63 protein-coding genes, 1 rRNA gene, 1 other RNA gene and 1 other annotated feature (1 of these 66 running past the window's edge) are annotated in these 57,671 nt (G+C 37.1%); of the genes, 3 read left to right on the forward strand and 62 right to left on the reverse strand.

Annotated elements, in window-relative coordinates:
- The 17 genes from GYV61_RS04370 to GYV61_RS04450 all read right to left on the reverse strand — a co-directional run.
- A 16S ribosomal RNA gene (locus GYV61_RS04370) occupies positions 1 to 413 on the reverse strand; the annotation flags it as partial.
- Positions 414 to 843: 430 nt separating this feature from the next.
- Positions 844 to 1,362 carry a TetR/AcrR family transcriptional regulator gene (locus GYV61_RS04375; RefSeq protein ID WP_174794947.1) on the reverse strand — a complete coding sequence of 173 codons (519 nt, stop codon included), beginning with the start codon at positions 1,360 to 1,362 and terminating at the stop codon, positions 844 to 846.
- Positions 1,363 to 1,584: 222 nt separating this feature from the next.
- The gene (locus GYV61_RS04380; protein ID WP_174794948.1) at positions 1,585 to 2,946 is read right to left on the reverse strand and encodes a DEAD/DEAH box helicase; all 1,362 of its coding nucleotides are present in this window, start codon (positions 2,944 to 2,946) and stop codon (positions 1,585 to 1,587) included.
- Positions 2,939 to 3,895 carry a DHH family phosphoesterase gene (locus GYV61_RS04385; protein ID WP_174794949.1) on the reverse strand — a complete coding sequence of 319 codons (957 nt, stop codon included), beginning with the start codon at positions 3,893 to 3,895 and terminating at the stop codon, positions 2,939 to 2,941. The genes GYV61_RS04380 and GYV61_RS04385 overlap by 8 nt, the downstream gene beginning before the upstream one ends.
- Before the next feature lie 49 nt (positions 3,896 to 3,944).
- The gene (gene dinB / locus GYV61_RS04390) at positions 3,945 to 5,081 is read right to left on the reverse strand and encodes a DNA polymerase IV (protein ID WP_233558044.1); all 1,137 of its coding nucleotides are present in this window, start codon (positions 5,079 to 5,081) and stop codon (positions 3,945 to 3,947) included.
- Positions 5,074 to 6,522, reverse strand: a complete 1,449-nt coding sequence (zwf, locus tag GYV61_RS04395) for a glucose-6-phosphate dehydrogenase (RefSeq protein ID WP_174794951.1) — start codon at positions 6,520 to 6,522, stop codon at positions 5,074 to 5,076. Before zwf ends, dinB begins: the two co-directional genes overlap by 8 nt.
- Positions 6,523 to 6,665: 143 nt before the next feature.
- Positions 6,666 to 7,151, reverse strand: coding sequence for a preprotein translocase subunit YajC (yajC, locus tag GYV61_RS04400; protein WP_174794952.1), 486 nt, complete (start codon positions 7,149 to 7,151; stop codon positions 6,666 to 6,668).
- Positions 7,152 to 7,222: 71 nt separating this feature from the next.
- Positions 7,223 to 8,245 carry a Holliday junction branch migration DNA helicase RuvB gene (ruvB, locus tag GYV61_RS04405; RefSeq protein ID WP_420870803.1) on the reverse strand — a complete coding sequence of 341 codons (1,023 nt, stop codon included), beginning with the start codon at positions 8,243 to 8,245 and terminating at the stop codon, positions 7,223 to 7,225.
- A gap of 35 nt (positions 8,246 to 8,280) precedes the next feature.
- Positions 8,281 to 8,865 (reverse strand): Holliday junction branch migration protein RuvA, encoded by a 585-nt coding sequence (gene ruvA, locus GYV61_RS04410; protein ID WP_174794954.1) that lies wholly within the window; start codon positions 8,863 to 8,865, stop codon positions 8,281 to 8,283.
- Between the two features lie 3 nt (positions 8,866 to 8,868).
- On the reverse strand, positions 8,869 to 10,752 hold the full coding sequence (gene mutL / locus GYV61_RS04415; RefSeq protein WP_174794955.1) for a DNA mismatch repair endonuclease MutL: 1,884 nt from the start codon (positions 10,750 to 10,752) through the stop codon (positions 8,869 to 8,871).
- A gap of 2 nt (positions 10,753 to 10,754) precedes the next feature.
- Positions 10,755 to 13,337 carry a DNA mismatch repair protein MutS gene (gene mutS, locus GYV61_RS04420; protein WP_174795110.1) on the reverse strand — a complete coding sequence of 861 codons (2,583 nt, stop codon included), beginning with the start codon at positions 13,335 to 13,337 and terminating at the stop codon, positions 10,755 to 10,757.
- A 140-nt stretch (positions 13,338 to 13,477) separates the two neighbouring features.
- Positions 13,478 to 14,125: a pyroglutamyl-peptidase I gene (gene pcp / locus GYV61_RS04425; RefSeq protein WP_174794956.1), complete on the reverse strand. Its 648-nt coding sequence runs from the start codon at positions 14,123 to 14,125 to the stop codon at positions 13,478 to 13,480.
- Between the two features lie 20 nt (positions 14,126 to 14,145).
- Positions 14,146 to 15,069: a DUF979 domain-containing protein gene (locus tag GYV61_RS04430; protein ID WP_174794957.1), complete on the reverse strand. Its 924-nt coding sequence runs from the start codon at positions 15,067 to 15,069 to the stop codon at positions 14,146 to 14,148.
- A gap of 8 nt (positions 15,070 to 15,077) precedes the next feature.
- Positions 15,078 to 15,746, reverse strand: a complete 669-nt coding sequence (locus tag GYV61_RS04435; RefSeq protein WP_174794958.1) for a DUF969 domain-containing protein — start codon at positions 15,744 to 15,746, stop codon at positions 15,078 to 15,080.
- Between the two features lie 134 nt (positions 15,747 to 15,880).
- On the reverse strand, positions 15,881 to 17,506 hold the full coding sequence (gene groL / locus GYV61_RS04440; RefSeq protein ID WP_110446355.1) for a chaperonin GroEL: 1,626 nt from the start codon (positions 17,504 to 17,506) through the stop codon (positions 15,881 to 15,883).
- Between the two features lie 19 nt (positions 17,507 to 17,525).
- Positions 17,526 to 17,810, reverse strand: a complete 285-nt coding sequence (gene groES, locus GYV61_RS04445) for a co-chaperone GroES (protein ID WP_110446356.1) — start codon at positions 17,808 to 17,810, stop codon at positions 17,526 to 17,528.
- 161 nt (positions 17,811 to 17,971) lie between these two features.
- Complete coding sequence (locus GYV61_RS04450; RefSeq protein ID WP_110446357.1) at positions 17,972 to 18,607, reverse strand: redox-sensing transcriptional repressor Rex; 636 nt, start codon at positions 18,605 to 18,607, stop codon at positions 17,972 to 17,974.
- 249 nt (positions 18,608 to 18,856) lie between these two features.
- On the opposite strand from GYV61_RS04450, the gene GYV61_RS04455 reads away from it, so the two are divergent.
- Positions 18,857 to 20,779, forward strand: a complete 1,923-nt coding sequence (locus GYV61_RS04455; RefSeq protein WP_174794959.1) for an ABC-F family ATP-binding cassette domain-containing protein — start codon at positions 18,857 to 18,859, stop codon at positions 20,777 to 20,779.
- Positions 20,780 to 21,815: 1,036 nt separating this feature from the next.
- Here the strand turns inward: GYV61_RS04455 and GYV61_RS04460 are convergent.
- From GYV61_RS04460 to GYV61_RS04665, 42 genes are all read right to left on the reverse strand, one after another.
- Positions 21,816 to 22,985: a hypothetical protein gene (locus tag GYV61_RS04460; protein WP_174794960.1), complete on the reverse strand. Its 1,170-nt coding sequence runs from the start codon at positions 22,983 to 22,985 to the stop codon at positions 21,816 to 21,818.
- A complete protein-coding gene (locus tag GYV61_RS04465; protein ID WP_174794961.1) occupies positions 22,985 to 24,154 on the reverse strand; it encodes a hypothetical protein in 1,170 nt (389 codons plus the stop codon). Before GYV61_RS04465 ends, GYV61_RS04460 begins: the two co-directional genes overlap by 1 nt.
- Positions 24,151 to 24,774: an ABC transporter ATP-binding protein gene (locus GYV61_RS04470; RefSeq protein ID WP_238786751.1), complete on the reverse strand. Its 624-nt coding sequence runs from the start codon at positions 24,772 to 24,774 to the stop codon at positions 24,151 to 24,153. The genes GYV61_RS04465 and GYV61_RS04470 overlap by 4 nt, the downstream gene beginning before the upstream one ends.
- Positions 24,775 to 25,375: 601 nt before the next feature.
- Complete coding sequence (tsaD, locus tag GYV61_RS04475) at positions 25,376 to 26,425, reverse strand: tRNA (adenosine(37)-N6)-threonylcarbamoyltransferase complex transferase subunit TsaD (protein ID WP_174794962.1); 1,050 nt, start codon at positions 26,423 to 26,425, stop codon at positions 25,376 to 25,378.
- Between the two features lie 16 nt (positions 26,426 to 26,441).
- Positions 26,442 to 26,993 (reverse strand): ribosomal protein S18-alanine N-acetyltransferase, encoded by a 552-nt coding sequence (gene rimI / locus GYV61_RS04480; RefSeq protein ID WP_174794963.1) that lies wholly within the window; start codon positions 26,991 to 26,993, stop codon positions 26,442 to 26,444.
- Complete coding sequence (tsaB, locus tag GYV61_RS04485) at positions 26,977 to 27,723, reverse strand: tRNA (adenosine(37)-N6)-threonylcarbamoyltransferase complex dimerization subunit type 1 TsaB (protein ID WP_174794964.1); 747 nt, start codon at positions 27,721 to 27,723, stop codon at positions 26,977 to 26,979. The genes rimI and tsaB overlap by 17 nt, the downstream gene beginning before the upstream one ends.
- A gap of 28 nt (positions 27,724 to 27,751) precedes the next feature.
- A complete protein-coding gene (locus GYV61_RS04490) occupies positions 27,752 to 28,270 on the reverse strand; it encodes a folate family ECF transporter S component (protein ID WP_174794965.1) in 519 nt (172 codons plus the stop codon).
- A gap of 55 nt (positions 28,271 to 28,325) precedes the next feature.
- A complete protein-coding gene (locus GYV61_RS04495) occupies positions 28,326 to 29,063 on the reverse strand; it encodes an acyl-[acyl-carrier-protein] thioesterase (RefSeq protein WP_174794966.1) in 738 nt (245 codons plus the stop codon).
- Between the two features lie 8 nt (positions 29,064 to 29,071).
- On the reverse strand, positions 29,072 to 29,926 hold the full coding sequence (gene rsmI, locus GYV61_RS04500) for a 16S rRNA (cytidine(1402)-2'-O)-methyltransferase (protein ID WP_174794967.1): 855 nt from the start codon (positions 29,924 to 29,926) through the stop codon (positions 29,072 to 29,074).
- Between the two features lie 12 nt (positions 29,927 to 29,938).
- The gene (gene yabA, locus GYV61_RS04505; protein WP_034980509.1) at positions 29,939 to 30,274 is read right to left on the reverse strand and encodes a DNA replication initiation control protein YabA; all 336 of its coding nucleotides are present in this window, start codon (positions 30,272 to 30,274) and stop codon (positions 29,939 to 29,941) included.
- A gap of 9 nt (positions 30,275 to 30,283) precedes the next feature.
- Positions 30,284 to 31,144: a DNA polymerase III subunit gene (locus GYV61_RS04510; RefSeq protein WP_174794968.1), complete on the reverse strand. Its 861-nt coding sequence runs from the start codon at positions 31,142 to 31,144 to the stop codon at positions 30,284 to 30,286.
- Entirely contained in the window at positions 31,144 to 31,467 is a 324-nt protein-coding gene (locus GYV61_RS04515; protein ID WP_046325268.1) for a cyclic-di-AMP receptor, read from the reverse strand. The genes GYV61_RS04510 and GYV61_RS04515 overlap by 1 nt, the downstream gene beginning before the upstream one ends.
- Positions 31,468 to 31,472: 5 nt before the next feature.
- A complete protein-coding gene (gene tmk / locus GYV61_RS04520) occupies positions 31,473 to 32,120 on the reverse strand; it encodes a dTMP kinase (RefSeq protein WP_046325269.1) in 648 nt (215 codons plus the stop codon).
- Between the two features lie 103 nt (positions 32,121 to 32,223).
- Positions 32,224 to 32,454 (reverse strand): YaaL family protein, encoded by a 231-nt coding sequence (locus GYV61_RS04525; protein ID WP_110446367.1) that lies wholly within the window; start codon positions 32,452 to 32,454, stop codon positions 32,224 to 32,226.
- Positions 32,454 to 33,053, reverse strand: a complete 600-nt coding sequence (recR, locus tag GYV61_RS04530; RefSeq protein WP_046325271.1) for a recombination mediator RecR — start codon at positions 33,051 to 33,053, stop codon at positions 32,454 to 32,456. Before recR ends, GYV61_RS04525 begins: the two co-directional genes overlap by 1 nt.
- A complete protein-coding gene (locus tag GYV61_RS04535; protein WP_174794969.1) occupies positions 33,054 to 33,383 on the reverse strand; it encodes a YbaB/EbfC family nucleoid-associated protein in 330 nt (109 codons plus the stop codon). It abuts the gene before it with no gap.
- Positions 33,384 to 33,402: 19 nt separating this feature from the next.
- On the reverse strand, positions 33,403 to 35,208 hold the full coding sequence (gene dnaX / locus GYV61_RS04540) for a DNA polymerase III subunit gamma/tau (RefSeq protein WP_174794970.1): 1,806 nt from the start codon (positions 35,206 to 35,208) through the stop codon (positions 33,403 to 33,405).
- Positions 35,209 to 35,263: 55 nt separating this feature from the next.
- Positions 35,264 to 35,361, reverse strand: an RNA gene (ffs, locus tag GYV61_RS04545) — signal recognition particle sRNA small type.
- Between the two features lie 26 nt (positions 35,362 to 35,387).
- Positions 35,388 to 35,897 carry a tRNA adenosine(34) deaminase TadA gene (gene tadA, locus GYV61_RS04550; protein ID WP_233558046.1) on the reverse strand — a complete coding sequence of 170 codons (510 nt, stop codon included), beginning with the start codon at positions 35,895 to 35,897 and terminating at the stop codon, positions 35,388 to 35,390.
- The gene (locus tag GYV61_RS04555) at positions 35,897 to 36,517 is read right to left on the reverse strand and encodes a class I SAM-dependent methyltransferase (RefSeq protein WP_110446369.1); all 621 of its coding nucleotides are present in this window, start codon (positions 36,515 to 36,517) and stop codon (positions 35,897 to 35,899) included. Before GYV61_RS04555 ends, tadA begins: the two co-directional genes overlap by 1 nt.
- A gap of 154 nt (positions 36,518 to 36,671) precedes the next feature.
- Complete coding sequence (locus GYV61_RS04560) at positions 36,672 to 37,601, reverse strand: SLAP domain-containing protein (protein ID WP_174794971.1); 930 nt, start codon at positions 37,599 to 37,601, stop codon at positions 36,672 to 36,674.
- Between the two features lie 228 nt (positions 37,602 to 37,829).
- Positions 37,830 to 38,195: a 50S ribosomal protein L7/L12 gene (gene rplL, locus GYV61_RS04565; RefSeq protein WP_046325276.1), complete on the reverse strand. Its 366-nt coding sequence runs from the start codon at positions 38,193 to 38,195 to the stop codon at positions 37,830 to 37,832.
- A gap of 43 nt (positions 38,196 to 38,238) precedes the next feature.
- The gene (rplJ, locus tag GYV61_RS04570) at positions 38,239 to 38,748 is read right to left on the reverse strand and encodes a 50S ribosomal protein L10 (RefSeq protein WP_046325277.1); all 510 of its coding nucleotides are present in this window, start codon (positions 38,746 to 38,748) and stop codon (positions 38,239 to 38,241) included.
- A 38-nt stretch (positions 38,749 to 38,786) separates the two neighbouring features.
- Positions 38,787 to 38,910: a sequence feature (ribosomal protein L10 leader region), on the reverse strand.
- Positions 38,911 to 38,943: 33 nt separating this feature from the next.
- Positions 38,944 to 39,618, reverse strand: a complete 675-nt coding sequence (phoU, locus tag GYV61_RS04575) for a phosphate signaling complex protein PhoU (RefSeq protein WP_174794972.1) — start codon at positions 39,616 to 39,618, stop codon at positions 38,944 to 38,946.
- A gap of 15 nt (positions 39,619 to 39,633) precedes the next feature.
- Positions 39,634 to 40,389, reverse strand: a complete 756-nt coding sequence (pstB, locus tag GYV61_RS04580) for a phosphate ABC transporter ATP-binding protein PstB (RefSeq protein ID WP_046325279.1) — start codon at positions 40,387 to 40,389, stop codon at positions 39,634 to 39,636.
- Positions 40,390 to 40,403: 14 nt separating this feature from the next.
- On the reverse strand, positions 40,404 to 41,204 hold the full coding sequence (gene pstB, locus GYV61_RS04585) for a phosphate ABC transporter ATP-binding protein PstB (protein ID WP_174794973.1): 801 nt from the start codon (positions 41,202 to 41,204) through the stop codon (positions 40,404 to 40,406).
- Between the two features lie 10 nt (positions 41,205 to 41,214).
- Positions 41,215 to 42,108, reverse strand: a complete 894-nt coding sequence (pstA, locus tag GYV61_RS04590; protein ID WP_174794974.1) for a phosphate ABC transporter permease PstA — start codon at positions 42,106 to 42,108, stop codon at positions 41,215 to 41,217.
- Between the two features lie 7 nt (positions 42,109 to 42,115).
- A complete protein-coding gene (gene pstC / locus GYV61_RS04595) occupies positions 42,116 to 43,108 on the reverse strand; it encodes a phosphate ABC transporter permease subunit PstC (protein ID WP_174794975.1) in 993 nt (330 codons plus the stop codon).
- Position 43,109: 1 nt separating this feature from the next.
- Positions 43,110 to 43,976, reverse strand: coding sequence for a phosphate ABC transporter substrate-binding protein (locus tag GYV61_RS04600; protein ID WP_174794976.1), 867 nt, complete (start codon positions 43,974 to 43,976; stop codon positions 43,110 to 43,112).
- Positions 43,977 to 44,113: 137 nt separating this feature from the next.
- Complete coding sequence (gene rplA, locus GYV61_RS04605; RefSeq protein WP_038523574.1) at positions 44,114 to 44,806, reverse strand: 50S ribosomal protein L1; 693 nt, start codon at positions 44,804 to 44,806, stop codon at positions 44,114 to 44,116.
- A 70-nt stretch (positions 44,807 to 44,876) separates the two neighbouring features.
- Positions 44,877 to 45,302 (reverse strand): 50S ribosomal protein L11, encoded by a 426-nt coding sequence (rplK, locus tag GYV61_RS04610; protein WP_046325284.1) that lies wholly within the window; start codon positions 45,300 to 45,302, stop codon positions 44,877 to 44,879.
- A gap of 127 nt (positions 45,303 to 45,429) precedes the next feature.
- Entirely contained in the window at positions 45,430 to 45,978 is a 549-nt protein-coding gene (gene nusG, locus GYV61_RS04615; protein WP_038523578.1) for a transcription termination/antitermination protein NusG, read from the reverse strand.
- Between the two features lie 102 nt (positions 45,979 to 46,080).
- Complete coding sequence (gene secE, locus GYV61_RS04620) at positions 46,081 to 46,251, reverse strand: preprotein translocase subunit SecE (RefSeq protein ID WP_110446374.1); 171 nt, start codon at positions 46,249 to 46,251, stop codon at positions 46,081 to 46,083.
- Between the two features lie 3 nt (positions 46,252 to 46,254).
- Complete coding sequence (gene rpmG / locus GYV61_RS04625; protein ID WP_110446375.1) at positions 46,255 to 46,404, reverse strand: 50S ribosomal protein L33; 150 nt, start codon at positions 46,402 to 46,404, stop codon at positions 46,255 to 46,257.
- 192 nt (positions 46,405 to 46,596) lie between these two features.
- Positions 46,597 to 46,815, reverse strand: coding sequence for a P8 family protein (locus GYV61_RS04630; RefSeq protein WP_110446376.1), 219 nt, complete (start codon positions 46,813 to 46,815; stop codon positions 46,597 to 46,599).
- A 72-nt stretch (positions 46,816 to 46,887) separates the two neighbouring features.
- Positions 46,888 to 47,463 (reverse strand): sigma-70 family RNA polymerase sigma factor, encoded by a 576-nt coding sequence (locus GYV61_RS04635; protein ID WP_174794977.1) that lies wholly within the window; start codon positions 47,461 to 47,463, stop codon positions 46,888 to 46,890.
- A gap of 209 nt (positions 47,464 to 47,672) precedes the next feature.
- A complete protein-coding gene (gene rlmB / locus GYV61_RS04640) occupies positions 47,673 to 48,428 on the reverse strand; it encodes a 23S rRNA (guanosine(2251)-2'-O)-methyltransferase RlmB (protein ID WP_174794978.1) in 756 nt (251 codons plus the stop codon).
- Positions 48,415 to 48,858 carry a Mini-ribonuclease 3 gene (locus tag GYV61_RS04645; protein WP_110446379.1) on the reverse strand — a complete coding sequence of 148 codons (444 nt, stop codon included), beginning with the start codon at positions 48,856 to 48,858 and terminating at the stop codon, positions 48,415 to 48,417. The genes rlmB and GYV61_RS04645 overlap by 14 nt, the downstream gene beginning before the upstream one ends.
- Positions 48,851 to 50,275, reverse strand: coding sequence for a cysteine--tRNA ligase (gene cysS, locus GYV61_RS04650; RefSeq protein WP_174794979.1), 1,425 nt, complete (start codon positions 50,273 to 50,275; stop codon positions 48,851 to 48,853). The genes GYV61_RS04645 and cysS overlap by 8 nt, the downstream gene beginning before the upstream one ends.
- A 164-nt stretch (positions 50,276 to 50,439) precedes the next feature.
- The gene (gene gltX / locus GYV61_RS04655; protein WP_174794980.1) at positions 50,440 to 51,939 is read right to left on the reverse strand and encodes a glutamate--tRNA ligase; all 1,500 of its coding nucleotides are present in this window, start codon (positions 51,937 to 51,939) and stop codon (positions 50,440 to 50,442) included.
- A 74-nt stretch (positions 51,940 to 52,013) separates the two neighbouring features.
- Positions 52,014 to 53,390 carry a DNA repair protein RadA gene (radA, locus tag GYV61_RS04660; protein WP_174794981.1) on the reverse strand — a complete coding sequence of 459 codons (1,377 nt, stop codon included), beginning with the start codon at positions 53,388 to 53,390 and terminating at the stop codon, positions 52,014 to 52,016.
- Entirely contained in the window at positions 53,391 to 53,942 is a 552-nt protein-coding gene (locus GYV61_RS04665; protein ID WP_046325293.1) for a dCTP deaminase/dUTPase family protein, read from the reverse strand. It lies immediately after the preceding gene.
- 120 nt (positions 53,943 to 54,062) lie between these two features.
- Here GYV61_RS04665 and GYV61_RS04670 point away from each other — a divergent pair, with 120 nt between their 5' ends.
- Positions 54,063 to 54,377, forward strand: a complete 315-nt coding sequence (locus GYV61_RS04670) for a hypothetical protein (RefSeq protein WP_174794982.1) — start codon at positions 54,063 to 54,065, stop codon at positions 54,375 to 54,377.
- Between the two features lie 129 nt (positions 54,378 to 54,506).
- Positions 54,507 to 55,853 carry an aminopeptidase C gene (gene pepC, locus GYV61_RS04675; protein WP_174794983.1) on the forward strand — a complete coding sequence of 449 codons (1,347 nt, stop codon included), beginning with the start codon at positions 54,507 to 54,509 and terminating at the stop codon, positions 55,851 to 55,853.
- Between the two features lie 109 nt (positions 55,854 to 55,962).
- Here the strand turns inward: pepC and GYV61_RS04680 are convergent, their stop codons facing one another.
- The 3 genes from GYV61_RS04680 to GYV61_RS04690 form a co-directional block, all read right to left on the reverse strand.
- Positions 55,963 to 56,568, reverse strand: coding sequence for an ATP-binding cassette domain-containing protein (locus tag GYV61_RS04680; protein WP_174794984.1), 606 nt, complete (start codon positions 56,566 to 56,568; stop codon positions 55,963 to 55,965).
- Positions 56,569 to 56,577: 9 nt separating this feature from the next.
- Positions 56,578 to 57,096: a hypothetical protein gene (locus GYV61_RS04685; protein ID WP_174794985.1), complete on the reverse strand. Its 519-nt coding sequence runs from the start codon at positions 57,094 to 57,096 to the stop codon at positions 56,578 to 56,580.
- Between the two features lie 68 nt (positions 57,097 to 57,164).
- Positions 57,165 to 57,671, reverse strand: the 3' portion of a protein-coding gene (locus GYV61_RS04690) for a hypothetical protein (RefSeq protein WP_174794986.1). It continues 318 nt past the right edge of the window; 507 of the gene's 825 nt are visible here — the last part of the coding sequence; the start codon falls outside the window, past its right edge — the gene reads right to left on this strand; it ends in the stop codon at positions 57,165 to 57,167.

A 57,671-nucleotide genomic window follows, 5' to 3' on the forward strand; every position in this document is an offset into this window, starting at 1 on the left:
CATCAGACTTGCGTCCATTGTGGAAGATTCCCTACTGCTGCCTCCCGTAGGAGTTTGGGCCGTGTCTCAGTCCCAATGTGGCCGGTCAGTCTCTCAACTCGGCTATGCATCATCGCCTTGGTAGGCCGTTACCTTACCAACTAGCTAATGCACCGCGGGCCCATCCTTTAGTGACAGCTCGAAAGCCGCCTTTTACTGCTTGAGCATGCGCTCTTGCTTCTTATTTGGTATTAGCACCTGTTTCCAAGTGGTATCCCAAGCTAAAGGGCAGGTTGCCCACGTGTTACTCACCCATCCGCCGCTCGCGCTCTTAACTTCCTACCGAAGTATTCCGTCAAAATTGCTCGCTCGACTTGCATGTATTAGGCACGCCGCCAGCGTTCGTCCTGAGCCAGGATCAAACTCTCATTTTTTAAATGTTTGTTTGAATGTTTGCTCATTCGTTCCAAGATTCGCATCTCGGATTTATTTGCTTGCGAAATTGACTTCGCTCTTTTGTTTTGGGTTCTTTATAACCCGCACATTTTTGCGAAAACATTGTTCAGTTTTCAAGGTACTACCTGCTGCTTTAAAGCAGCTTTTTTATTTTGCCAGATTCTTTTGCTTTTGTCAAGCACTTTTTTCTGACTTATTTTTGCCGTCTTACCGGACAGCGTTTATTATCTTACTAAAACAATTGTCTTTTGTCAACTGCTTTTGCTTGATTTTTTTAACCCTGTCTTCGTGCTCTTGCCTTGCGGCTCATTGCCCAACGACAGTTATTAATACTAGCAAGTATTTTTCTTTTTTGCAAGTCTTTTTTACAAAAAAATATTATTATCAGTAAAACACTGGCAAAAGGGCTTATTCAGCCCGTCTAATAGTTTGCTCTATATGCGTCAGTAACAAATGAATACTTTGATATACATCCCTAATATCATGCCTGCATTCGTCAACAACCCAATTGAATATAATAGCGTAAATTGCGTTTGCTACCAATTCAACTTTGCGCACTGAAAACGGCCCTCTAGGTCGCATATAATTTTCTATAGCTAAAGCATACTCTTTTCTTAACACGCGATAAAATAGTGGCGGATCCTTGGCAATTCTATGCAAATTGCCATAAAAAGTCTTATTTTCCTTAATTTTTTTCAACATGCGATAAAACATTCGATCCATTGATTCATTGCCCACACTGCGTAAGGCTCGTCTGGTTTGCAAAGTTAAGACTGAAGTAAATAAATCACAAATATTACTGTATCTTCTATAAAAAGCGCCACGGTTAATGTCTAATTTCTGACAAAATTTAGTAACAGTATACTTTTCCACGCTGTATCTTGATAGCTCAAAAACAAGAACTTGCTCAGTTTTTGTTAATTTCATTTTCATCGCTCCTACTTATGGTGCCATAAGTATAGCAATAATGGTTATGACAAGCAATACTTTCTTTGAAAATAATGGCGTTATTTTTAAAGACTAACAGTATTATTAAAACAAAATCCATTCTTTGTATTTTGCAAAGCAAAATAAAACGACTAATTTGGTCTAAAACCAGAAATTAGTCGTTTGCATCAATCATTTAAATCAAACTAAATGTAGTTATTACTAGGATTGATTATTACGCTTTATTCTTCTTTGGCGCTTTTCCTTACGAATTTTACTACGTTGCTCAATTTTATTCTTTTGCGCTTTATCTAGTTGGATGGCACGCTTAATCTTTTTCTTATAGCCAGGTTTACGCTTCTTTTGAGCTTTCTTAACCAAGCCACGCATCTTATTATCAAGACTTTGAGAAGACGACTGCCTTGTTTTACGGCTATGGTAATGTTTACGTGGTACTAGAGCCCCATTTTTTATTTCCACAAAATCGAAATGGACTCCCATATTTTCTAACTTAAAAATCTGATCCATTTCTTCTTCACGAATTAGAGTAATAGCATGGCCAATCATGCCATTGCGACCAGTTCGGCCAATACGATGAATTACGAATTCTAATTCACGCGGAATTTCATAGTTAATGACTAGACTGACGCCTGCAATATCAATTCCACGTGCGGCCAAGTCAGTCGCCACGACATATTGAAATTGCCCAGCTTCTACTTCTCTCATGGTTCTTTTTCGTTCACGTTCAGTAATGCCACCATGAATTTTAGCAACTCTTAACCCTTGCTTAATGAGAAACTCAGTTAATTCATCTACCGTTTGCTTGGTGTTAGCAAAAATAAGTGCCAAATAGGGCTGGCCAATTGTTAATAACTGATGCAGTATTTTCTTGCGATTTTTAGATCCGACGTCAAGTAAATCATTTTTAACTGTTGGCGAAATAACCGTGGGATTATCTACAATAATAGTTTCCGGTTTTGCCATATACTTGCGTAAAAAGTTAGCTAGTTTAACAGGAATGGTGGCAGAAAAAGCTGTGAAAACACAATTTTGAGGTAATCTCTGCGCAATAAAATCAATTTCACCCAAGAAACCCATATCTAAAGTCATGTCAGCTTCATCAACGACAAAGTTTGTGACAGAGTCTAAGGGTAAAAGCTTTTTGGCAACAAAATCATGAAGCCTTCCAGGAGTAGCTATGACAATCTGCGGTTTGTGCTTACCTATTTTTTCAAGTTGACGTTCCCGATCAGTGCCTCCTGCCAATTGGGCAACCGAAATATTTAACCCAGCAGCATCCCTTAACTGACGAGTCACTTGATAAAGCTGCTGAGCGAGTTCTCTACTAGGAGTAGTCAAAATTGCTTGTGGGAACTGCAATTTTTCATCAATTTCATTCATTACAGGGATTAAGAAAGCATGAGTTTTACCCGATCCCGTAACTGCCTGTACTACAGCATTTTTGTGTGCCAGTAAAACAGGTATTACTTTTTCCTGCACCTCAGTCGGTTTAACAAAGTTTATTTTTTTCAGACCTTGTCTTAGTGCTGGACTTAACTTTTCGTTTTCAAAAATGTTATTCATGTTCCTCTTGATATTCCTTGGTTACTTGAACTAATTCCGCAAATATTTGCTTCACTTCAGCTATATCTTTAGCATTAGCCCCACTTGCCAATGCGTGGCCACCACCATCATGTTTGGCTGCAAGTTCGTTGATTACTGGACCCTTTGAACGGTAATGAACTCGATAACTGCCGTCAGGCTTTTCCACAAAGACATTCCAGGCAATGATATCTTTAATTCTTCCAGGGGTAGAAACCGTGCATGAAGCTTGTTCCGAATTTACACCTAATTTATGCAGAGTATCTTGGGATAAAATCGCATAGGCCGCACCACAGGAATCAACTTTCATATATTCCAAAACTACGGCCTGTAATTTTGCCTGTTCAAAGGTAACGTCACTAATGTTGCGAGCAATTTCATTAATATTAATTCCAGTTGCTGCTAGTTGAGCAGCTATTTTAAAAGTGTGGTCCGTTGTTTCAGGATACATAAATCTGCCTGTATCACCAACTATACCAGCATAAAGCGGATAAGCCACTTCCGCAGTCAGCGGCATTTTTTCAGTAATAATGAAATCAGCAATAATCTGTGACGCAGCAGGAGCGTGATCATCAACATAGCTCATATCAGCATATGGTTCAACATCCGGATGATGGTCAATTTTAATCAGAAAATCACCCTTATTATATAATTTGTTAGAAATGCGGGCGGTATTTCCTGTGTCAGTGGTGATTACCAAGGCTCCTTGATAATCCTTTTCTGTCACCTGATCCATCTGGTTGATCCACGCGAGATCACCTTCATCATTTTCTCCAGCACACAAAATTTTCTTACTTGGGAACTGCAGTTTTAAAGAACGTGCAAGTCCAGCCTGAGAGCCTAGAGCATCAGGGTCAGGACTGGTATGACGATGCAATATAATCGTGTCATATTGCGTAATTTTTTGGTATATATCTGTAAAAGTACTCATATATATTCTCCTTCTTAATTTTAGCGGTTTTACTTTAAGAAATTTTTCCTTATTGAGAAAATAATTCTAAATCCATGTTTTCATAATCAGCCTCTGTAAAATCCGTAGCCGTCACGCCTAAAAGCCTGATACCATCATTTAAAAACGAGCTGGAAATGGGCTCAAAAAGATCTTTAGCTGCATCATATAATTCTAATGGATTATTAGTAGCATGTTCAAGCTTGCGCCTTTTCGTAACAGTCTTAAAATTACTATTGCGAATTTTTAAGACAACCGTATTGGCATAAAAATTGCGTTCAATTAACTTGTCAGCTAAATCATTAACATAGTTGCGCAAATTGGTAAGAGCAGTCTGTTCATTGTATACACTGGGTTCATACGAGCGTTCAATCCCAATAGACTTGCGATTACGCTCATCATCAGGAATTACCCGCGACAAATCAATGCCATTTGCATGTTCCGCCATTAAATAACCCATGCGGTTGAAATGTTTTATTAAATCACGAACGTGCATTTTTTGCAACCCACGTCCCGTGTAGACACCCATTTCAGCTAACTTAGCTTGCGTCTTAGGCCCAATACCATGAAACTGAGCAATTTTTTGTACGGCTAAAAATTCTTTAGCTTCTTGGGGCAAAATAATAGTTCGACCAAAAGGCTTCGAATATTCGGAACCCATTTTTGCTAAAAATTTGTTATAGGTCACGCCGAAAGAACAATTTAAACCTATTTCTTTTTTTATTTTTACCTGCAGATCAATCGCGATTTGCAAAGCAGAAGTTAATCCCAGCTTATTTTCAGTAACATCTAAATATGCTTCATCCAGTGCAATAGACTGAACATTGTCAGTAATTTCATGCATCAACTGATGAATTTCAGCAGAAACACTATGATACTTTTTAAAATCAGGGCTCTTAAATACCAGTTTATCCGGCGGTATGAGCTTTAAAGCCTTAATTGATGGCATAGCTGAATGGACGCCATACTGGCGAGCAATATAATTTGCCGTAGCAACAACGCCGTGTCCATGATAATTTCTGGGATCTTGACCAATTACCAGTGCCTTATCTTTTAGTTCAGGATGATCACGTGTTTCAACTGCAGCATAGAAAGCATCCATATCAAGGTGAATAATCTTTCTATGAGTGTCATTTTGTGGTAAAAGACCGTCATCAAAGTTACTCATAAATCCAGCGCTCGGTAGCTGATTCGAAAATTTTATTTGCTGATTTTGGACCCATTCTGTACGGCAAGTATTGTTCTGGCTCTTGACCATTTTCATTTTCTTTTTGCCATGTTTTTTCTACATGGTCAATAAATTTCCAATAATTCTTTAATTCACTCCAATGAGTAAAGTTGGTTGAATCATTAACAAAAACATCATGCAGTAAACGCTCATAGCCATCTGGTACCTGTTTTTGGTCTTCACTTGTAAAGCCGTAGCTTAGATTTTCCCTGCGAATTCCGGGTTCATTAATTTTTTTACCATTAATAGTAATAAAAATTTGCATCTGTGGATCTATTATAATTGATATGTTGTTTGAATGAGCTTTACCGTATTGATTAGACATGTGTTTTAAAACAATATCAATCCTGTTTTTCTTTTCCCGCATTTCTTTGCCGGTTCTAAAATAAATTGGCAAATCAGCAAGAGGACCCTTTTTAAATTTAACCTCTCCAGCAACGAAAGTTTCTGTATTTGAATCGGCAGCAACATTTGGTTCTTGCCGATACCCAAAGGTAACATCACTACCCAAATATTGCCCCCGCACAAAATGACGCGCAATCTCGTCTTCTGTCGGGATTACCATACTGTCTAAAAGTTTTTGCTTAGCCTCGTGAATACTTTGCGAAGTCAAATCCTTTGGCTCCGGCATTGCCAGAAGGGTAATAATTTGAAAAATATGGTTTTGCACCATATCGCGTAAAGCGCCTGAAGTTTCATAATAGCCGCCACGAGCCTCGACTCCCAACTGTTCTGCTAAAGTGACCTGAACATTTTTGATATTCTGATTATTCCATATATTTTTAATTAGAGGATTAGTTAACCTCATAGGCAGAATGTTTTGAATCATTTCTTTACCTAAATAATGATCAATCCTAAAAATATCATCTTCAGCAAAGGAAGCAGTAATCTGCTTATTTAATTCTTCTGCACTTGCCAGATCTCTTCCAAAGGGTTTTTCAACAACAATACGTTTAAAGCCGGTACTGGTCAAATGTTGATCTTTAATATGTTCAGCGATTGTGCCAAAGAACTTGGGAGCCATTGCCATATAAAAGATACGATTTCCCTGCGCACTATAACGATCATCTAATTCTTGTGCCAAATTCTTCAGAGTTTCATAGTGTTCAATGTTGGTTACATCGTGTGACTGATAATAAAAATGACTGGCAAAAGCAACTAAATCATTTTCGTTTACTTCAGCATGCGTTTCGTGCACAGCATCGCATATTTGCTGGCGTAAAAAATCATGTGACCATGGTCGCCGCGCCGTTGCAATTACGGCAAAATTATCGTGAATTAGGCCCTGTTCATATAAATTAAAAAGTGCAGGATACAGCTTTCTATGCGCTAAATCACCACTACCACCAAAGATAATCATAATTACTGGAATGTTATTCATGAAAAAATCCTTTCTCATACCTTTTTACACTAACATCATTTTATACTATTTTGCCGTTAAACTCGCGCCTTGAGCAATATTTACTTTTTAAGCTAAATAAATTTTACTAACAAAAAAGTGCCCCTAAGGCACTTAAGATTGTTTTAATTTTCTTTAGATCCATCAGCTGGAGTTTCATCAGCTGCATCAGCTGGTTTGGCTGCAGCTGGCTTTTCTGCAGGAGCAGCAGGTTTTTGCTCTTCTTTTGAAGCTTGAGCAGGTTCACTATCTGCTGGCTTTTCAGCTTCATCAGAAGTTGAAGGTGTTGGTGCAGGCTCAGCACTTGCCGTATTAGCTGGTAAAATTTGTTGTACAGCCATTCGACTAAATGTTAAGTAAATGCCATCAGCATCCAGCACAACCGTTTTATCCTTGGTATTTACTGAATCGATTTTGCCGTGAAGACCGTCAATCATAATGACATTGTCACCTTTTTTCAATTGGTTCATCATTTCCATTTTCTTTTGTTGTTGCTTTTTTTGTGGCTTAATCATGATAAAGTACATAAAAGCAATCAAAACTACAAAAACTATGATTGTCCACATACTACTACCTGCACCATTTGCTTGTGCTAAAAATAAATTATTCACTTTTACACTCCTCAAATTAAAATTAATTATTGTCTAAATATTTATTATACAGAAAATAACGAACAATTGCATTACCTGTTTGGCAGCGGCAGGCCTAAATGAACATAAGCCTTCTCTGTCACCATTCTGCCTCTGGGTGTCATTAATAAAAATCCGTTTTGCATTAAATATGGTTCATAAAGGGATGCAATTGTCTCCACATCCTCGCCAGTATTAGCAGCTAAAGTTCTAATACCTACTGGTCCACCATGATAATTTTTAATAATTACCCGTAAAATTTTGCGATCTGTTTGATTTAGTCCTTCTTCATCAACCTGCAATTGTTGAAGAGAACTTGCTGTGGTTGCAAAGGAAATTACTTTTTCTCCTTTCACCTGGGCAAAATCCCTAACTCGTCTTAACAACCTATTGGCTACTCTGGGCGTTCCCCGTGATCTGCGAGCTAATTCTTGTGCTGCCTGGGGTTCAATTTCAATATTGAAAACTTTGCTGGAACGAGAAATTATTTTTTCAAGTTCTTCAACCGTATAATATTGCAAGTGTTCAACTATACCAAAGCGATCACGTAAAGGAGCCGACAGCTGACCAGCCAAAGTAGTAGCACCTACAAGAGTGAATGGGGGCAAGGTAACGTGAACGGCGTGAGTAGTTTGTCCTTCTCCAATTACAATATCAACATAATAATCTTCCATCGCTGAATACAGGACTTCTTCAATAGGCTTGGCAAGACGATGAATTTCATCTATAAATAAAATATCTCCAGGATCGAGATCAGTTAAAAGGGCAACCAAATCGCCCGCTTTTTCTATCGCCGGGCCACTTGTACTTTTTAAATGCACGCCAAGTTCGTTAGCTATCACAAAAGCTAATGTCGTTTTACCCAGTCCAGGAGGGCCATACAATAACACATGGTCCAGAGCTTCATCCCTTTTTTGGGCAGCTTTAATATAAACTGCCATTTCTTTTTTAACTCGTTTTTGACCCAGGTACTCACTTAAAGTCTGGGGGCGCAAAGAAAACTCAGCTTGTTCTTCTTCTTGACCTTGGACTTCTCCAGAAACAATACTATTTTTATCTTCTGCCACCTGTTTCACTTCCCTTTAAAATGTTATTTTCATTATAACAAGATTTACTTCTTTAAGAGAAGTGCCAACCCCTTTTTAATGTACTGATCTGCAGTTGTTTTTTCCTCAGCAATTAAAGCTGGTGTAATTCTATCTACTTCTTTTTTGGTATATCCTAACGCTAATAATGCTAATAATGCGTCATTTAGTTCAGGTGATACCTCTGATGAAGCCGTCTTATTTGCATTTTTAACAAAGCTGCCCAATTTACCTTTTAAATCCAACACAATTTGTGAAGCAGTCTTTTTACCAACGCCTGGAAAACGGGTTAAGTATTTTACTTCACCTTGTTCGATGGCTTCTGCTAATGAATTACTATCTTCGGCCGCCATGATTGCCAAAGCAGACTTAGGGCCAATACCACTTACACTTAAGAGCTTTAAAAACAGTCCCTTGTCATCCTCAGTTTGAAAGCCATATAAAGTAATACCGGTATCCCGCACAATTTGTTCAATAAAAACGCGCGCCTTTTGTCCTTCTTGATAGGCATAAGGTGTGGGACTAAAAACCTTATAGCCAATTCCATTCACATCAACTACTACAAAATCAGGTTTGATTGTGACAATAACACCCTGAAAATATTCATACATATTTTATTTATTCCTCTTAAACATTTTGCGTAAATCACTTTGTCTAATACGCACAATTACCAAATTCCCCTTAGCGTCATGATAAGGATCAGCAATTTGCCGCAGATCAGTCAAAATTGCACCACAATCAGCAGCCGTCAATTTTTTACGTCCCGAAACTTCTCGTTGAGCTTGATCGGCCGCTATTCTTTTAATTAAATTTTGAGAATTACTTTGATCAACATTTAAAAACAAGTCTAAAATCTTGCGCACAGAATGCTCAATATTTTGTTTCAACCAGGTGGGATATGATCTTAAAATAAAGGTATCTTGACCAAAATCTTCTAAAAAAATCCCGATTTTTTTGATGTCCGCAATCTTTTCTTTTATTTGCAAAAAATCCAGGTTGCCAAATTCTAAAATTAAAGGACTCAGCAATCCCTGCTGACTGATTTTAGAGTTAGATAATTCATGGATAATTTTTTGAAAAGCTAGCAACCTTCTTGCTGCAATCTGATCAATTAAGTATAAATCATCATTATTGGCAGCAATAATAAACATTGGGGTTTGACCAACAAAACTTAACTCGGGTAAGCTTGCTGCTAACACTTCATCACCGCTTGAAATAATCTCATTATTAGTATTTTTACTAGTAAAGGGCGTTAAACTGCATTGCTTGACAACATTATCATCCCATGTCGCAGTTATGAGATAATGTTCATCGTCTCGCGGAATATCCAAATTCACATACTGTGAATGCTGAATGTGTTTGATTGCTGCTGGAGGCTGTTCATTAATTTCCGCAATTCCTGCATTTGGCCTTTTCGTTTCTACCACATTTTTGTTTAAATTAAACTTAAGTTGATCAACCAGTGTATCTTCTTTACTTGAATGTAAATTACTCAATGCATCAGATTTCACGTCATTTTTCAGAAGCACACTACTAATAGCACTGGTAATCAAGCGACTCAATTCTGTTTCTTTAGATAAGCGAACCTCCCGCTTTGTGGGGTGAACGTTGACATCAACCAACAAGGGGTCCGTCTTGATTTTAATAACTGCAATAGGGTAATGTTTGTCAGTAAGATTATTACCATAACCAGCCATCACTGCACTTGCCAACTTAAAATTTCTAATGTAACGGCCATTAAGCAAAATAGAAATAAAATTACGAGTAGACCGCGTGAGTTCTGGCTTGGATATTAAACCACTCACTTCAAAATCATTATCACTACCTTTAAAAGGCAACATTCGTTCAGCAATATTGCGGCCATAAACACTTGATACCGTTTGGCGTAAATTATTATTACCAGCAGTTCTAAGCAGCATCCTTCCTTCGTTCATTAGAGTGAAGGCAATTTCTGGGTATCCTAATGCAAGACGATTAACAATATCTACTGTTTTCATAATCTCAGTCCTGGGACTGCGCAAATATTTTAATCGTGCCGGGGTATTATAGAATAAATCTTTGACCGTTATCTGAGTACCTTGTCTTGCTGCAGCATCTTCCTGCATTTTTTTAACACCAGCAGAAAATTCAGCACGCGTTCCTATTGCTCCAGAAGAATTAGTTAAAATTTCAACATGACTAACTGCAGCAATCGAGGCTAAAGCTTCTCCTCTAAAACCTAAGGTATTGACATTAAACAAATCATGTTCACTTTTTATTTTGCTGGTAGCATGTCTGGTAAAAGCAAGATCAATCTGATTACTAGGGATCCCCGAGCCGTTATCTTGAACTACAATCTGTTTTAAACCAGCATCAATAAAATCTATTCTAATTCTGCTACTGCCAGCATCAATCGCATTCTCGACCAACTCTTTGACCACACTTGCCGGTCTTTCAATTACTTCCCCAGCTGCAATCTGATTAGACAGATTAACTGAAAGCTCATGTATTTGTGCCATGATTAGTTTTCATCCTTTAAATCTTCTTGCCAATTTTCCACCAGTTGCATTACTTGCAGGGGTGTTTGATCTGCCAAATAAAGATTAGAAATTTCATCTAGAACATCTTTTTCTTTGTCAGTCAATTCACTGGCAGAATCTAACTCTGCACCAACTGGTAGTTCCTCGGCCGGCTCATTACTTGAGCTAAATAAATCAAGTTGTGTAGAAGCCGGTCCCAAATTACTACCTTGAGCTTCAAGTCTTTTAAGCAGCTTAGTAGCTTGGCGTAAAACCTTTCTCGGTAAACCAGCAAGTTGCGCAACATGGATGCCATAACTTTGATCTGCAGGTCCTGGTAAAATTTTATGCAGAAAAATCAGCTTGCCGTTTTCTTCAGTTGCTCCTACATGAATATTTTTCAAATGAGGTAAGGTCTGTTCCAAGGCTGTTAACTCGTGAAAGTGTGTAGCAAATAAAACTTTGGCTCCAACTTCATCATGTAAATACTGCACAATAGCACCAGCTAGAGCCATGCCATCATAAGTGGCTGTTCCCCGCCCGATTTCATCAAATAAAACCAAGCTGCGTTTAGTGGCATATTGTAAAGCATCATTTGCTTCAGTCATTTCAACCATAAAGGTACTTTGACCAGAAATCAGATCATCAGCAGCTCCAATCCGGGTAAAAATTTGATCAAAGATAGGCAAATCTGCGCTATCGGCTGGTACAAATGATCCTATTTGAGCCATTACCGCAATAAGAGCCATCTGCCTCATGTATGTACTTTTACCTGACATATTAGGACCTGTTATCAGAAAGATATCAGTATCTTCTGTTAACTTAACATCGTTTGGAATAAAGGAACCAGCTTTCATCACTTGTTCAACTACTGGGTGACGTCCTAATACTACCTTGACATCTTGATTATCAGTATGAAAATGAGGTCTGCAATAATTATTATCTTCAGCTACCTGAGCAAAAGCGCAGAAGACATCAAGTTGAGCTACTTGTCCTGCTAACTTTTGTAAGGCTGGAATGTACTTCTTAACTTCCTCTCTTAATTTCACAAATAAATCATATTCCAAATCTGTTGATTTAGTTTGTGCTTCTAAAATAAGATTTTCATGTTCTTTAAGTTCTGGAGTGATATAGCGCTCTGCATTGGTCAAAGTTTGCTTACGAGTATACCGGTCTAAAGGAACCTTACTCTTATTTGAATTTGTAACTTGAATATAGTAACCAAAGACCTTGTTATAACCAACTTTTAAATTATCAATACCCGTTTGAGCTCGTTCATTCTGCTCCATTTCAGTCAACCACTTTTTACCATTATTCATAGCATTTCGATAGCGATCTAATTGACTATCAACACCATCCTTGATTAATCCTCCTTCAGTTGTCAAAATTGGGGGTTGATCAACAATAGTAGCGGTAATCAATTTGGCAATTCCTTTTAAGGGATCAATTTGTCTGGCAAAAATTTGCAAATTTTTATTTTCAGCCTTTTGCATTGCTGTCAAAATTGTTGGTACGGCATTAAGAGAATGAGCCAACTGTAATAACTCTCTGGCATTGACATTACCAAAAGCAATTCGCCCCGTTAAGCGTTCTAAGTCATAAACTCCCTTGAGAGCATCATTAATATTTTCCCGGGTAAAGTACTCATCAATTAACGCCTGTACCATCTCTTGGCGCCTGTTTAACTGCTCAACAGATAATAATGGCCGAGCAAGCCATTGTTTTAACAAGCGTCCACCCATTGCGGTATGTGTTTTATCAAGCACCCAAAAAAGTGAACCCATCTTCTTACCTGTTTTTGCAGATGCGATCAATTCTAAATTATCCCGCACGGTATGCGACATTTGTAAATATTGATTGACTTCATAGCTTTTAGCGACTTGTAAATGCGCTAAACTACGACGCTGAGTTTGTAATAAATATCCTACCAGTTGTTTTACAGCAGCTTTTTCAGCAGAGTTTGTCAGATCCTGTTCAGCAAACGAAATCTCCGCATGTTTGCCAGTTAACTCTACCGGTTCTGAGACGGTGATATTTGCTTTATGAAAAAAATTATTATCCTGATCATTTAAGTGACCATTAAAAACAACTTCACGGGTACGCAATGACAATAGTTCATTTGAAACAGCCGCAAAGCTCTTCAAATGAGTGGCATAAATTTCACCAGTCGATAAATCACTGTATGCTAATCCAAAACAACTTTTAGTAGTCACAACTGATGTCAGATAATTCGATTCCTTGGCTTCACTGGGTTTGTCATTCATCAAGGTTCCGGGAGTCACAAGTTGGATAATACCACGTTTAACCATCCCCTTGGCCTTTTTCGGATCTTCAAGCTGCTCGCATAAAGCCACCTTATAACCCTTTTCAACCAGGGTATCAACATAAGATTGTACTGCCACATGAGGTACTCCTGCCATAGGGACAGGGTTTTCTGCTTTGTTTGACCTGTGAGTCAAGGTTAATTCTAAAATTTGTGCACCTTTAACCGCATCGTCTTCAAATAATTCGTAAAAATCGCCTACCCGATAAAAAAGGAAAGCGTCGGGATACTGCTTTTTGATTTGGTGATATTGCTCCATCATCGGAGTCAGGTTTGTTTGCGCCATTATTCTCCTTCTTTTCTGCATTACTGTTATTATTATACGCTAAACTATTCATTAAAAGAAAAAAGACCGCAAGTAAAACGATCTCTTCTCACAACACATATAAATAATTCAAAAAATTAGGCAATATGTCCTTCAACACTTGCTAAATCTTTCTTGCCATCCATCTTCACAATTGCACTAATGGCAGCCGTAATACCTTTTACATCATCTGCTAAGCTCAGACAAGGAGTTTCTGGTTTAGCAACAACTTGTTCTGGTAAATACGGAATGTGCATAAAGCCAGCTTTTAAGTCATGAAATTCTTTATCAATCATATACTGCACTTGATACATAATGTGGTTGCAGACAAATGTACCTGCCGTCGTAGAAACTGAACTTGGAAGTCCAGCTTCCCTAATTGCCCGTGCCATTGCCTTAACAGGCAGTTGCGTAAAATATGCATTTTGACCGTCTGCATGAATAGGACAGGCAAGTGGCTGGTACCCTTTATTATCAGCAATGCGGCCATCATCAAAATTAATAGCTACACGCTCAGGGGTCAGTGCAAACCGACCACCAGCCTGTCCGATATTTAAAACATAATCAGGTTTTTCTTTAAGAATAGCTTCATGAACCACATCGGCACAATCTCCGAAAACTGTTGGTATTTCAAGTTTTATAATTTGTGCACCAGCGATTTCATCATCCAGTCGTTTAACTGCCTCAATTGCAGGATTAATTTCATCTTCACCAAATGGATCAAAACCTGTTACAAGAATTTTCATTATCTTCTCTCCTCACTATCTTAAAATGCCAAAAAGTACATTAGAATAATTTGAATAAGCAACATGCTGATTGCGATCGGAAATTGTTGTTTAATTACGCCTAGTTGATCTTTCATTTCCATAAGAGCAACTGGTAAGGTGTTAAAGTTTGCAGCCATTGGTGTTAACAGCGTACCGCAATAACCCGAAGTCATCCCTAAAGCTGCAACTACAACCGGTGAACCTCCTTGTGCCACAACAAAAGGGATGCCAATGCCAGCAGTAATAACTGCAAAGGCCGCAAACGCATTACCCATAATAGCAGTAAACAAAGCCATGGCAACACAATAGAGTGTAACTCCCAATAAATGGTTTCCAATAGGAAAAAGTCCGGAAATAGCCTTAGCAGTAACTTGTCCCACACCTGAAGCTGTAAACACCACACCTAAAGTAGCAAGCAGTTGTGGTAAGATTCCGGCTGACCCTACCGAACGCACCATTCTCTGAGTATCTTCATACACAACTTTAGCATTTGCTTTTGTCAGAATTTGTGCGCAAATAAGTGAAACAATTGCTGCCACACCTATACCTACTTGACCACCTAGATTAGTAAATTGGGCTATTAATAAAGCTAAAACTGCTAGCAAGATACTTGGCAAAAAGATCCAGTTGCCAATGCGTTTAACAGTTTGTTGAGCAACTTTTTCATCCAAATCCCTGATGTGACCTACGCGAACCTGTTTAAACAGAGATAATAAAGCAACAATTATTATAATTGCACCGTTAATTGCATTCGAAAGCCATTGGCCACAACAGAATAGTATTGCAAACAAAAACCAGAAAAGCCCGGTACCCCAACGCACAGGATTTGATTGATCACGCCAAGACTCAATTGCTGCAGCCAAGAAAAACAGCCCGATTAAGATATAGAACGCTAATAAAATATTATTGATTAAAGTATCCATTATTTCTCCTACTTCTCTTGCTGTTTGAGTAATTTTTGGTCAAACACATGATTGTAAAGCACACATAAAATATAACTGATGATTGCAACTGGAAAAGTGTATAGAACTATGCCACTAGGATCAACTGGGTGACCCAGTGATTTCATAGTACTTGCAATAAGTAGAACGCTTGAAGAAGCTACGAATAAATTTTGGGCAAAGAAATTACCAAAATTTTCTGTTGCAGCCGCCCTACCTTTGATTTGGTCTACTTCAAGAGGCGTCAATTCGCTATTAACCTTACCGGCCGCTTGTGCCATTGGATTAATTAGTGGCGCAATAAATTGGACGTGTCCTTGTAGAGATATACCAAAGGCACCAGCAATTTCACGAATGGCTTGGTAAATATCGAAAATACGACCTGGCGTCAATTTTTTCATTTTTTTAATCAAATTAACAGCAGCTTGCTTTAAGCCATGTCTTTCTAAAATACCAATTGTCGGTAAAGTCAGAAAAAACAGGGAAACCATGCGATTATCCATAAATCCTTTACCCAAAATTGTCAAAAACGAGACAAAATCAATTCCTGAAACTAAGGCTGTAATTAAAGCAGCAATAATAACCACGGCTATGGTATCAAGTCCCAGCGCAAAGCCAATCACTATGACTACTATACCTAGTAAACTTAAATATTCCACTAATATTCCTTCCTAATGTAAAGGCAGTATTTATTTATCAAATTCTGATAACTTGTATATTAAACAAAAAAATCCTACCAGCAAGCCCCACAGGATTGCTAGTAGGATTTATTAATTAATTAATAAAAACTAAATTACATCATACCTGGATTGCCAGCACCTGCATTTGGATCAGCGGCAGGTTTTTCTTCTGGTATTTCGGCAACAACGGCTTCAGTAGTCAATAACAAAGCAGCAATAGAAGCAGCATTTTGCAAAGCAGTACGGGTTACCTTAGTTGGGTCGATAATTCCGGCTTCAACCATGTTTTCCCATTCACCGTTAGCTGCATTGTAACCAACTTCGTTTTCTTGGCCTTCAAGCTTATTCAAGATAACTGAACCATCTTCACCAGCATTTTCAGCAATTTGACGAACTGGAGCAGTCAAAGCTTCTAAGACAATGTTAATACCTGTTTGTTCATCAGCATTGTCACCTTTAAGGTCCTTAACAGCATCCTTAACATCTACTAAAGCAGTACCACCACCAGCAACGTAGCCTTCATCAACAGCAGCACGCGTTGAGTTCAAAGCATCTTCGATGCGGTATCTGCGTTCTTTTAATTCAGTTTCAGTAGCAGCACCAACATGAATAACAGCAACGCCACCAGTTAATTTAGCTAGGCGCTCTTGTAATTTCTTCTTGTCAAAGTCAGAAGTGGTTTCTGCAATTTGCTTTCTAATTGAATCTTCACGGTCTTTAATTGCTTCATCTGAACCTGAACCATCAACAATAGTAGTTGAGTCCTTAGTTACAGTAATCCGGCGAGCTTGACCTAATTGGTCAATCTTAGTGTCCTTTAATTCAAGCCCTAAGTCCTCAGTAATAACTGTACCACCAGTTAAAGCAGCAATATCTTGCAGTTGTTCTTTACGACGGTCGCCAAAGCCAGGAGCCTTAACAGCAACAACATTGAATGTACCACGAATCTTGTTCAAAACTAATGTTGGCAAAGCTTCACCAGAAACATCATCGGCAATGATTAAAAGTGATTTGCCTTGTTGCACAATTTCTTGTAACAATGGCAAGATGTCTTGAATGTTAGAAATCTTCTTATCAGTAATTAAGATATATGGATTGTCAAGATCAGCTTCCATCTTGTCATTATCAGTTACCATGTATTGTGACAGGTAACCACGGTCAAATTGCATACCTTCAACTACTGATAATTCAGTTTCGATACCACGTGAGTCTTCAATAGTGATAACACCGTCATTACCAACTTTTTCCATTGCGTCAGCAATTAAATCACCAACTTCTTTTGAAGCTGAAGAAACTGAAGCAACTTGAGCAATTTGGTCTTTTGAAGAAACAGTATGACTAATCTTGTGTAATTCATTTACTACAGCTTTTGTAGCTTTTTCAATACCGCGACGAACACCAACAGGGTTAGCACCAGCAGTAACATTCTTCATGCCTTCACGAATAATTGCTTGGGTCAAAACAACAGCAGTAGTAGTACCGTCACCGGCAATATCATTTGTTTTTTGTGCTGCTTCTGCAACCAACTTGGCACCCATATTCTCATAGTGGTCTTTCAACTCAATTGCCTTGGCAATAGTTACACCATCGTTAGTGATGTCAGGGTTGCCGTAAGATTGCTCTAAAACAACATTTCTACCCTTAGGACCAATAGTTGCCTTAACAGTGTCAGCTAATTTATCAACGCCCTTTAACAGGGAACGTCTTGCTTTTTCTGAAAATTTAATGTCTTTTGCCATATTTTTATGCGCTCCTTAATTACTTAACAATTGCTAAAATATCTTTTTCGTGAAGGACTAAATATTTTTCACCATCGTATTTAACATCTGTACCAGAATACTTGTCGTATAAAACAACGTCACCTTCCTTAACAGTCATAGGTATTTTGTTGCCATTTTCAGCAAAGTTACCTTCACCAACAGCAACTACTTCACCTTCTGTCGGCTTTTGTTTAGCATTAGAAGCCAGGACGATTCCGCCTACAGTCTTTTCTTCTTCTTCTTTAACTTTTACGATCACGCGATCACCAATTGGTTGTAACACGTTTGTCCCTCCTAAAATTAAATTTTAATCTCTTTTATGTGCCATTAGCACTCCTATTTGTCAAGTGCTAACTTACATTTATGATAATAACCCCTTTTATGAAAAAATGCAAGAAAAAATTAGCACTTTGAGTAAAAAAGTGCTAATTTGCTTTTTTAAAACTATTTTTTCTTATCCGAATCAAGAAAGTAAATAAGTGTCTGCAACTCAGTAGCCAAATCAACGTTTTGAATTCTAATGCCACTTGGTGCAGATAAACGAATTGGGGTGAAATTCATGATTCCCTTAATTCCAGCTTCTACCATATCATCAGCAGTTTTTTGAGCAGCCGCAGATGGCACCGTTAAAATCGCAATAGAAATTTGTTGGTCACTAAGCTGCTTTTTAAGTTCACTCATATCATAGACAGGCACACCGCTTAGAATTCTGCCGGTAATTTTTGCATCAATATCAAAAGCACAAGAAATGCGAATATTATTTGAGCGTTTAAAATTGTAATTTAATAAAGCATGACCCAGGTTACCTACGCCAACCAAAGCAACATTTGTTAAAGTGTCTTGGTTTAAAATCTTTTTAAAAAAAGAAAGTAAACTTTTTACATCGTAGCCATAACCCCTTTTGCCCAAAGCGCCGAAATAAGAAAAATCACGTCTGATTGAAGCACTGTCTACCTGAACAGCTTCAGACAATTCAGTCGAAGAAACTTTTTCTTTGCCAGCCTCATTTAAGATAATAAGATAACGGTAATATAACGGCAACCTTTTAGCCGTTGCCGTTGGTATTTTGATTTTTTCCATTTAAGAAGCCTCCAACTTAATTAAGTAACCATAATTCGTTCTTGTGAATTTCTCAGCAATCAATTCTATTTTACCTATAAATTTACGTCATTTGCAAACATTTTTTTCACAATCTTTTAAATTTTAGCATAATGGTAACAGGCTTGATAATAGAAACTGGTATTTTTGCTCTTTTTCTTTCATATATCCATCAAACTCTCACACAAGAATTTCACTACGTATGCTAAAATGGTTTTTAGGTGAAAAATTATGATAATTGCACAAGGACACGATTTAGAAAAACAATTTGGTGCCAACACATTATTTAAAAATGTCAATTTTTCAATTGACGCAAATGCCAGAATAGGTCTGATTGGACCAAATGGTGTCGGTAAAACGACCTTGCTTAAGATTATGACCGGTGAAGAAGAAGCCACACATGGTGACTTCACCATCAATAAAAATATAGATGTCGGCTATATTGCCCAAGAAAATGGCTTAAATGAAAGTAAAACAATTTGGGAAGAAATGTTGTCTGTTTTTACTTCATTAATTAATATGAGCAAAAAAATCACAAGTTTACAGCAAGACATCGCTGCTAACCCTAAAAAAAGTGATTTGTTAAAACAGTATGACCAGCTGCAATTCAACTTTGAGCAGCAAGGAGGGTACACCTACCAGGCTGATATCAAAAGTATTTTGAATGGCTTTAACTTTCCCGAAGAAACTTGGTCCAAAAAAATCGCAAGTCTTTCCGGAGGAGAAAAAACCAGACTTTCATTTGTTAAATTGCTACTGCGCAAGCCTGCTCTGCTATTACTTGATGAGCCTACCAACTACCTTGATTTAGACACTCTGGACTGGCTGGAAAGTTATCTTAAAAACTATTCTGGTGCTATTTTAGTTGTTTCCCACGATCAGTATTTTTTAGATAATTTAGCCACACAGATTTTTGAATTGCAATTTGGCAAATTAACTGTCTTTAAGGGGAATTATTCCGCATACGTTGCTGAACGGCAGCTGCGTGATCGTCAGCAAGAAGAAGCGTATGAAAAGCAGCAAGAGCAAATCAAAAAAGACGAAGAATTTATTCAAAAAAATATTGTCAGAGCCAAAACTACTAAACGAGCACAAAGCCGCCGCAAGCAATTGGAGAAAATGGATAGGATCACTCCGCCAAAACACAAAAGCAAAGTACGCATTAATTTTCAAAGCGAGCGGCCATCTGGTAAAGAAGTTTTAATTTTACGTGATTTAACAATTGGCTATCCAACAAAAACAATGGTTCACAATATTTCTCTGCAAATAAATAAAGGCGACCGCGTAGCCGTAATTGGTCAAAATGGTATTGGTAAATCAACTTTACTTAAAACCGTGATGAAGGAGTTAAAGCCAAAAAAAGGTTCAATTAAGTACGGTGCATCCCTTGATATCGGCTACTATGATCAAGAACTGCAGGGACTTGATCCAACCAAAACGGTAATCGATACAGTTTGGGATCGGCATAAAACAATGCCTGAAAAAGATGTTCGTTCCATTTTAGCCAGTTTTTTGTTTACGGCAAAGGATATTGATAAAACTGTCGGGCAACTTTCAGGTGGTCAAAAGGCCAGATTAACATTAACGGTTTTGTCACTAGAACATAACAACTTTCTGCTGATGGATGAGCCTACTAACCATTTAGATCTTGAGGCCAAAGAAGTATTAGAAAAAGCTTTACAGAATTTTGATGGTACTTTATTGTTTGTTTCTCACGACCGCTATTTCATCAATCAATTAGCTAATAAAATTGTAGAGATCAAAGATGGTACTGCCCAAGTTTATGAGGGTGACTATAGCTATTATTTAGATGAAAAAAACAAGCAAAATATTGTTTCAGAGAACGAGTCGGCAGCAAATAATACGGCAGCAAAAGTAGACGAAAATAAAAATAAGCTTTCTTATCAAGAGCAAAAATTGCGCGATTCACAAAAGCGTAAATTGCAAAGAGAAGTTGAAAATACTGAAAATAAGATTGAACAACTGGAAAAAGAGCAGGAAGATATTCAAAATCAAATGGCTGATCCTGAAATTGCTACTAACTTCGACAAATTAGGTCCTTTGCAGGAACAGCTCACTGAGGTGCAAAAACAACTTGCTGAGGCAAATGATGCTTGGGAAAAAGCACTGACTGAACTGGATAGCTTTGACTAAAATAATCCATATTTTGGAAACGCAACAAAAATAGAAATAAATCTGCCTTCTTGTTTACTATTTCTAAATTTCAACTTACAGTAAATTACCTTGTTAACTATTAATTGATTTTTTGTTTGCAAAACTTGATAAATTTCTGGCTCTATAAAAAATAAATTGGAAAGGTGTACATGTGAAATCCCGTATTACTCTTTAATTATCAATTAGTTAAGGAGGAATAAAAATGAAATATATAGCTGACTAAAATATTGTTTTAGACCAACTCATCAATTTATACACCAGCTTCGGTTGGAGTTCTTATACACAAAATTCTCGGGCAACTACAAAAGGCAGTGGCAAATTTGCTTTTTGCTATTGGCGCTTAGGTTCATAGTCAATTAGTTGGATTAATCAGAGTAGTTTGGTGATGGTCTGACCATCATTTATATCCAAGAGTTACTGGTTAATCCGCTTATCAAAGTCGGGGAATTGGTACGAAAATAATGAATAGCGTATTACAGAATATAATTCTGTCAGACAGAAGGTTTTGTTGACAGAAAATTCCCTTAAAACGCGCATGTTTTATAAGAGTTGTAATTTTAAGCCGTGTGACAAATAAAATTTGATTGCTTTCTACAAAGATTTTTAAGGGATAATAAAAAGACTGGGAAAAAACTATCTTTTCCCAGTCTCCTTTGCTCAATATTTTATCTTTTAGTATTAAGAAGAGCTTACAACAATCTAATTAACTTTATCATGATACGTACCTTATTACCTAGTTAGAATAGATGATACTTTAGCACTAAAATTTACACAGCAAGGCAAGATATTATTGAATATTAAATCTGCAAATACTTGTTTAATCAAAATGGGAGACTCTTTTGAAATGAGTCTCCTATTGTGTAATGGTAAGTATGTTATTACTTGTTATATATTTTTACACTTAGTTTTAAAAGAATTTTTGGGTAAGTATAATTTAAATAAAACAAATGAATCCTTTAAAGTCATGATAACACTAAATTAGAAGTAAAAATGTTGATTTACAAAATATAAAATTTTATTCTTTATATTTTATATGACTGGACAGTGAAATCATAATAGTAATTATTAAAATTGAGCAGCACAGTGTTAAAAGCCCTGTCGTATAGTTCAACTGCACATTTTGATAATTCATTCCTAAATTGCCAGATACTATGTCAACTGCGTTCAGGTAAGTCATTGGCAACCAGGCGCAAATCTTACGCAGCGGCTCAACGATCATAGTTGCAATGTTAAGCCCAGGAACAAGTAAAATAGCGATAAGTAATGCTGATAATTTATCACGAAAAATTCGGGCAAGTAATTGAACTAAGACAACCTCGAAGATCAAGGTAAGTGCCTGCAATACAATTACTTTAATAATAAAACTGCCAGTAGATACACATTCAATAAGAGTCCTACCACCTGTATATTGACCAATGATATAAGGAAAGAACAAACTACCTGTACCAGAAATAAGGGAAGCTACAATAAATAATACTAAATTAATCGCTAAAAAACTACCAAGAGTCAGGACTATTCCTGCTATGGTATTCGAAATCATTAAATTATTTTTTTCAAGCGGTAATAACTGCGCCGTATCTAATTTTTGGTGGTAAGAATCAGTTAAAAGCAAAGTTAATAAAAACAGAGCAACAAGAGTAAATACGTAAGGCAAATATTGCTGATTTAATTGCAGTAAGAACTGCCAGCCTGTTACTGGCATATCCTGACTTTCATAAGGCAAAGGCTCATGGCGTAAATAGTTAAAGAATTGCAGCTTTTTCTCTACATTTATTTTTGAATTAAGGCCTGCTGAATCTTGGCCATTTGATGTAATAGTTTGTTCTTGCTTTTTTTGGTGCCACATAATCGTGTAGGCTTTGCGCCAGTTACCTTTATTTGCCGCATTTAGAATTTGTTTATCTTGCTTAACTACTTCTTGGTTTTGCTTAATAGTAGATTTAGTATCATTGTAAATCTCAGTTTTCGATTTTTGTTTATCGTGCTTAAGTAATCTTTGCTGCCGGTTAATTTCTTTTTGGCGGTATGCAATCTCTGATTTAGACAACGCCTGCAAGGAAAATTGGGGATTAGTGCGTATATTCATGAATAAGACAATACCCATTAATAAGAGTATAATTGCTAAGCAAACTGGGGTTAGCTTATTCTTAAATACTTTTTTAAGCTGAAAAGCCAGATAGGACATTATGCCAGTCTCCCATTTCTATGTGTAACAGTTGTAAGGCGATCAATTAAAAGTACCAACAACAACAATAATATAGAACTTAGTGTTAAGGTAAACACACCATTTGAAAAGTTAATCGCGGAATTATCCATTGCATAGGCTGTTTGGTTTGATACAACATTTAAAGCTCCTAAATAAGTACCAGGAAGCCACTGCGCAATCTTCTCTAGCGGAATAATAAAAACTGTAACAAAATGACCGCCTAATAAAAGCAATAGCGAAACTAACAGAGTCGGTAACTGGTTATGAAAAATTTTAGCAATTAGCTGTACAAGCAAAACCATAAATATGAAATTTAAGAGCTGCAGTATAACTGCTTGGGGCAACAATTTGGCAGTCGGAACAATTCCCGGCACCAAGTGGTCGCTAACCAGATGGTGAATGATGTAAGGATAGTCACTGCGACCAGTACCAAAAATGCTCGCTGCTCCCCCGAAAACTAATAAGTTTAGTAAAAGAAAAATAAAGCTGACGACCACTAACCCAGCAATATTATTAGTCAATGTACTTTGCAAGCGATTAATTGGCAAGACAGTGGAAATGTCAAGACCATTTTTATAAGAACCAGTAAATAAATAAGTCAAAATAAATATCATTACCAAACTAAATAAGGCAGGCCAATAGTTTGCATTCAAATCTAACAAAAATTGTATTCCGGTAACTGCGTTATCGCTTTCATAAGGCATAGGGTGAGCTATGAGATACTTTAAACGCAGTATTACACTTTTATATCCATCTTTTTCATCCGAGCTTAGATCAGTCAATTTGCCTTTTTGTTCCCTTTTTAATTTGGTCTCATAAACTCGCTTCCAGTGATTATGATTAATATTATCAACAAAGGCTTGATCTTTTCTTAATCCTATTTCAGTTTGTTTGATATCTTTTTCAATGGCCTTATATGATTTTCCTTGCGGTGAATATCGTTTGAGTGCTTGACGATCGGCTTGTAAAGCTTGCTTTTTCATGGCAATCTGACCCTGAGCATCTCCTTTTAAAGAACCTGTACCCATGAGCTGCGTAGACTTCATGTATAGTAAGCCAAAAGAAATTAATAATAAAATAACCAGTGAAATAATTGATAGATTGTGTTTAGTAACTTTTTTAAGTTGCAATGAAAAATATGAGCTCATTGTTCTACCTCGTGCATCATTTGTTTTTGTAAAACGAGCCGGTGTAAGTTATTCACTTTAATCTCGCTGCTATAGTGGGAGGTTAGAATAATACATTTATTATGCTGAGCTACCTCATCATTTAGTCTCTTATAAAGAATTGCGCGACTTTCTTCATCAAGACCGTTAGTGATCTCGTCCATCAAGTAATATTCGGCGCCACTAACTAGGTACATGGCTACAATCAATTTTTGTTTCATTCCAAGCGAATACTTTTTAATCGGGACTTTGACATACTTACGTACACCCAAGAAATCAAGTTCTTGATCAAGGTCGACATTAGAATGCCATTGTCTTTTCACGAATTTTAAGTAATCAAGGCTGGTTAAATTGACATTCAACCATTCATTGCTTTCAAAGAAAAAAAGCTTACGCTTATTTTTGGCATACGGCTTTCCGTCCAATAAGACTTTACCAGAAGAAGCTGGAATTAGATCCGTAACAGCACGCAAGAAACTTGTTTTACCAGAACCGTTTTCTGCAGCAATTTGATAAAATTGACCGGGTGCAAATTGATAAGAAAAATCGTGCAGGATCGGCTGCCTGGTTTTGAGCGAAAGGTTTTGTACTGTTAACATCATTGTCTCCTTTGTTGAATAGTAAATTAATTTAAAAATGATAGGGTTACTATAATTTAGCCTACCATAATTTTATTGTTTTTTGATTAGAAATTTAAACGTATCCCTATTTATTGATAGAAACTTGTTTGTATTTGAGTTTTATTAATAGTCTATCCGTATAAAATTCATAATCAAATTGATTATCAAATTTTGTATTTTTGAACTTTTTAAAATATGCTAACAGCTAGGATCATCAATGAATGAAATAAACTAACCATTTGATTTTCTCCCTTACCTGTTTGACTTTATTATATTCAGGTAGGAAAACTAAATTAAAAAATGTCACATATGACTTTTTAAAAACATATGTGACATTTTTTATTTCTTAATACTACTGTCTAAAAGTTCTTGCAATCCGATACTGTAGCTATTCACCAGCTGTCATTTTGTATACTCTGATCATTTAGTAATTGATACATAAATATAATGTTTAAAATACTTGGGCTCAAAACACATAATGATAAAAAAGAGTCTGGAAAAACTATTTCAAGAACAATAAAAAGACGTTGAATTCAACGCCTTCTTTCGTATGCTTTTTGTCTTGACCCTGATATTATTTACTTTATTGCAGCATTTCGGATGCATAAGGTAGTTCTAATGATGCATCAGCATCTAAAGTTAGATCAGCAAATTTTCCTTCTTGATATAAATTGTATGCCGCTGCACCAATCATCGCAGCATTGTCACCGCAAAGCTTTATATCAGGCAAAATGACTTTGGGCTGAATATTTTGCGGTAAACTTGCTATTTCACTATTCATTCTGTCCCGTAAACCATGGTTAGCGGCTACACCACCCCCCATGATGAAAGTCTGCGGCTGATACTGCTTAATTGCCCTAATTGTTTTAGTTGCTAAAACATCAATTACTGCGGCTTGAAAACTGGCCGCTAAGTCATATTTATTTAGTTTTTGGTTAATTTGTTCAGCGTGATGACAAGTATTAATGAATGCACTTTTTAGCCCTGAAAAAGAAAAGTCGTAATCATCTTCTTTAATCATTGCCCGGGGAAAATTAAAGGTATCCTGCCCCTGGTGAGCCCATTCATCTATTGTTTTACCAGCTGGATAATTAACTCCTAAAACTCGGCCGATTTTATCATAAGCCTCTCCTGCCGCGTCATCTCTAGTATCACCAACTATTTCAAAATGGGTCGGGTCTTTTAGTAAAACAATTTCAGTATGTCCACCAGAAACTTGCAGTGCAAGAGCCGGATAAGTAATCTCTTCTTTTAATTGTGCTGCCATAATGTGGCCCATAATATGATCAACACCAATTAGTGGGATGCCTGTAGCCATGGAAGCAGCTTTAGCTGCACTGACACCAATTAACAGGGCTCCGACTAATCCAGGTCCATAAGTTACGGCAATAGCATCGATATCATTCCAGGTAACTTTTGCTTCACTTAACGCTTCCCTGGTAATTTGCGTTATCACTTCAATGTGATGGCGACTGGCTACTTCGGGAACGACCCCTCCAAAACGCTGGTGACTTTTAATTTGAGTTGCCACTATCAAGCTTTCAACTTCTCTGCCATTTTTAACAACAGAAGCCGAAGTCTCATCACAAGAACTTTCAAAAGCTAAAATCCGGATGTCTTTTTTATTTACCAATTTAATTTCCTTTCTTTTAGTCACTTGCCAATTTAAGCACCATGTTAAACGCGTTTTGCTTAGAGTCCTGATAATAATTGGGCCAGACGAAAGTTGTAACAAAACCTAATTTTTGATATAACTTTTGGGCATTCAAATTATCCTCTCTTACTTCCAGGCTAAGTTCCTCACAGCCTTTTTCTTGGGCAATTTCAATTACTTTTCTGATTAAATAAGTACCTATGCCTCTTTTTTGCCAAGCGGAATCAACCATTAAATTGGTAATGTGCGCCTTACTATTATCAATTCGGACACCAATTAGCCCAACTACCAATTGCGACTGCAGAACAAGTAAATAAAGTGAATTCTTTTTGCCCAATTCAGTTTGAAAAATTGCTCCGCTCCAAGGCTCCTCTCCTTGATATAAACTTTGCTCAAGTAACAAGATCGCAGAAATGTCCTCAAATTGAGCTTGTCTAATATCCAGGATAGAGTGCTTTATAATGAATTTTTCTGGAGTAAAGTTAACAAACTTTTTCTTTTGCGCCACAAATAAAAAAGGCCAGAAACACTTAAATTTCTTCCACATAGTTACTGTCAGGTTTGTATGCTTCTCCGGTCTTTTTATGCCAATCAATTTCAGCTTGTGTGCGCCGTAAATAGTTTGGCAACAACTGGTCAGGATCATCGGGTTGAGCATCCACAGCCAACTTACCTATTAAACCAGCATGAACAATGTTTTGTTTTTCTGTTCCAAAATTAAAGGGAATATTTATCTTTTTGATGGCCTCTTTTTGTTTTTCAAAGCCAGAACCAACATAAATAACATTTTCCAGATTGTTATCTGCACAATATTCTGCTACTGCGCTTAAAAGTGTGTCAATATGATAGTGCCCATCAGGTATTACACATTCAGGACCCCAATCATCTTCCTTATTGACATAAGCACCCGCAAAGTAATTGTCATTACGAGCATCAATCCCAGCCACTATTAAAGTGTCTTTTTCTGCACAACTAGTTGCCAATGCTTGTAAGGTAGAAATGCCTGCTACACCTTTATGTAAAATGCTGGCAAACATTTTTACTGTCGTAACACCAATACGTAAACCAGTGTATGAACCTGGTCCAATTGCAACGGCAAAACGATCAATTTCTGCTAATCTTAGATTATTTTCTTTCAAAATTTCGGCAATTAATGGGTCCAAATGTGCGCTGTGATTACGCTGATCAAATTCATTCTTTTCCATAATTACTTTAGCACCATCATTTAAAGCCACACTTAAATTATTTGTCGCAGTCGACATACTCAAAATTTTCATTCTAAAATATTTTTACTCTTTTCGAAAATTATCTGTTAATCCTAACCCTTGAAATTGCGTTTAAAACAAAATAACTAACAATCATTTCCACCCAGGGGGTAATGGCTTCCTTCGGAATTCTTTGAATAAGTGCAACGGAATAGTCAATGCCATATAAAAGGTGAACCCAAAGTGTATTTAAGCCGATATTAACAACAACTGTCACTAATAAAGTTGCCAAAATAATGCGCCAAATTTTGACTGGCTTTTGATAAAATACCAAGCCATAAATAAACGGACCAATCATTGCACTCAGGGTAAAGCCGATAAAAAAGCCCCCTTGATTACCGAATAAAGCCGATGAAACCAAGTCACTAATTCCACCGCCAACGCTACCCCAAACAGGCCCAAATAAGAATCCCAGCATTACGCTTCCGATGAAGCCCAAACTTACATGAACAACAGTTGATCCGACTGTAAAACGACTAAGAATGATCTTCATTGCGACAATAATTCCTAAGAGTACAAGATCACGCAATTCGACCTTAAACATTTCTTTAATAGTCATTTGGAACACTTTCTTTCTTTAATTAAATTATGTTAGAACACAAAAAATAATTATATTATATTTTGCGCCAAGTTAGTTCACAAACAGCTTTATCCTTTTTGTCTTCATCCGCAATCGCATGAAATGATTTTATAGTGTCACCATCTTTGATTAAGTTTACACATGCATATGGCGTTTGCGCATAACGGACCTCAAGATTAAATTTAATATCAATAGTCTTGACGACATGATTTTTTAAAAAATCGCGGTCAAGCGTATCAAGAAACCAATTAAAATAGTGACCATTAGTCATGTGATGGTTGGTATCCAAATCATCATAGCGTACGCGATACTGCCGTTTTCTCTCGTAATTTTCCTGGACCCGCAGTCTTGGAAAACGAGGCAGCTTTTTCAAGAGTGGTATTCCCAATTCAGCCATCATTTCCTTATCAGTTGATACTAATTTGCGGGTCTTTAAATCAAATAAAACCCATTCACTCTTTACTGTTATCAACTCATTTCCAGTCTGATCGGTAAATACATAATTTCTATATTCCAAAAAACGGTTATAGCCAAATGGCTCAGTTGTAAGTATAATTTCTTCATTTGGATGGGGCAGGCGGGCAATTTCCATATGATATTGCGTCACGACCCAACCTAATCCCCTCTTGGTCAAAGCGTTAGTACTACCATTACCTGAATCTAATTGATGCTCCGAAACACTCATCATCAAATCAATCATCGCAGGTAATTTTAAATTTTTATTTTCATCACATTCATAATAATTTACAATATGTTTTTCACTGTACTTCATAATTTCACCTACTTTTGATGATAACGTTCATATAACTCATTTTTTGAAACGTGATTTTCCTGAGCAATCTCCTTAATTGCCATTTTTTTGCTTTTTCCTTTAGCAACCAACTGCTCTACTAACGCAATTAGTGCAGTCCAAGATAATTTTTCAGCTTGCTTGGTATTTGGTGAAACCAAAATCACAAATTCACCTCTCGGCGCATTTTGCTCAAAGTAATTAGTTACTTCACTGATTGTACCACGAACAAATTCCTCGTGAATCTTAGTCAGTTCTCTGGCGACAACAATTTGACGCTCAGAATCCAGAATTTCGGACAAATTATTAAGAGTTTTAACCAATCTATGTGGTGCTTCATAAAAAACAGAAGTTGCGCGTGCTTTATTCATTTGTTCAAAAAAGGATTTTTGCTCACTCTTTTTCCGCGGTAAAAAGCCATAATAAGTAAATGGCTGAGCATCAAAGCCAGAGGCAATCAAGGCAGTAGTAAAGGCGGAAGCACCTGGTAAAGGGACAACTGGAATATTATTCTTGATACACTCTTGGACTAAAATATAACCCGGATCAGAAATGACGGGCATTCCAGCGTCACTAATTTCTGCGATAACTGCACCCTTCGTCATTAATTTAATCAATTCGGGCGCTCTTTCCTTTGAATTATACTTATGAAAGGAAAGCATATGATTATGAACCCCAATTTTTTCAAGTAGGATGCCACTTGTTCTGGTATCTTCAGCTGCGATATAATCAGCTTCCTGTAAAACTTTTTTTGCTCTAATTGTAATGTCTTCCAAATTACCAATCGGAGTTGGCACTAGATAAAGCTTACCATTTTCTTGGGCATAACTACTTTGCCTCTGCATTTGATCAGTCCTTTAATGTTTCTTCTTTTTTTCACCGAAATTATCAAGAATATCCAGGCAAAACATGCAGTCTGTATTAGGATCACGGTGAGAGCCATAGTACATATTACAAATATGATAACCTGAGCTGTAAATTTGCCGCAAAGATTCAAGGCCACTTTGAGTTTTTACGGTACTATTGTGGGCATTATTCATTTTGTCCATTTTTTCGCGCAGCAATTGATTCTCTACTTTTAATTCAGTATTTTCTTTTAAAGTCTCTAAAATACTATTCTCTAAACTTTCGATTGTTTTGGTCATGCTGACCATCGAATCGTGAAGCTGCTCCAACTTTGAATATGAATCCACCACGAACACCTACCGTTTCCACTGCAAAGCAAGAAAATCAAGTAAATTACGAAAACTAACATTGCTGTACTGCATCTTATCAATTTCAAGCAAATACTTTAGCATTCTTGCTCCATCATCTTGATGATTATTTTCTAATTCCTCTTGTGCCCATTTCTTAAGTAAAAAGAGAATATAATTTTGTTCACTTTTGCTTCTTGCTATTTCTGCCAACTGGTGCGCGCTGACAAGTGATAATGAGTTGTGCTCAATCATTTCTTGGTAAAAATATTTAGTATCTTTATCTAATTTAGTTGTATCTTCCAGCTCACTAACTTCACTAGGACTGAAGCCATTTGCTAATAATTCCGCACTTTTACCATTCTCTTTTTCATTATTCGCAAAATTAATAATCTGAGTACGTGACCGAATTGTTGGCAAAATTTGATCAGTATTATTGGTGATTAAAATTGTAACGACAGGTGCAATAGGCTCTTCTAGTAAATTAAGCAAAGCATTAGCTGCAGGCAAAGTTAACTTTTGTGCTTCATTAATAAAAAAGAAACGGACACTGCTTTGAACCGGACTTTTAGCCAGTTCTTCTTTTAAAATGCGCACTTGATCGATGCCCAAAGTTTGCTTGCCTTCGGGCTTTACCAGCAAAACATCCGGGTGATTGCCTGAAATAATCTGCCGGCAGTTCTGACAAGTACCATCTGGTTTTTTACTACCACTACAATTAAAAAGACAGGCTAACCAATAGGCTGTATTTAAAGCCTGAATTTCATTAGCATCAACGAATAAATAACTGTGCGCCAGTTTATTTTGTTCAAATGCCTGACGCAAAAGTTCAGTTTGCTTCTGGCCCGCTTCCTTAATATTGACAGACATTAGAATTGCTTAAATTCTTCAACAGGCAAGACAAAGCAAGTAGCCCCACCAACTGTAATTTTTATCGGTTGACTACTAATATCAAAGCCTGTCATTACCATATTCGGATTCATATATTCTTCACGTGATTTGGATTCATCCTTGATAATACGCAAAACTTGTTTAACATGCTTATCATCTATACCGATAAGAAAGGTCGTATTACCTTCACTAAGAAATCCACCTGTTGTAGCAAGTTTAGTTGCGCGAATACTCTCTTTAACAAAGGTACGCTGCAAACGGTTAGCATCTTCTTTTTGAACAATTGCAACTATTAATTTCATCTTAATCAGTCCTTTAACAAATCTGCTGGTAATCGGTTTGCAATTATTTTAACACAATCCTCTACAACCAAATTGAGTGGTTTATTTGCATTAACTACCACTATTCTTTTAGGATAAGCTTGATTTACTTCTTGATAGCCCCGGTAAACTTTTTGATGAAAAATTAATTTTTCCTGTTCCAAACGGTCTTCTTGACCAGCTCGTTCTTGGGCAATCCTGTCTAAGCCAATTTGCGGTTTAACGTCGAGAAAAATAGTGAGATCGGGTTCAATTTTACTGGTGGCAAAATCATTAATCTGTTTCACAGCGGCAATACCCAAATCTCGTCCTGCTCCTTGATAAGCAAGTGAACTATCAACAAATCGATCAGAGAAAACTACCTTACCAGCTTTAAGAGCCGGTATCACAGTTTCAAACATGTGTTGGCTGCGAGAAGCTGCATAAAGCAATGCTTCAGTTTTAGCGGACATTTCTTCATTCACAGGATCCAAAATTAATTGCCGGATTTTTTCTGCAATTTTTGAGCCTCCAGGTTCCCTAGTTACTAGATATTGTGTCTTAAGTCTAGGACCTATTTGAGCTACAACCTGCTTTAAAACTGTACTTTTTCCTGACCCATCTGGTCCTTCGAAACTGATAAAATAACTTTTCATAAAACTCTCCATGTCTCTATTTTACAAGAGTTCTCTTTATATGAACACCCCAACGTACTTTTAATTTTTGTGCAAAATAAAAAGTCCTTTCACTAAGGACTTTTTAGTCTGAAATCGCATTAGAAAAACCACTAAATCTTGTATTACGATGACGAGCTTCATTATATAAAAAAGAATATTTTGCTCTTAAAATTTTACCTGATACCACGTTATCCTCAGACATATCAAGTGTCGTTGGATCAAGATTTTTTTGAACAGCAATTTGTTCCTGCAAATCTTCAATTGTGGCCATTAGCAATTCGTCACCCATTTTTTTAACTTTATTACGAGCCATTAGATTGAAGTTCTCCCTTGTACCGCTCTTTTTAAAGTAATCGAATTAGCATATTCAATATCACTACCGACAGCCAAACCAGCAGCCAGGCGGGTTACTTTAATTCCAGCAGGCTTAATTAGTTTGCTAATATACATCGCTGTTGATTCACCTTCGGGAGTTGAATTTAAAGCTAAAATAACCTCTTTGACATCATCCTGTTTTTGCAAGCGAACAATCAGTGACTTAATATTAATTTCTTCTGGCCCAATACCATCCATTGGTGATAAAACACCGTGCAGAACATGATATAGACCACTATATTCACCCATGTCTTCAAAAGCCATCACGTCTTTAGGCTGTTCAACCACCATAATAGTCGACTGGTCACGTTCAGGATTACTGCAGATTAGGCACGGATCCTTTTCCGTAATGTTGCCACAAATAGAACAGCGATGAAGCTTTTCTTTTACCTCTGTTAGTGCTGTACTAAAGCCGTGAACATCTTCATCTGGCATATCAAGAGTATAAAAAGCAAGCCTTGTTGCTGTTTTTTCACCAATACCAGGTAATTTCATATAAGAATCAATTAAATGCGCAATCGGTGCTGGATATTGCAATTAAATCATACCCTTCGTATACTTGCCTAAACTTTGCTGCGTAGCTTGATCAATTTCTTGCAGACCTTTGTTAACGGCATCAATAACTAAATCTTGCAGCATATCTGGATCATCTGGGTCGATTGCATCCTTTTTAATGGTAATATTTTTTAATTTACGATCACCACTAAAAGTAGCTACGACTAAATCATCTGCAGATTTGCCCACAAATTCCTGGGCGGTAATATTTTCTTGTTCCTGAGCCATTTGCTCTTGCAATTTTTTGGCCTGTTTCATCATTTGTTGCATATTCATACCGCCCATGGCACCAAAATTAGGTCTTTTACTCATTATCTTGTCTCCTTAAATTCTAGTCTTTAACATTTACTGTGTCACCAAATAACTCTTTGGCTTTATCCACTATCTGCTTATCTGATTCAGCCTGTTCTGATTCTGAATCTTTTTGCTTTTGCTTATCAAGTAATTCTTTACCATGTTTCTGTATAAATTCTTTACGTACTGTGGCCCAATCTTCATCAGGTACTAGCACTATTTCATAATTATGCTTAGTAAATTTAGCAATTTCTTCAGTCAAAATATCTAATAAATTGCCATCTTCACTAGCTTTTTCAAACCAAAGGGTGTATTTACATTTCATTACTACTTGATTCGCACTAGCAGCAACCGGCTCAAGTACATCTAACAAAGCTCTTTGCGAAACACCCAAAACAGATTGCAAATCGGGCCAAACATTTTTGATAGCGGTGAGGTCATCCTTCGTGGCATTTTCTAACACATGGTAAACTTGCTTACGATTTTGTTGATTGGCCTTTTTTCTGTTTTTATTTGCTTTTTTAGGTTTGGCGGCAGACTTTATTTTAGAACCTTTGCCATTGTTTTTATCAAATCGGTCGGCTGCAACATTGTCAAGATGAAAAATCTGATCGCTGTTCCTAGTTTGTTTTTTACTTAAACTGGCAACTTTTTTGGTTAAAGCCGTAACTTGCTTCTTTAACGCTGCTATTTCTTTCGTCAAATCCGGGTCAGCATTTTGAGAATTGGCAGACCCTGATATAACATTCTTAGAGTCCGCCGTACTAACCTTTTTCCCAGCACATTCAACTACAAATACTTCTAGCGGAATTTGTTGCTGATTAGTATAACGTAAATCATTTAATGCGGTATTAGCCGCAGAAATTAATTGAAAATAGCGTTTAGGAGCAACTTCCTTAATCTGTTCAATAAAGTCATCGTTTAAAAAGAGGTTCTGGCTACTGTCATTGGTTTTAATAACCATTAAGGCATTAGTCGCCATTTCAATAAGTTCATCTAAAATATTTTTCGTACTAGCACCATTAGCAAGTTCGGTTTGTGCTAAAGATAATGCTTTAGTTGCATCCTCATTCAATATAGCTAATAAAATCTGTTCAATTTTTTCTTTAGCGGCAAATCCAGTTATTTCAAGAGCCGAATCATACTCAACTTTGTTTTTGTCAAAACTCAACAGTTGGTCTAAGATACTCAAAGCATCCCGCATACCACCATCAGCTACCTGAGCAATCACAGCCAAAGCCTTATCTTCATAACTGATCTTTTCTTGCTCCAGTATATACTTCATTCGCTTTTCTAGGTCTGCTTGAGAGATACGCTTGAAATTGTAACGCTGAGTTCTTGATATTATTGTTGCCGGCACTTTTTGCAGTTCAGTAGTAGCTAAGATGAAAACAACGTGCTCTGGCGGTTCTTCTAATGTTTTAAGCAAAGCATTGAATGCACCCATTGACAACATATGGACTTCATCAATGATATATACTTTGTATTTACCCTGAGTTGGTGCGTATTTTACTTTATCTCTGATGTCGCGTATTTCATCAACACCATTATTGGAAGCCGCATCAATCTCCATAATATCCGCCATTGCACCTTTATCAGCTGCCAGGCAATTAGCACATTTATTACATGGTTCACCGTTTTGCAGGTTGGTACAATTCAAAGCTTTAGCAAAGATCTTGGCACAGGAAGTTTTCCCAGTACCACGTGGCCCAGCAAATAAAAAGGCATGGGAGATTGTACCGCGCTTAATTGCATTTTTCAAAGTATCCGTAATATCATTTTGACCAATCACACTAGCAAAAGTGCGCGGTCTCCATTTGCGGTATAACGCTTGATAAGCCATTGATCAGTCTTCCCTAGTAAAAAACTCTTAACTCTTGCGAAAGAGTTAAGAGTTTGTAATTATCTAATAAAAGGCACATGCCCGAGCAACCTTAGTGCTGCTACCTTCCGGTCCTGACACGCTTTGGAGGTCAAACATTGCCCATAAGATATATTACCTTATTTTACAGTATTTTTCCACTAATTTGCGAAATTTTTACCAGAGTCTTTTGCTGCTTTCTGCTTTTGTCTGATCTCTTTGAAAAAGCTTTTCAGCATTTGACTGGCTTCTTCACGATATAATCCCCGAATTACGTGGGGATGATGGTTAAATTTGGCTATTTCAAAAAGGTTAACCACGCTGCCAGCTGCACCAGCTTTAGGATCAAGTGCACCAAAAAAGACATTTTTAATGCGGGAATTAATAATTGCACCCGCACACATTGGACAAGGCTCTAAGGTGACAAAAAGACTGCAGTCAATTAAACGCCAGGTACCGAACTTTGAGCAAGCTTGCCTGATTGCAATCATTTCGGCATGTTGCGTCGCGTCTTGGTCTAATTCTCGCCGGTTAAACCCTTCTCCAATAACTTGCCCATCTGGCGCAATTATTACGGCGCCAATTGGAACTTCCCCCAAGCTTTGCGCTTTTTCGGCCTGTTTAAAAGCTAGTTGCATAAAATTCTTTTTGTCAGCGCTTGAAAATGGCATTACCTATTCACCGCCTGCAATACATAGTAACCTTTATCTCTTTTTAATATCACACAGTTACCAAAAGTTTTAATTAGCAATTTGCGCGCACTGGGTTCTCCCTGCTTCTTCTGGATCACGACTAATAAAACACCATTTTGGACAAGATGACTCTTGGCACAATTTAAGATATTAGAAACGACGCTCTTTCCTGCTCGAATAGGCGGATTAGTCACAATTAAACCAAATTTTGGTTCGTCAGAAACATTTTCGTAAACATCTGACTTATAAATATTGACATTTTTTATTCCATTAACTGCAGCGTTTTCTTTCGCCAGAACCAGTCCTCGCTCGTTAATATCAACCATATCTACAGTTTGATCGGGCCAAAATTTGGCTGCAAACAGTCCAATAGGACCATAACCAGTTCCGACATCCAGAATGTTATTTTGAGGGAAAACAATGTTTGCCATTTCTTTAATTAAGACACCTGAACCGTAATCTACGCGCGTTTTGGAAAAAACTCCTGCATCAGTAGTAAATTTAAGATCAATCCCATTAACTTGATAGTCAATGACGCGTTCATTATGCGCGGAAGTAGGATTTTCAGTGAAATACATTTGATTTTCTTTATCAATCATAATTTGCTCATTTCTTAAAACCTTATCTAATTAATTTTAGCGGACAATAGCATTTTTGCAAACAAAATAAAAATCTAACTATGTTAGAAAATTATTTCAAAACATAATTAGATTTATTATTTTTATAATTAAAACTTTTATTTAAGTTTAGTAATTAATAAATTACACCAACTGAAGAATATATCTGCTCGCTTTCATTTTCTGCTATTGCACCCAGACCAATTGTTTTGGCACTCGGATCGAGTAAAATGTCACGGTGACCCCAATTAGATTCAGCATCATTATAGATATATTCGTAAATCATATTGTCAGCAACTAATGCACTGCTTGCGTTTTTCGTAGCATCAAGCAAACTATTGTCTGAGTGGTTCACGTCTACACCCCAAGGAAACATTGCTAAGCATTCCGCTGTACTGTGACGCTTCACTCCAGCTTTATTAAAGAAATCATTCAAAATGAAATTGCCAGCAGCATCTACGTGTGCAAAATTATCAGGTAATAATTTTGTTCTGTTCTGAACTATTTCGTCAAGATTAGCATCTTCACTAACAGCATTGAGCCCACGTTGAGCTCTTTCTTCATTCAATTTTTTTAAAAATTCTTGTCTAAATTCACTAAGAGAAAAACTTTCAATTTTTGCGTTCTTTTTAGCAGTCTGAGTTGTACCTGTATTGGTCGAATTTGGTGGTGTTACTTTATCTTGGGTAGCGGAAGGGTTTGTCGGATTTGCCGGCAACTTTTGTGGTTTTTTAGCTTTCGCTTTTAAAGTAGTAACATCTTTGGCCAAAATCAGCTTATTTTTAGTCACAAAATAAAACTTCTTACCTCTTATTTTGGTGGCTTTTTTGATAACAGTTAATTTTCTGCCCTTTTTCAAAACTATTTTCTTTAACTTGCGCCCTTTATTGTTATATAGATTTGCTTTTCTTTTGACCTTCACCCTTTTTACTGCTGGCGCTTTCAAGACGATACTGCCTGAAACTGACTTAGCTGCAGTAATCCTTGAATCAACAAATAACCCACTTGCAATACTTGTGATTGCTACTGCTGCAGCCACAAGTTTATGATAATTAATCTTTTTCATTTACTTCTCCTTTTGTTTTTCTGTACATTTTTATCTGTACATTTTTAAATCAATAATAGCACCAACCTTTTAACAAATAAATAACTATCTTTTTTATTATATTATAAGGTGTTATTAGTAGTTATGATACCTAAATGTATAGTAAAACCATTTCCTTAGGTAATATAAAAAGGACGTACCTGCTTATCGCAAATACGTCCTTTATTAGCTTGGTTAGCTAGACTACAATTATTTAACTGTAACTGTAGCGCCAACTTCTTCAAGCTTAGATTTAATGTCATTAGCTTCGTCTTCAGAAACGCCTTCCTTAACGTTCTTAGGAGCGCCATCAACAAGATCTTTTGAGTCCTTAAGGCCAAGTCCAGTAATATCACGGACAGCCTTAATAACCTTAACCTTTTCTTGGCCAGCTTCTGTCAATTCAACATCAAATGATGTCTTAGCAGCAGCTTCGCCACCAGCAGCACCTGCAGCAGCAACTGGAGCAGCAGCAGAAACACCAAATTCATCTTCAATAGCCTTTACTAGGTCATTTAATTCAAGAATTGAAGCACCTTTTAAGTCTTCAATAATCTTATCAGTATCTAAAGCCATACTTATTTTATCCTCCAAAATTTTTAGATATCAATTACATTAATTATTCTGCAGATTCATCTTTTGAATCAGCAACAGCTTTAACAGCATATGCGAAATTGCGTACTGGAGCTTGTAATACAGAAACAAGCATTGACAGTAAACCTTCGCGTCCAGGAATGGCAGCAAGCTCTTTGATTTCTTCTTTAGAAGTCAATTTGCCTTCTAGCATACCACCCTTAATGTCGATAACATCATAATTATCTTCGTACTTAGAAACAATACGTGCTGGTTCAGTAATATCTTCAGCATTATCAGTATAAATTACAGCAGTAGGACCAACAAAAGTCTCTTCAAGGCCTTCAATACCAGCCTTAGCAGCAGCACGTCTTAAGTAAGTATTCTTAACAACCTTCATGTTAACGTCGTTTTCACGAAGTTCCTTACGCATGTTAGTAACTTCTTCAACAGTTAAGCCAAGGTAATCAATTACCAAGATTGCTTTTGCAGCTTTAAGTTCTTCAGCAAACGCGTCAACGAACTTCTCTTTTTCAGCAATAGCAGCTTTACTCACTCGATTTCACCTCCATCAAATTAATAATAAATTCCATCAGGCCCAAATAAAAACTCCATGCCAAGAAAGACATGGAGCTTCAAACTCTTCATTATCTTCTGGCCTCGGCGGGAAATTAAGGCGTCATGCCACCCGAGTCTTAGGTAGAATTTACTTTATTAAATATAACAGGATTATATTCTAAATGCAAGTTAATTATTTTTCTTTCGGATCAGGCTTAATTAATTCGAATAATTCACCCGAAGTTTTATAAATTACCCAACTCGCCAAGTTCACAATGTGATCGCTAATTCTTTCAAGTAATCTAATAATGACAAAATAGCTGGCAGAAGCCACTGCAGCATCAGGTTCTTGTTCAACTCCGTCTATAATCATTTGTCTGGCGTTTTTATAATCCTTATAAACTTTGGCATGACCAAGTACCATTTGTCTGGCATCATTTTCATTTTCCTGAACATAAGCCGTTAATACTTGTACCAGCATCTCGCGCACCTGATGAGTCATGTTGGAAATTATCTTTTCAACATCTGGCAGACGTGGATTACCTTTAACTCTGACAGTTTCAATAGCAATGCTATTAGCATTTTCTCCTATTCTTTCTAAGTCTGTTGTAGCTTTTAAAATGCTGATAACAACTCGGAAGTCAGTCGCAACCGGCTGCTGTAAAGCCATTAGTTCCAAAGCCTTTTTTTCTATTTTAACAGCCTCTTTGGCAACTTCCTTATCTTCCGCAATCATTTGTTGCGCTGCTTTTTTATCATGTTCGACGAAAGAACGCGTACCTCTATCGATCAGGTCATTAACTAAAACTCCCATCTCCATAAACCGAGCATTCAATTTCTTCAATTCGTCTAAAAATATTTCGTGCATAATCCACCTCCAAATTTAGCCAAAACGGCCATTAAGATAATTGTTTGTCATTTCTTTCTTAGGTGACAAGAACATTTCCTGTGTCGAACCAGATTCGATCAACTCACCATTCATCAGAAAAGCTACCTGGTCTGAAACCCGACTCGCTTGTTGCAAGTTGTGTGTCACCATAATAAAAGTATATTTTTGTTTTAATGCCATTAACGTTTCTTCAATTTCAGAACTTGATATTGGGTCTAAAGCAGAAGTTGGTTCATCAAGCAAAACCACTTCCGGCCTAATTGCCAGCGCCCGGGCTATGCAGATACGTTGTTGTTGTCCTCCTGAAAAAGCAAGGGCATTGCGCTGCAGGCTATCTTTTGTTTCGTTCCAAATTGCAGCTTGCTTTAAACTTTCTTCAACTCTCTGCTCAATCAGTTCCTTATCTTTGACCCCAGCTATACGCAAGCCGTAAGCGACGTTATCAAAAACTGAAAACGGAAACGGTGTTGGTTGCTGGAATACCATACCCACTTTCTTACGTAAAGCAACTAAGTCGATATGAGAATGATAGATATCTTTACCTTCTAACAAAATTTCACCGGTAATTTTAATATCATCAATATCGTCATTCATGCGATTTAGGCAACGCAAGAAGGTTGATTTGCCACAACCGGAAGGCCCGATCAAGGCGGTCAATTTTTGTGCAGGAAATGCTAAACTAATTCCATGTAAGGCTTCAAAATTGCCGTATTTAAGTTTAACATTTTTTGCCTCCATTACATTTGTCATTAATAACGCCACCTTTATCCAAAACTTCCTTGAATGTACTTTTCAGTGATTTCACCTTGAGGATTAGTAAAAATATTGGTTGTAGTATCATATTCTAACGCATGTCCTAGATGAAAGAATGCTGTATACTCACTAATTCTTGAAGCCTGCTGCATATTGTGGGTTACCATAACCATGGTATATTTTTTGCGTAGTTGCTTCAGCGTATCTTCAAGCTTGGCAGTAGATACCGGATCTAAAGCGCTGGCTGGTTCATCTAGAAGTAAAATTTCTGGTTTTAATGCAATGGCTCGCGCAATGCACAGTCTTTGCTGCTGACCACCAGAAAGAGCTAGAGCACTCTGATCCAGCTTATCTTTGACTTCGTCCCACAAAGCAGCTGCTCTGAGACTTTCCTCAACTAACTGATCTAGTTTCTTTTTGTTCTGTTGCCCATTAGCTTTCAAAGCATAAGTGATGTTTTCTCTAATCGATTTTGGAAAAGGATTTGGTTTTTGAAAAACCATACCAATTGCTTTACGCAATTCATAGACATTAATTTTACTTTGGTTAACATCAAGATTATGAAACATAATACTGCCATCAACCCGGGCTACCCGATCATTCATACGATTGAGTGAACGCAGAAAAGTTGATTTTCCTGATCCAGAAGCTCCAATTAAAGCAGTGATTGTATTTTTCTTAAAGCCTAAACTGACATCAAACAACTTCTGAACGGTACCACCATAGAAAACACTTAAATTATTTGTTGATATTGCGCATTCATCCTCATCAAAGGTCTTAATGTAGCTTTTTTGATTTTGCCAATTTTCCATAAGAACCCTCCTACTTTATCTTGGCAGCGGTTAGCCGTTTATAGAGCCAGTTGCCAAGTGCACGTGCACCAAAGTTAAAGATGATGACCACAATTACTAACAGCGCTGAAGTTGCAGCAGACACCACGTTGACATCAGGTATTATACCTTCAGTATTTACTTTCCAAATGTGTACAGCTAATGTCTCAGCAGGACGCATTATATTCAAAAAACTAGTAGGACTAAACATATTCCAGTTTGAATAATCTACGGTAGAGCCACTCTGCCCAGCGGTGTAAATTAAAGCAGCAGCCTCGCCAAAAACTCTTCCGGCGCTTAAAATCACACCAGTAATTATTCCGGGTAGGGCAGCTGGTAAGACAATACCATGAATGGTTTTCCAATTTGACAACCCCAAAGCCCAGCCAGCTTCTCTTTGGGTCTGAGGAACTCCTTTAATTGCTTCTTCGATATTGCTGGTCAAAGTAGGTAAATTAAAAAAGGTTAGTGCTAGAGCACCAGCAAGGATAGAGAAGCCAAAACCAAATTGAACTACAAACAGAAGATAGCCAAAAAGACCGACGACAATTGATGGTAATGAACTCAAAATTTCGATAGTAGTTCTAATTAATTGCGTAAACCAGTTGTCTGGGGCGTATTCAGCTAAATAAATAGCAGCTCCCAGAGCGATTGGCAGGGAAATAATCAGCGTTAGCAGTAAAAGGTAAAGAGAATTAAACAGTTGGTCTCTAATTCCTCCGCCTGCTTCAAAGGATGATGATGCTGAACTTAAGAAATGCCAAGATAAATGTGGTATCCCTGAAACCAAAATATTACCTAGAATTCCCACCAAAAGCAGTATAACAATTCCCACTAAAAAATAAATTACGCCAGTAGCAATTCGATTTGTTTTTTTTGCATTCATAATACTATTAACTCTTCTTTCCAATTAAATGTACTAGGAAATTGAACACCAATGACATAATTAACAGTAAAAGTGCCAATGACCATAACGCATTATTAGGTAAAGTTCCCATAACAGTATTACCCATTTGACTAGTCAATTGACTTGTTAAAGTAGCTGCTGGGCTCACCAAGTTATAAGGCATTAAGACTGCGTTTCCGATTGCCATTTGAACAGCCAGGGCCTCCCCAAAAGCACGAGCCATACCAAAGATAATAGCTGTCATAATACGCGAGCGCGCAGCCCGTAAGACAACGTGATATATAGTCTGCCATTTTGTTGCGCCCAAAGCGGAGGAAGATTTGCGTAAATCCTTTGGAATAGCTTTAAATGCATCAACTGTTAAAGAAGTAATTGTAGGCAAAACCATTACAAAAAGTATTAATGTCGCTGTCAAAATACCAAAACCTGTTCCGCCGAAAATAGTTCTAACAGCAGGAACAACTACCATTAAGCCAATAAAGCCGTAAACTACAGATGGTATTCCTACTAATAACTCCATTACCGATTGCAATAGTTGCACCCTTTTGCCTGATTCATATTCAGTCATAAATAGTGCTACGGCAATGGAAAAAGGTGTCGCAATTAACGCTGCTAGTAATGTTACTGCAAACGAAGTTACAATCATTGCTGCTGCTCCAACGTGGTTCTTACCAGCACTGGGATTCCAGTCAGTAGAAAACAGAAAATGGAAGATATTTACTTTGTTATCAATGAAAGTAGCCAAACCATGCATTCCAACAAAGCCAATAATTGCAATTATCAGTATGCCAATTAAGATAATTGCTAAAAATGTTAGTCCTCTGCCCCACCACTCTTGTCGTGTTTCTTTCGATGGCTTAGTCAGACGATCAACATCAATATTTTTAGGATCAATGCCTTTAAACTTAACGTGAGGTACTTTTTGTTCGGCAATTGCATTTTCAACCACTTGCTGTAAGTCTTGTTCTTTTTTTGCCATTTTATTTACCTAACTTCGTAACCTTATTTTGACTATTGCGTGTTACTTTCATTTCGTGAACACTTATGTAGCCAATTTTGGGAACCAAATCTTTTTGTACTTTTTCGCTTAATACATATTTGATAAAAGCAGCCGTTGCCTTATTAGGCTGGCCTTTTGTGTACATATGCTCATAGGACCAAAGCGGCCACTTATTCGTAGGAATATTTTTATTTTCGGGCTGAACATGATTTATACTTATTTTTTGAATATTTTGGTCATTAGCGTAGGGAAAAGAAATATAAGAAATAGTACCAGGCGTTGAATTAACAATCTTTTTAACCGTACCGTTAGAATCTTGCTCTTGAGAATTTACCGCGTCTTTTCCTTTTAAAATCAAATCTTCAAATGTAGATCTTGTACCACTGCCACGTGAACGATTAATCACAATGATTGACTGATTTTTGCCACCTACTTGACGCCAATTTGTAATTTTACCGGTAAAAATATCAGAAAGTTGCTTCGGAGATAAGTTTTTAACCCCAACGCCTTTATTAGCAATTGGAACAATGCCAACTACAGCGACTGGAAAATCTTCCAGTTTTTTGGCATCAATACCTTTTTGTGTTTCCGCATAAACATCTGAAGTACCTACTTCTACAGCTCCGGCCTGCACTTGACTTAAACCGGTACCGGAACCTCCACCTTGAACCACAATATTGCTGCTAAGATGAGCCAGGTGATAATCATTACCTGCTTGTTCTATTAAAGGCTGTAAGGCACTAGAGCCGACTATAGTAATTTTTTCCCGGTTTTGACTGCAGCCAGTTAAAAAAAGGGGCATAAATAAGATTAATGCCAGCAGTGCACCCAAATTACTTTTTTTCATAATAATTCCCTCAATTAGACAAATAATTTCAGCTCTAGTTTATCAAAACTTTCACCATAGACCAATCATAAATACTTGCAAAGAGAAAAAAAGCAACTTGCCAAGATAGCAAAGTTGCTTTAGTTAACTATTTTGTTTTAGTCCAAATTTAATGGATCAAGTTTAATTCCAGGGCCAAAGGTTGCAGCCACAGCTACGCTCTTAATGTATTGACCCTTAGCTGCTGATGGACGTGCACGTAAAATAACGTCACGTAAAGCATCAAAGTTTTCAATTAACTGTTCATCAGTAAATGAAACTTTTCCGATAGCAGCATGAATAGCAGCTTGACGGTCAACACGGTATTCAACCTGACCAGCCTTAACATTCTTAACGGCTTTTTCAATATCCATTGTTACAGTACCGGTCTTAGGGTTTGGCATCAAGCCTTTAGGTCCTAAAATACGACCTAAGCGACCGACTTTAGCCATCATTGTTGGCGTAGCAACAACAACATCAAAGTCTAAGTAACCATTTTGTACTTTTTCAACCAGATCGTCAGAACCAACTTCGTCAGCACCAGCTGCCTTAGCTTGTTCAGCTTGAGGACCATCGGCAAATACAATCACTTTTTGGGTCTTACCAGTACCGTTAGGCAATACCAGTGAACCACGAATTTGTTGATCAGCCTGTTTAGGGTCAACGCTTAAGTTGTATGAAACCTCAACTGATGCATCAAAGCCAGCGTATGAAGTTTCTTTAACTAACTTAATCGCTTCAGCAACTGAATACAATTTCTTTGAATCTACTTTTTTAGCAGCTTCTAAATATTTTTTACCATGCTTTGGCATGTGATTTCCTCCTTAATATGTGGTCAAGCGAGTTTAAACTCTCCCACCTAAATTGTTATAAATAACAGGATTAGTCTTCGACTTCGATACCCATGCTTCTAGCAGTGCCTTCGATCATCCGCATAGCAGCTTCGACATCAGCAGCGTTAAGGTCCTTCATCTTTGTTTCAGCAATTTCCTTAACTTGATCCTTGGTAACCTTACCAACTTTCTTGGTATTAGGTTCACCAGATGCCTTGTCGATCTTAGCAGCTTGTTTCAAAAGAACTGGAGCTGGTGGAGTCTTAGTTACGAAATCGAATGAACGATCTTCGTAGACTGTGATGACTACAGGAATTATCATGCCTTTTTGGTCAGCAGTTCTAGCATTGAAGTCCTTAGTAAAACCAACAATGTTAATACCTGCTTGACCTAAAGCTGGACCAACTGGTGGAGCGGGTGTTGCAGCACCAGCTGGAATTTGTAATTTAACAACATTTACAACTTTCTTTGCCACGGTCAAAACCTCCTTGATTCCGTGCGTGGTTAAAATGGAAAAGTTACCTACTTTTCCTCCCACAATAATAAAAGTACTTTAATATAGTATCATCGATTTAGCAATTTTGCAATAATTGACCTATTTATTAACTAATCTTCTTCACTTGATCATAGTCAAGCTCAGTGGTAGTAGCACGGCCAAACATGTCAACCGAAACAAACAACTTATATTTATCCGGCTGAATTTCCGTAATCTTGCCTTCAACACCATTAAAAGCGCCATCAATAATAGTAACAGTTTCCCCAACTTCAAAGTCAATTTGTGGTCTTTTAGCCGGTTCACCTTGCTGGCGTAAAAGTCTGTTTACTTCTTCTTCTAAAAGAGGAGATGGTTTCGAGCCACCACCATGTGAGCCTACAAAGCCGGTAACATTTGGTGTATTACGGACAACAAACCAGCTTTCATCCGTCATTACCATCTCCACCAGAACATAGCCCGGAAAGATTTTTTCTTCTACTTCTTTTTTCTTATTATTTACTTTTTCAATTTTTTCTTGCTCAGGAACCATAACGCGAAAGATATAATCTTGCATTCCCATACTTTGTGCACGTGATAATAGATCCGATTTAACCTTATCTTCATATCCTGAGTAAGTATGAAGTACATACCACTGCTTCTTAGTTGTTTCTACCATTATTAGAAATTCTCCTTTTATTTTTGGCAAACAAAAAAGCCTCTTGCGTCAGAGGACTTTTATAACTTATTTCATTGTACCACAAACAGATAAACTGTGCTATTACATAACAATTTGAGTAATATTGGTTAGCAATAAATCAAGCAAACCTAAATATGCTGCAAACAAAATTGAGGAAACAATTACGATTGCTGTGTCATGACGATTTTGTTTAGCAGTTGGCCAAGTAACCAAACGCATTTCTTCAACTACACTTTTAAAAAATTTAACCATAACTTACCTCGTTTCCTTATGTATAGTCATTTTACCGCAATGCTTACAAAACTTTTTCAATTCAAGCCGCTGAGTGCGATTTTTACTTGCGGTGATTGAGTAATTACGAGAGCCGCAAATACTGCAGGCCAAAGATGCTTTTTTCACTGCCATAATCTCACTTCCAAACTATTGTATTTTAGCAAAAATTAATTGCTTAAGCAATTAATTTAATAATTACCTATAAAATTGATTAAGTTCAAGCTTACAAAAATATAATAAAAGCAGTTGCTTCTTCAAGCAGCTGCTTTATAGTGGCCAAACTATTGCGTGACCACTGTGCGTAGAACATTGTATTAGTCGGATTTACTTCTTAAGATTTTCGTTTACGAAGGATTCGATTTTATCGTCAGTATCTTTTAGGAATGGGAGCATAGCTTCCTCAGTCTTAATGGTATCTTTACCATTCTTTTCCATAAAATAATCCCAAAGTGCATCTCTAACTGGAAGATCTGAATCACTCCAGTCAAAAACTTCTTTCATGTGACGATCTAACAATGCAGTCTTCATAACATCTTCTGCCATCTTAACTACCTCCTAAAAATTATTCTACAAGTAAAATTATACCGCATTTTCTAAATGTATACTATAAAAATACTAATTGAGCAATGTTTGGCGCATTTTTTGGACAAGGCGCGAACGCGCTCTTGCTAAAGTTAGCTGGCTGATCTTTAAATTGTTGATTACATCTTCTTGGTCCTTAATGCCTAATCCCACTAGCAGCGCATTAATTTCCAAATCAGATAATCTTGCGGTTAAAATAGCAATGTTTTCACTTAAAGGTATTTCTGGTATAGAGGCAAAAGACTTATTTAGGGGCAAAATATGATTTTTCTTTGCCGTTTCTAAAGAAATTGATTGTTTCAGTGCTTGTCTGCGATAAGCATTATCATATCTAACCAGAGATCTCGCATGGTTGGTAAGCCTGGTCTTATAATAGCTGCCGAATTTTCCTTTATTTAAATCAAAACCAATCGCCGATTCATGACAAATAATCATCGCATCCTGCTCCCAGTCCTGACTATCATAGTAGCGAACATGATATATGTTCTTAATTTTATTAATCAAAGGTTTATAAAGCTGGCATAAATTTATTAGCGCCTCATCATCACCTTCTTTAATTTGTCGAATTAACTCCGCCTCACTTTTAATTATTTTTTCGGTATCCTTCATTTAATTTCTCCTTTTGGTAAATTTTTCTGAAGAATACAACAACCAAAATATCCTAAAAATCGAACTTAGGTTCAAATTCAGCAACTATTTTTTTGTGTTAACTTAGCCATGACAAAAAGTTAAATTTGTTAAAGCTGCATTAAACTTAAAAAAGTTTTTTAGAATTTTGCAATAAAAAAACACTCTGGTTAAACCAAAGTGTTACGAAATTATGGGAGTGGATTTCTACTATTAAGCATCTGATAAAGCAAAATACCTGTGGCGACGCTGGCATTAAGTGATTGTACATGACCGACCATGGGTAAAGTCAACATCTGATCCATCTGCTCTTTAAGCAGTCGTGATATTCCTTTGCCTTCATTGCCGATTACCAAAACTGTTTTACCATTACTATTCCATTGACGATAATCTGTACCTTTCATATCAGTACCAAAAAGCCAATAGCCTCGCTTTTTAAGCATCTTTGCAGTTTGCACAAGATTGTTTACCCGTGCTACCGGCACATAGTCAATCGCACCAGTTGAAGTTTTGGCGACCACAGAAGTTAAACCAGTAGCTCTTCTTTTAGGAATGATAATTGCATCAACGCCAGTTGCATCAGCAGTTCTTAAAATAGAGCCTAAATTGTGCGGATCTTCAATTGAATCAAGCATTAATAAAAATGGATCCTCTTTGGTATTTGCAAACTGCTCTAATAATTGTTCCAAATCAGCATATTCGAAACTCGCAACTGTTAAAACTAGTCCTTGATGATTCTCACCCTGAACTAACTTATCCAATTTACTTTTAGGAACAGTTTGTATAATTAAGCCCTTTTGCTTAGCCAGGGCATAAACCTCATTAGCAAAGTTTTCTTTTATTCCTTGTTGCAGAAAAATTTTGTTAATGTGATCAGCATCTTGTGTTCTTAAATAATCCAGCCCAGCATGCCGGCCATAGACAAAATCCTTGTCACTTGAAGTCATACTTCTCAATGCCCCCATTCTCAATAGTTTTAATACACCACTCAGTTAATTCTTGAATACGATTTTTTTTATTTAAAAGTTCCAAGTAGCCCCAAACTGCTTCAAAACCTGTAGATAATTGGTAGGTGGCTAAACTGGTGTTTTTGGCTTTCGTATAAGTTTTTGAATTTCTTCCGCGATGAAAAGTTGCAATTTCATCTTTTGTCAGCAGATTATCTTCTTGCAGTTTTGTAATTAATGCTGCCTGTGCCTTAGCCGAAACGTAATGGGTTGCCCGTCTTTGCAAAGACTGGGGTTTAACAATGCCGCATTTAATGAGGTGACGCCTAATAAATATTTCATAAACAGCATCCCCAAGATAAGCTAAAGTTTGCCCATTTAAGGTCTCTGGATTAACATCATTTTCTATCATTATTTTAGTTTTACTCACGTAGCCACCTCGTTCCTTGCGGGGTATCTTCAACTGTGATGCCCATTTGCTTTAATTCATCACGCAGCGCATCGCTTTGTGCCCAATCTTTATTTTTCCGTGCTTCTTCACGTTTTTTAATTAGTCGCAGAACTTGCTCATCATCATTTTGATTTTCAGCGGTAATTAAGCGCTGTCTGTCTATTCCGAAAACAGCCAGCCAGCTTGTTAAAAGCTTAGCCGCTTTTTTAAGAGCACCTTTATCAGCATTTTTAGCATTAATATTAGCATTTATTTCTGGTAATAAATCGTAAATGGCAGTTAAAGCATTTTGCACATTAAAGTCATCGTCCATAGCTGTGACAAATTTTTGCTCAGTATCTTTAATTTTAGCGGCTAGAGATTCTGACTTTTCACTAGTTGAATCATCTTTTAGGCGGTATTCCAGGTTATTAAATGTATTTTTGAACCGCTGTAAAATAATTTGCGCCTGTTTTAAATTTTCCGCTGAATAGTTAATTTGTCTGCGATATTGAACGCTTGCCATAAAAAAGCGCAATACTTGTGGATCCACTTCTTGCAGTAAATCGTGGACAGTCACGAAATTGTGCAGTGACTTAGACATTTTTTCTGCATCTGCCCCGACTGTCACAAAACCATTGTGCATCCAGTAATGAACAAAGGTTTTACCTGTTACAGCTTCGCTTTGTGCAATTTCATTTTCGTGATGGGGAAATTCCAGGTCTTGGCCCCCACCATGAATATCAATTGTTTCTCCCAAATATTTAATAGCCATCACTGAACATTCTATGTGCCAACCAGGCCGACCCATTCCCCAAGGCGATTTCCAAGCTATTTCAGCTGAACTTTTTTGCTTTTTCCATAAGGCAAAATCAATCGGGTCTTTTTTACGCTCTTGTTCTGCAGCATTAATATGCTTAGAAGCCCCTTCTTCAAGTTCGGAAATGTTTTGACTGCTAAGTTGACCATAGTGCTTAAATTTCCGGGCATGATAATAGACATCCCCGTCTGATTCATAGGCATATCCTTTATCAATTAGTTTTTGGATAAATTTGATAATCGCAGTGATTTCATGCGTAGCACGAGGATTTTTAGTAGCAGGCTCAACATTTAAAGCAGCAATATCTGCTAGGTACGCTTTAATATATCTTGCAGCTAAATCAGGGACAGTCAGATGTTCAGTTTGAGCTTCAGCAATCATCTTGTCATCTACATCTGTAAAATTGGACACATAGTTAACCTTGAACCCACGAAATTCTAAATAACGTCTGATTGTGTCAAAAGCAATGACGCTTCTGGCATTACCAATATGAATGTAATTATATACCGTTGGTCCACACACATACATTGTCACTTGTCCCGGGACTATCGGCTTAAATTCTTCCTTTGTATTAGTTAAAGTATTATAAATTTTCACAGCGGCTGACTTGCCTTTCTAAAATCTTGTATTCTCATTTTACCAGAAACCCTGACAAATCCTAACAAGCAAAAAATTTAATCTTAATGTAGCCAAGTTTCTTTCAAATGTACACTAAAACAGCGTATTACTCATTCAATAACGGAATAATACGCTGCTTTTATTTACAAGCCATTTTCACTCATTTGTTTTAATGTTAAGTCCAGATGCTCTAACACGCGTTTTTTGCCTAAGAGCTCCATCGCTTCGCCAATTCCTGGTCCTACCATTGACCTGGTAGTAGCAATTCGAATTGGCATAAACAAGCGTCTGCCCTTAATCCCAGTTGCTTGACGAGTTGCCTGAACCGCATTCATAATTTGCGGTGCAGTAAAACGGGGAATTAAATCAATTTGTTTTTTAAATTCCTCAATTACTGGTCTGGCTTCATCCTGACGAATTTCTGCAATTTCTTTTTCACTTAAATCTTTAGGTGCATTAAAGAAAATCTTTGCCAGATCCACAATTTGTTTTGTATAAGACATTTGGACAGAATAAATATTAACCAATTGCCTTACCCATTCCATCTTTTCCGGATTGGGATCTTTTTCCACCAAACCAGCTTCCTGCAAGTTGTTAAGCGCCAAATCCAAAAGAGTGTCCCGGTCAGCTTTCTTAATATACTGGTTGTTAATCCATTCCAGTTTTTTCTGGTCAAAAGCAGCAGGAGAATTTGACAAACGCGCAGGATCAAATTGCTTAATTAATTCTCGTTGACTGAAAATTTCACTCTCGCCCACAGGAGACCAGCCCAATAAAGTAATAAAGTTAAACATTGCATCAGGCAAATAACCTAAATCTCTATATTGTTCAATGAATTGTAAAACAGATTCATCACGCTTAGAAAGTTTCTTACCTGTTTCAGAATTAATAATCAAAGTCATATGACCAAACTTTGGCGGCTGCCAGCCTAATGCCTCATAAACCGCTAATTGTTTTGGTGTGTTTGAAACGTGATCATCTCCCCGCAAAACATGAGTGATTTCCATCAGGTGATCATCAATAACAACAGCAAAGTTATAAGTTGGCATACCATCGCGCTTTTGAATAACAAAATCGCCACCAATGGTATCAGATTCGAAACTTAGATGTCCCTTAACAATATCATCCCAAGAATATGTTTCCATTTCAGGAATGTGGATACGAACAACCGGCTTTAAGCCCTTCTTCTCTGCTTCTTCTTGCTTTTGAGCAATTTCAGCAGCTGTCATGCCTTCATATTCGTAGGTATAGTGGGGAGCAATTCCCATTGCCCGCTGTTCTTCACGCTGCTCTTCTAATTCTTCTTCAGTTTTATAAGAATAATAAGCTTTGCCCTCATCAATCAGCTGTTTGATATATTTATTGTAAATATCCTTACGCTCAGATTGACGGTATGGGCCATAAGCGCCACCTTTATCAGGACCTTCATCCCAATCGATGCCGAGCCAGTGCAGGTTTTCCATCTGCGACTCTGAGCCGCCTGCAACATTACGCTTCTGGTCCGTATCCTCAATTCTTAAAACAAAAGTTCCCTTATTATGCCGCGCGAATAAGTAATTAAATAGCGCAGTCCGTGCATTACCAATATGTAAATGCCCCGTTGGACTTGGGGCATATCTTACCCGAATTTTTTGTTTAGCCAAAATTCATGCCTCTTTCAAAAAGTAAATATAAACAATTTAAGTTTACGCGTAATAGTCAAAAAGTTCAATATTCGTTAGCCTAAAACCAGTTTTAAAGCTTGTGGAATACTTGAAACCGGAATAATTTCAATATCTGCGTTTTTCAGGCTGGTATGCATATTATGTTTGGGAATAAAAATACGCTTAAACCCAGTTTTTGCTGCTTCCTTAATTCGCGCATCTATTTGATTAACTCGCCTTACTTCACCAGTTAAACCGACTTCGCCTACAAAACAATCTGTGGGCAAAATTTCCTGATTTTTATAGCTTGACGCGATAGCCATCACGACGGCTAAATCGACAGCGGGTTCGTTAAGGCGTATTCCACCGGTAGCTGTTAAATAGACATCCTGATTTTGTAACATTAAGTTGCCCCGTTTTTCCAAAACTGCTAAAAGCAGTCCAGCGCGGTTATAATCAATACCAGATGTAGTTCTTTTAGCATAGCCAAAAGCAGTGGGTGTAACTAATGCCTGAATCTCTGCCAAAATAGGACGAGTCCCTTCGAGTGAAACGACAATAGCAGACCCGGTTGACTTCGGTAAACGCTCATCCAAAAAAATAGCAGACGGGTTAGTAACTTCTTTTAAACCATTATTAACCATTTCAAACATGCCGATTTCATTAGCTGCGCCAAATCTGTTTTTAACGGAATGCAAAATACGGTAGGCATGGTGTTCATCACCTTCAAAATAAAGAACAGTGTCAACCATGTGCTCCAAAATTTTAGGGCCGGCAATTGCCCCTTCCTTTGTAACATGGCCAATAACAAAAACGGTAATAGCATCCATTTTGGCTATTTTCATTAACTCACTTGTAACTTCCCTTACTTGTGATGCTGAACCCGTCATTGAGTCTAAGCTAGGTTCATTCATAGTTTGAATTGAGTCAATGACAACAAAGTCAGGTGCTAAATTGGCAATTTGCTGGCGAATATCTTCCATATCAGTTTCTGGATAAAGCATCATATCATTAGCCGGCAGTCCCAAGCGATCTGCTCTTAACTTGATTTGATTAGCTGATTCTTCACCGGAAACGTACAATACTTTATATTTACCAGCTAGTTCGCTCATGATTTGCAACATTAAAGTTGATTTGCCAATTCCTGGATCACCACCAATTAAGACTAAGGAGCCTGGAACAATGCCCCCACCTAGAACCCTGTTCAATTCTTCCATACTAGTCTGAATGCGTTCTTCTTTTTCAGCCTTAACATTTTCCAGCTTAACCGGTTCACTTATTCCGGTTTTCTTGATCAAGCGACTAGGGCTGCCTTTAGTTGAGCGATTTTGCACCGCTTCAGTTTCCTTTTCAAACTGATTCCAGGCACCGCAATTAGGACAGCGTCCTAAATAGCTGGCAGAAATATAGCCACAAGAACGACATTTATATTTTGTTTTAAGTTTTGCCATTTAGCTTTCCTTCTTATTAGTTGAGCCAAAACCGCTTAACCTTTGCCTGTCAATAGGCAGATCATTATCGGTTTTTAAATAATGAACAAAAATCCCCTGACCAATTCGATCCCCCTTGTGAATCTGAATTGGTCTGACGCCATAATTAATTAACTGTACGAAAATTTCACCTTCATTGTCATCATTATTGTAATAATCCGCATCGATGACGCCCACGCCATTTGGCAAAGAAAGATTTTTTTTAAAAGTATTTGAAGAGCGGTTAGCCAATATTAACACTTCATCTTCAGGCATATAAGCCTTTACACCTGTCGGAATCAAAAACGGCTTGAGCACATGTTCGGCCATTTCATAGTCTTGTTCGTATAGCTGATGACCATTACGAATTAACCGAAAAATACGCACAAAATTAAGCCGCCAAATACTGGGAATTAAAACGTCTTTTGCTGCTGCTAAATCATAGCCAGCGCTGGCAATTGTTTGTCTTCTAGGTAACGCCACATTTTTATTTTTATATTTAGATACAATTTCAAAGCCCCGAATTTTCTCCATACTTATCTCCTTTAAAAATCTTTAAACACTATTTTACATTAATTTACTGCTGTGTTTTAAAATCTTATATAATTAGTTTGGTAAAATTAGCTGAAATATTAAAGTGTGAAGGAAAAGTAAATGTTTAACTTAGATAACCCCCACCAGTTGTTTCGCGAAGATGATGATAATGGCGAAACTATTTGTAGCTGGACCATGGATAAAATTAAGCGCAAAGACGCTACTGTCTGGATAATGAACCATTTCTTTATCAATCCCAAAATAGACAGTAACAAGATTTTACACGAACAAATGGCAACAGTAATGTTTATTGCTCAAGAATCTCACTTACCTGTTTGGCCACTTGATCCTTTAGTTATTAAATACTTTGAGAAGCATTCGGAATTTCATTCGATCTGGTATCATAAACCAAATCCAGCAAACAAAAATATATAAACATTGCAGATTAAATAGGTAAAGCAAAAGCAAATATATTTTTAACAATAATTAAATTTTCAAAGATAGACTACTTTATTTAGTTAGGCTAAAATAGTATTAGTTTGTTTAAGGAGGATTTTAATATAAATGACAAAAGAAATTACAAGTGCAGCCATTGATAAATTTACAAAAGACTTATCAAATCATGCTGGAATTAATATTGCCAGTCATGCTGCTCAAGAAAACGGCATTTTTAAGGCAAGTCAAAATTTACAATCCAAAATTGATTTAACACCTACTTTTTCCGTAGAGATTGATACCGGTAAACCTGCTGATCAAAAGCAGTCTGGTCGCTGCTGGATGTTTTCTGCATTAAATACTATGCGTCACCCATTGCAAAAAGAATATAAGATTAAGGATTTTGAATTATCTCAAAATTACACTAACTTCTGGGACAAATTTGAAAAATCAAACTTCTTCTTCGAAAATGTAATTGCGTCAGCTAAAAAGCCACTCGGTGACCGTAAAGTTAGCTTCCTATTCGCAACTCCCCAACAAGATGGTGGTCAATGGGACATGTTATGTGGATTAGTTGAAAAGTATGGTATTGTACCCAAGTCTGTTTACCCAGAAACTGCCAACTCGAACAATTCTGGAGCTTTAAATGATACTTTAAATACTCTTTTGCGTAAAGACGGCTTAGAATTACGCGATTTGGTCAATGCAGGTAAGTCAGAAGACGAAATTGAGCAACGCAAAAACGAATTGTTAAATGATGTTTTCCGCATTTTAGCTATTTCATTAGGCGTACCACCAAAGAAATTTGACTTTGAATATAAAGATGATGATGGTAATTACCACCGTGAAGCTGGTATCACTCCTAAAGAATTCTTTGATAAATTTGTGGGCATGAACTTGGAAGATCATGTTTCAATCATTAACTCTCCTACTGATGATAAACCATATCACAAAGTCTTTTCAGTTGAGTATTTGGGTAATGTTGTTGGCGGCAGACAAGTACGCCACCTTAACGTTAAGATTTCTGAAATGAAAGACTTGATTATTAAACAACTAAAAGCCGGAGAAGTTGTTTGGTTTGGTTCAAATGTTGGTAAGGATTCAGAAAGACAGCTGGGCTTGCTTGATACCAATATTTACAAACGTGATGAATTATTTGACGTTGACTTTTCAATGTCAAAGGCAGACAAGCTTGATTCAAGTGAAAGTATGATGGATCATGCCATGGTTATCACCGGCGTCGACTTAGTCGATGACAAGCCTACTAAATGGAAGATTGAAAATTCCTGGGGAGAAAAACCTGGCTTTAAAGGCTACTTCGTCATGAGTGATTCTTGGTTTGACCAATTTGTCTACCAAGCAGTTATTAACAAGAAATTCTTACCTGATGATTTAAGAACAGCCTTTGATGAAGGAGCTAAGGACCCGATCCAATTACTACCATGGGACCCAATGGGCGCTTTGGCTTTTAAATAAAGTTATTATTTCCGTTCAAAAAGTTAAATATTAAAAAGCATTGAGAAATTTGGTGGTTATATCACCTAGCAGTTTTCCCAATGCTTTTTTATACGCTTTGAATAAGTACTTAAAGTTGTTTTTCCTGTAGTATTCCCCGCTGCAATACGAATTGACGATCATATTTAAGTTCATTAATTTGATCATGGCTAGCAACCACTACAATTTTATTTTGCTTTTTCAATTTTTTTAGCATAGCTACAAATAAACCAACGCTCTCTTGATCAATTCCACGTGTCGGCTCATCAAGCAAAATAATATTTTGGTTTTCCATCACAGCCTGGATGATGCCCACCTTTTGCCTCATACCAACAGAATACTTGACTATAGGTTCCGGATCGTCAGGATCAAGCATAAAGTACTGTAGTAAAGCCCTAACTTCTTTCTCATTAAAGCGCTTGTTAAGATTAGCCAGAAAATGAAGGTTAGACATGGCTGACTCATATTCCAAAAAATTGGGATTTTCAATTAATGCCCCAACAATATCATTTTCATCCAGCTTAATTTCACCACTGTCAGCCTTTAACAAGCCGGTAATAATCTTAAAAATGGTAGACTTTCCAGAACCGTTAATACCTGAAATATGAATTAGTTCTCCTGGCTTAGCTGTCAAAGATACGCTTTTTAAAACCAGCTTCTGCCCAAATGACTTTTTTATCTGCTTAAGCTCTAACATTATTTCTCCTTAAAAGCCACCATAAATTTCATGGATAGCCCGATATAACTCGTCATACACGGGACTATAATTTATTAAAATATTTTTTTCTATATAGTAGTGATAAATTAAATCTATAATTATCGCCATTAGCAATAATAAATAAGGCCTATGCCAGTTATAGCCACCAACTAACAGCCAAAGTAGAAGCAAAAAAACCAGCACGTGTAGTAGTATGAGTTCAATGCCCACAATTGGGTTACCAAATTTAAATAAAGGGTAATCAGTAAAAAAATACGGAACAAAAAGACCTAATACAAAAATTAAACAATAAATTGTAGCCAGTACCATTAAGTGCATGATCATCGACTTATTCTTTTTTCGCACCGTCACAAACACGTTGATGTTACGAAAAGTAAGTATCTGCTTATAAAATAGCAAGAAGACCGCTGGCTGCAAATACAGTGATACCATGTGAAAATTGAGGTATTCGTTTGGCAATTCCATGGTTTCCGGTGAACCTGTTTTTATAAGTATAATGCTTCCCATTAGTCCTATCAAAAATACGATAAAACCATTTAAAACAAGTTTGCAGGATATTCGCTTTAAGCGCATAATTAGCCCAGCTTTCTTTTCTGCTGCCACAGTTTGATTAGGTAAGCAACAAGTAACAGATAAAGCAATGCAACCAAAACAAAAAGCAAATATGAATTAATCGGTGGCAAGCGAGAACCTAGCGCAAACTGTCCCGGTGCAAGTACAGCAAATGGAAACCACAAATACGAGAGAAAGAGCAAAAATTCATTGCCCAGTGATATTATGAATGACAATAAGGTTAAACCCATCCCTACACACGGGCCCAAAACTAGATAAATACTATTTTTTGATACAAACAGACCAATACTGAAAATTAAAACAGCAAAAATCCCCCAGCCAATAGCAGATAATATAACATACGAACATAAGTCAATTAGTTGGTTAGTGGAAAAATATCCTGGTCTTGCACCAATGTATAATTTGATAGGTCTGGTTTTAAAGAAAAAGGGATAATAAAAGAAGTTAATTAATGCTAACTGGTAAAGATTAGTTATTAAAGAAAATACTACCCCAATAATAAAGGAGTT

Origin of the sequence: Lactobacillus melliventris, assembly GCF_013346935.1 — a bacterium.
In the GTDB taxonomy this organism is placed as follows: domain Bacteria; phylum Bacillota; class Bacilli; order Lactobacillales; family Lactobacillaceae; genus Lactobacillus.

Excerpts from the sequence above, each read along its gene's own strand:
- GYV61_RS04375 (WP_174794947.1), bottom strand. The coding sequence starts at position 1,362 with ATGAAATTAACAAAAACTGAGCAAGTTCTTGTTTTTGAGCTATCAAGA.
- GYV61_RS04380 (WP_174794948.1), bottom strand. The coding sequence starts at position 2,946 with ATGAATAACATTTTTGAAAACGAAAAGTTAAGTCCAGCACTAAGACAA.
- GYV61_RS04385 (WP_174794949.1), bottom strand. The coding sequence starts at position 3,895 with ATGAGTACTTTTACAGATATATACCAAAAAATTACGCAATATGACACG.
- dinB (WP_233558044.1), bottom strand. The coding sequence starts at position 5,081 with ATGAGTAACTTTGATGACGGTCTTTTACCACAAAATGACACTCATAGA.
- zwf (WP_174794951.1), bottom strand. The coding sequence starts at position 6,522 with ATGAATAACATTCCAGTAATTATGATTATCTTTGGTGGTAGTGGTGAT.
- ruvA (WP_174794954.1), bottom strand. The coding sequence starts at position 8,865 with ATGTATGAATATTTTCAGGGTGTTATTGTCACAATCAAACCTGATTTT.
- mutL (WP_174794955.1), bottom strand. The coding sequence starts at position 10,752 with ATGGCACAAATACATGAGCTTTCAGTTAATCTGTCTAATCAGATTGCA.
- mutS (WP_174795110.1), bottom strand. The coding sequence starts at position 13,337 with ATGATGGAGCAATATCACCAAATCAAAAAGCAGTATCCCGACGCTTTC.
- pcp (WP_174794956.1), bottom strand. The coding sequence starts at position 14,125 with ATGAAAATTCTTGTAACAGGTTTTGATCCATTTGGTGAAGATGAAATT.
- GYV61_RS04430 (WP_174794957.1), bottom strand. The coding sequence starts at position 15,069 with ATGGATACTTTAATCAATAATATTTTATTAGCGTTCTATATCTTAATC.
- groL (WP_110446355.1), bottom strand. The coding sequence starts at position 17,506 with ATGGCAAAAGACATTAAATTTTCAGAAAAAGCAAGACGTTCCCTGTTA.
- GYV61_RS04450 (WP_110446357.1), bottom strand. The coding sequence starts at position 18,607 with ATGGAAAAAATCAAAATACCAACGGCAACGGCTAAAAGGTTGCCGTTA.
- GYV61_RS04455 (WP_174794959.1), top strand. The coding sequence starts at position 18,857 with ATGATAATTGCACAAGGACACGATTTAGAAAAACAATTTGGTGCCAAC.
- GYV61_RS04460 (WP_174794960.1), bottom strand. The coding sequence starts at position 22,985 with ATGTCCTATCTGGCTTTTCAGCTTAAAAAAGTATTTAAGAATAAGCTA.
- GYV61_RS04465 (WP_174794961.1), bottom strand. The coding sequence starts at position 24,154 with ATGAGCTCATATTTTTCATTGCAACTTAAAAAAGTTACTAAACACAAT.
- GYV61_RS04470 (WP_238786751.1), bottom strand. The coding sequence starts at position 24,774 with ATGATGTTAACAGTACAAAACCTTTCGCTCAAAACCAGGCAGCCGATC.
- rimI (WP_174794963.1), bottom strand. The coding sequence starts at position 26,993 with ATGTGGAAGAAATTTAAGTGTTTCTGGCCTTTTTTATTTGTGGCGCAA.
- tsaB (WP_174794964.1), bottom strand. The coding sequence starts at position 27,723 with ATGAAAATTTTGAGTATGTCGACTGCGACAAATAATTTAAGTGTGGCT.
- GYV61_RS04490 (WP_174794965.1), bottom strand. The coding sequence starts at position 28,270 with ATGACTATTAAAGAAATGTTTAAGGTCGAATTGCGTGATCTTGTACTC.
- GYV61_RS04495 (WP_174794966.1), bottom strand. The coding sequence starts at position 29,063 with ATGAAGTACAGTGAAAAACATATTGTAAATTATTATGAATGTGATGAA.
- rsmI (WP_174794967.1), bottom strand. The coding sequence starts at position 29,926 with ATGCAGAGGCAAAGTAGTTATGCCCAAGAAAATGGTAAGCTTTATCTA.
- GYV61_RS04510 (WP_174794968.1), bottom strand. The coding sequence starts at position 31,144 with ATGTCTGTCAATATTAAGGAAGCGGGCCAGAAGCAAACTGAACTTTTG.
- GYV61_RS04515 (WP_046325268.1), bottom strand. The coding sequence starts at position 31,467 with ATGAAATTAATAGTTGCAATTGTTCAAAAAGAAGATGCTAACCGTTTG.
- tmk (WP_046325269.1), bottom strand. The coding sequence starts at position 32,120 with ATGAAAAGTTATTTTATCAGTTTCGAAGGACCAGATGGGTCAGGAAAA.
- GYV61_RS04525 (WP_110446367.1), bottom strand. The coding sequence starts at position 32,454 with ATGGCTCGTAATAAAGTTAAAAAAATGGGTGACGAATTGCTAATGGCC.
- GYV61_RS04535 (WP_174794969.1), bottom strand. The coding sequence starts at position 33,383 with ATGAGTAAAAGACCTAATTTTGGTGCCATGGGCGGTATGAATATGCAA.
- dnaX (WP_174794970.1), bottom strand. The coding sequence starts at position 35,208 with ATGGCTTATCAAGCGTTATACCGCAAATGGAGACCGCGCACTTTTGCT.
- tadA (WP_233558046.1), bottom strand. The coding sequence starts at position 35,897 with ATGCCATTTTCAAGCGCTGACAAAAAGAATTTTATGCAACTAGCTTTT.
- GYV61_RS04555 (WP_110446369.1), bottom strand. The coding sequence starts at position 36,517 with ATGATTGATAAAGAAAATCAAATGTATTTCACTGAAAATCCTACTTCC.
- GYV61_RS04560 (WP_174794971.1), bottom strand. The coding sequence starts at position 37,601 with ATGAAAAAGATTAATTATCATAAACTTGTGGCTGCAGCAGTAGCAATC.
- rplL (WP_046325276.1), bottom strand. The coding sequence starts at position 38,195 with ATGGCTTTAGATACTGATAAGATTATTGAAGACTTAAAAGGTGCTTCA.
- phoU (WP_174794972.1), bottom strand. The coding sequence starts at position 39,618 with ATGCACGAAATATTTTTAGACGAATTGAAGAAATTGAATGCTCGGTTT.
- pstB (WP_046325279.1), bottom strand. The coding sequence starts at position 40,389 with ATGACAAATGTAATGGAGGCAAAAAATGTTAAACTTAAATACGGCAAT.
- pstB (WP_174794973.1), bottom strand. The coding sequence starts at position 41,204 with ATGGAAAATTGGCAAAATCAAAAAAGCTACATTAAGACCTTTGATGAG.
- pstA (WP_174794974.1), bottom strand. The coding sequence starts at position 42,108 with ATGAATGCAAAAAAAACAAATCGAATTGCTACTGGCGTAATTTATTTT.
- pstC (WP_174794975.1), bottom strand. The coding sequence starts at position 43,108 with ATGGCAAAAAAAGAACAAGACTTACAGCAAGTGGTTGAAAATGCAATT.
- GYV61_RS04600 (WP_174794976.1), bottom strand. The coding sequence starts at position 43,976 with ATGAAAAAAAGTAATTTGGGTGCACTGCTGGCATTAATCTTATTTATG.
- rplA (WP_038523574.1), bottom strand. The coding sequence starts at position 44,806 with ATGCCAAAGCATGGTAAAAAATATTTAGAAGCTGCTAAAAAAGTAGAT.
- nusG (WP_038523578.1), bottom strand. The coding sequence starts at position 45,978 with ATGGTAGAAACAACTAAGAAGCAGTGGTATGTACTTCATACTTACTCA.
- secE (WP_110446374.1), bottom strand. The coding sequence starts at position 46,251 with ATGGTTAAATTTTTTAAAAGTGTAGTTGAAGAAATGCGTTTGGTTACT.
- rpmG (WP_110446375.1), bottom strand. The coding sequence starts at position 46,404 with ATGGCAGTGAAAAAAGCATCTTTGGCCTGCAGTATTTGCGGCTCTCGT.
- GYV61_RS04630 (WP_110446376.1), bottom strand. The coding sequence starts at position 46,815 with ATGGCAGAAGATGTTATGAAGACTGCATTGTTAGATCGTCACATGAAA.
- GYV61_RS04635 (WP_174794977.1), bottom strand. The coding sequence starts at position 47,463 with ATGAAGGATACCGAAAAAATAATTAAAAGTGAGGCGGAGTTAATTCGA.
- rlmB (WP_174794978.1), bottom strand. The coding sequence starts at position 48,428 with ATGACTTCAAGTGACAAGGATTTTGTCTATGGCCGGCATGCTGGGCTG.
- radA (WP_174794981.1), bottom strand. The coding sequence starts at position 53,390 with ATGGCAAAACTTAAAACAAAATATAAATGTCGTTCTTGTGGCTATATT.
- GYV61_RS04665 (WP_046325293.1), bottom strand. The coding sequence starts at position 53,942 with ATGGAGAAAATTCGGGGCTTTGAAATTGTATCTAAATATAAAAATAAA.
- GYV61_RS04670 (WP_174794982.1), top strand. The coding sequence starts at position 54,063 with ATGTTTAACTTAGATAACCCCCACCAGTTGTTTCGCGAAGATGATGAT.
- pepC (WP_174794983.1), top strand. The coding sequence starts at position 54,507 with ATGACAAAAGAAATTACAAGTGCAGCCATTGATAAATTTACAAAAGAC.
- GYV61_RS04680 (WP_174794984.1), bottom strand. The coding sequence starts at position 56,568 with ATGTTAGAGCTTAAGCAGATAAAAAAGTCATTTGGGCAGAAGCTGGTT.
- GYV61_RS04685 (WP_174794985.1), bottom strand. The coding sequence starts at position 57,096 with ATGGGAAGCATTATACTTATAAAAACAGGTTCACCGGAAACCATGGAA.